The organism is Bacillota bacterium LX-D (assembly GCA_031628995.1).
Classification (GTDB): domain Bacteria; phylum Bacillota; class DUOV01; order DUOV01; family Zhaonellaceae; genus JAVLUO01.
In genome coordinates this window covers 1-57,671 of record JAVLUO010000009.1, presented here as the reverse complement: position 1 = coordinate 57,671, position 57,671 = coordinate 1, and the positions used below count along the sequence as shown (strand labels likewise).

The 57,671-nt window shown below is 37.3% G+C and carries 56 protein-coding genes, 2 tRNA genes, 1 rRNA gene, 1 other RNA gene and 3 pseudogenes; 53 read left to right on the top strand and 10 right to left on the bottom strand.

From position 1 onward, the window contains the following. The first annotated feature begins 59 nt into the window (after positions 1–59). Positions 60–2,102, top strand: a complete 2,043-nt coding sequence (locus tag RDV78_08670) for a site-specific DNA-methyltransferase (GenBank protein MDS1030541.1) — start codon at positions 60–62, stop codon at positions 2,100–2,102. A 1-nt stretch (position 2,103) separates the two neighbouring features. Beyond that, positions 2,104–4,683 carry a DEAD/DEAH box helicase family protein gene (locus RDV78_08665; protein MDS1030540.1) on the top strand — a complete coding sequence of 860 codons (2,580 nt, stop codon included), beginning with the start codon at positions 2,104–2,106 and terminating at the stop codon, positions 4,681–4,683. Positions 4,684–4,815: 132 nt separating this feature from the next. Here RDV78_08665 and RDV78_08660 read toward each other — a convergent pair whose 3' ends face one another. After that, positions 4,816–5,157 (bottom strand): helix-turn-helix transcriptional regulator, encoded by a 342-nt coding sequence (locus RDV78_08660; GenBank protein ID MDS1030539.1) that lies wholly within the window; start codon positions 5,155–5,157, stop codon positions 4,816–4,818. Between the two features lie 148 nt (positions 5,158–5,305). On the opposite strand from RDV78_08660, the gene RDV78_08655 reads away from it, so the two are divergent. The 22 genes and pseudogenes from RDV78_08655 to RDV78_08550 all read left to right on the top strand — a co-directional run bounded on the left by RDV78_08655 (position 5,306) and on the right by RDV78_08550 (position 17,952). After that, a complete protein-coding gene (locus RDV78_08655) occupies positions 5,306–6,013 on the top strand; it encodes a hypothetical protein (protein ID MDS1030538.1) in 708 nt (235 codons plus the stop codon). Positions 6,014–6,162: 149 nt separating this feature from the next. Further along, positions 6,163–6,636, top strand: coding sequence for a hypothetical protein (locus RDV78_08650; protein MDS1030537.1), 474 nt, complete (start codon positions 6,163–6,165; stop codon positions 6,634–6,636). Between the two features lie 66 nt (positions 6,637–6,702). Next, positions 6,703–6,873: a hypothetical protein gene (locus RDV78_08645; GenBank protein MDS1030536.1), complete on the top strand. Its 171-nt coding sequence runs from the start codon at positions 6,703–6,705 to the stop codon at positions 6,871–6,873. Positions 6,874–7,169: 296 nt separating this feature from the next. Continuing rightward, a complete protein-coding gene (locus RDV78_08640) occupies positions 7,170–7,679 on the top strand; it encodes an HGGxSTG domain-containing protein (GenBank protein ID MDS1030535.1) in 510 nt (169 codons plus the stop codon). A gap of 195 nt (positions 7,680–7,874) precedes the next feature. Continuing rightward, on the top strand, positions 7,875–8,684 hold the full coding sequence (locus tag RDV78_08635; GenBank protein MDS1030534.1) for a recombinase family protein: 810 nt from the start codon (positions 7,875–7,877) through the stop codon (positions 8,682–8,684). Between the two features lie 668 nt (positions 8,685–9,352). Then, the gene (locus tag RDV78_08630; GenBank protein MDS1030533.1) at positions 9,353–10,318 is read left to right on the top strand and encodes a replication initiation factor family protein; all 966 of its coding nucleotides are present in this window, start codon (positions 9,353–9,355) and stop codon (positions 10,316–10,318) included. Further along, positions 10,282–10,575, top strand: coding sequence for a hypothetical protein (locus RDV78_08625; GenBank protein ID MDS1030532.1), 294 nt, complete (start codon positions 10,282–10,284; stop codon positions 10,573–10,575). The genes RDV78_08630 and RDV78_08625 overlap by 37 nt, the downstream gene beginning before the upstream one ends. A 10-nt stretch (positions 10,576–10,585) precedes the next feature. Continuing rightward, the gene (locus tag RDV78_08620) at positions 10,586–10,753 is read left to right on the top strand and encodes a hypothetical protein (GenBank protein MDS1030531.1); all 168 of its coding nucleotides are present in this window, start codon (positions 10,586–10,588) and stop codon (positions 10,751–10,753) included. A gap of 111 nt (positions 10,754–10,864) precedes the next feature. Beyond that, complete coding sequence (locus RDV78_08615; protein ID MDS1030530.1) at positions 10,865–11,173, top strand: hypothetical protein; 309 nt, start codon at positions 10,865–10,867, stop codon at positions 11,171–11,173. A gap of 10 nt (positions 11,174–11,183) precedes the next feature. Continuing rightward, entirely contained in the window at positions 11,184–11,309 is a 126-nt protein-coding gene (locus RDV78_08610) for a hypothetical protein (GenBank protein ID MDS1030529.1), read from the top strand. 74 nt (positions 11,310–11,383) lie between these two features. Beyond that, entirely contained in the window at positions 11,384–13,051 is a 1,668-nt protein-coding gene (locus RDV78_08605; GenBank protein MDS1030528.1) for a recombinase family protein, read from the top strand. Between the two features lie 120 nt (positions 13,052–13,171). Continuing rightward, positions 13,172–13,540 carry a DUF1992 domain-containing protein gene (locus RDV78_08600; protein MDS1030527.1) on the top strand — a complete coding sequence of 123 codons (369 nt, stop codon included), beginning with the start codon at positions 13,172–13,174 and terminating at the stop codon, positions 13,538–13,540. 14 nt (positions 13,541–13,554) lie between these two features. Beyond that, entirely contained in the window at positions 13,555–14,004 is a 450-nt protein-coding gene (gene tadA, locus RDV78_08595) for a tRNA adenosine(34) deaminase TadA (protein ID MDS1030526.1), read from the top strand. A 60-nt stretch (positions 14,005–14,064) separates the two neighbouring features. Then, complete coding sequence (locus RDV78_08590) at positions 14,065–14,187, top strand: hypothetical protein (protein MDS1030525.1); 123 nt, start codon at positions 14,065–14,067, stop codon at positions 14,185–14,187. A gap of 423 nt (positions 14,188–14,610) precedes the next feature. Then, positions 14,611–14,704: transfer RNA gene (locus RDV78_08585), tRNA-Ser, on the top strand. Positions 14,705–14,962: 258 nt separating this feature from the next. After that, a pseudogene (locus RDV78_08580) lies at positions 14,963–15,736 on the top strand (DEAD/DEAH box helicase family protein). Between the two features lie 81 nt (positions 15,737–15,817). Beyond that, positions 15,818–16,053: pseudogene (locus RDV78_08575) on the top strand (IS481 family transposase). 168 nt (positions 16,054–16,221) lie between these two features. Next, complete coding sequence (locus tag RDV78_08570) at positions 16,222–16,527, top strand: toprim domain-containing protein (GenBank protein ID MDS1030524.1); 306 nt, start codon at positions 16,222–16,224, stop codon at positions 16,525–16,527. Positions 16,528–16,602: 75 nt separating this feature from the next. Then, positions 16,603–16,893: a type II toxin-antitoxin system prevent-host-death family antitoxin gene (locus RDV78_08565; protein ID MDS1030523.1), complete on the top strand. Its 291-nt coding sequence runs from the start codon at positions 16,603–16,605 to the stop codon at positions 16,891–16,893. After that, a complete protein-coding gene (locus RDV78_08560) occupies positions 16,871–17,188 on the top strand; it encodes a type II toxin-antitoxin system RelE/ParE family toxin (protein ID MDS1030522.1) in 318 nt (105 codons plus the stop codon). The genes RDV78_08565 and RDV78_08560 overlap by 23 nt, the downstream gene beginning before the upstream one ends. Positions 17,189–17,212: 24 nt before the next feature. Beyond that, positions 17,213–17,479 (top strand): AAA family ATPase, encoded by a 267-nt coding sequence (locus RDV78_08555; protein ID MDS1030521.1) that lies wholly within the window; start codon positions 17,213–17,215, stop codon positions 17,477–17,479. A 119-nt stretch (positions 17,480–17,598) separates the two neighbouring features. After that, positions 17,599–17,952, top strand: coding sequence for a DUF2512 family protein (locus RDV78_08550; GenBank protein MDS1030520.1), 354 nt, complete (start codon positions 17,599–17,601; stop codon positions 17,950–17,952). Positions 17,953–18,064: 112 nt separating this feature from the next. Here RDV78_08550 and RDV78_08545 read toward each other — a convergent pair whose 3' ends face one another. Continuing rightward, positions 18,065–18,811 carry a glucose 1-dehydrogenase gene (locus RDV78_08545; protein MDS1030519.1) on the bottom strand — a complete coding sequence of 249 codons (747 nt, stop codon included), beginning with the start codon at positions 18,809–18,811 and terminating at the stop codon, positions 18,065–18,067. A gap of 125 nt (positions 18,812–18,936) precedes the next feature. On the opposite strand from RDV78_08545, the gene RDV78_08540 reads away from it, so the two are divergent. Beyond that, complete coding sequence (locus tag RDV78_08540; GenBank protein ID MDS1030518.1) at positions 18,937–20,307, top strand: hemolysin family protein; 1,371 nt, start codon at positions 18,937–18,939, stop codon at positions 20,305–20,307. Positions 20,308–20,624: 317 nt separating this feature from the next. Then, positions 20,625–22,700 carry a methyl-accepting chemotaxis protein gene (locus tag RDV78_08535; GenBank protein MDS1030517.1) on the top strand — a complete coding sequence of 692 codons (2,076 nt, stop codon included), beginning with the start codon at positions 20,625–20,627 and terminating at the stop codon, positions 22,698–22,700. A gap of 90 nt (positions 22,701–22,790) precedes the next feature. Here RDV78_08535 and RDV78_08530 read toward each other — a convergent pair whose 3' ends face one another. Both RDV78_08530 and RDV78_08525 read right to left on the bottom strand, forming a co-directional pair. Next, positions 22,791–24,788 carry a methyl-accepting chemotaxis protein gene (locus tag RDV78_08530; protein ID MDS1030516.1) on the bottom strand — a complete coding sequence of 666 codons (1,998 nt, stop codon included), beginning with the start codon at positions 24,786–24,788 and terminating at the stop codon, positions 22,791–22,793. A 163-nt stretch (positions 24,789–24,951) separates the two neighbouring features. Beyond that, the gene (locus tag RDV78_08525; GenBank protein MDS1030515.1) at positions 24,952–25,128 is read right to left on the bottom strand and encodes a DUF1540 domain-containing protein; all 177 of its coding nucleotides are present in this window, start codon (positions 25,126–25,128) and stop codon (positions 24,952–24,954) included. A 222-nt stretch (positions 25,129–25,350) separates the two neighbouring features. On the opposite strand from RDV78_08525, the gene RDV78_08520 reads away from it, so the two are divergent. From RDV78_08520 to RDV78_08510, 3 genes are all read left to right on the top strand, one after another. Beyond that, on the top strand, positions 25,351–26,640 hold the full coding sequence (locus tag RDV78_08520) for a TrkH family potassium uptake protein (protein MDS1030514.1): 1,290 nt from the start codon (positions 25,351–25,353) through the stop codon (positions 26,638–26,640). Positions 26,641–26,651: 11 nt separating this feature from the next. After that, the gene (locus RDV78_08515; GenBank protein MDS1030513.1) at positions 26,652–27,386 is read left to right on the top strand and encodes a TrkA family potassium uptake protein; all 735 of its coding nucleotides are present in this window, start codon (positions 26,652–26,654) and stop codon (positions 27,384–27,386) included. Between the two features lie 337 nt (positions 27,387–27,723). Beyond that, positions 27,724–28,752 carry a GTP-binding protein gene (locus RDV78_08510; GenBank protein ID MDS1030512.1) on the top strand — a complete coding sequence of 343 codons (1,029 nt, stop codon included), beginning with the start codon at positions 27,724–27,726 and terminating at the stop codon, positions 28,750–28,752. A gap of 104 nt (positions 28,753–28,856) precedes the next feature. Here RDV78_08510 and RDV78_08505 read toward each other — a convergent pair whose 3' ends face one another. Beyond that, positions 28,857–29,063, bottom strand: a complete 207-nt coding sequence (locus tag RDV78_08505; protein MDS1030511.1) for a hypothetical protein — start codon at positions 29,061–29,063, stop codon at positions 28,857–28,859. A 247-nt stretch (positions 29,064–29,310) separates the two neighbouring features. Between RDV78_08505 and RDV78_08500 the strand changes: the two genes are divergently transcribed. The 4 genes from RDV78_08500 to RDV78_08485 all read left to right on the top strand — a co-directional run bounded on the left by RDV78_08500 (position 29,311) and on the right by RDV78_08485 (position 33,062). Further along, the gene (locus RDV78_08500) at positions 29,311–30,699 is read left to right on the top strand and encodes a tryptophanase (protein ID MDS1030510.1); all 1,389 of its coding nucleotides are present in this window, start codon (positions 29,311–29,313) and stop codon (positions 30,697–30,699) included. A gap of 36 nt (positions 30,700–30,735) precedes the next feature. Then, positions 30,736–32,112 carry an amino acid permease gene (locus RDV78_08495; GenBank protein ID MDS1030509.1) on the top strand — a complete coding sequence of 459 codons (1,377 nt, stop codon included), beginning with the start codon at positions 30,736–30,738 and terminating at the stop codon, positions 32,110–32,112. Between the two features lie 24 nt (positions 32,113–32,136). Beyond that, positions 32,137–32,511, top strand: coding sequence for a RidA family protein (locus RDV78_08490; protein ID MDS1030508.1), 375 nt, complete (start codon positions 32,137–32,139; stop codon positions 32,509–32,511). Between the two features lie 104 nt (positions 32,512–32,615). Beyond that, positions 32,616–33,062, top strand: a complete 447-nt coding sequence (locus tag RDV78_08485; GenBank protein MDS1030507.1) for a chemotaxis protein CheW — start codon at positions 32,616–32,618, stop codon at positions 33,060–33,062. Positions 33,063–33,130: 68 nt separating this feature from the next. Here RDV78_08485 and cls read toward each other — a convergent pair whose 3' ends face one another. Beyond that, positions 33,131–34,588, bottom strand: coding sequence for a cardiolipin synthase (cls, locus tag RDV78_08480; GenBank protein ID MDS1030506.1), 1,458 nt, complete (start codon positions 34,586–34,588; stop codon positions 33,131–33,133). Positions 34,589–34,787: 199 nt separating this feature from the next. On the opposite strand from cls, the gene clpB reads away from it, so the two are divergent. From clpB to recR, 8 genes are all read left to right on the top strand, one after another. Then, positions 34,788–37,394 carry an ATP-dependent chaperone ClpB gene (clpB, locus tag RDV78_08475; protein MDS1030505.1) on the top strand — a complete coding sequence of 869 codons (2,607 nt, stop codon included), beginning with the start codon at positions 34,788–34,790 and terminating at the stop codon, positions 37,392–37,394. A gap of 192 nt (positions 37,395–37,586) precedes the next feature. After that, complete coding sequence (gene crcB, locus RDV78_08470; GenBank protein MDS1030504.1) at positions 37,587–37,973, top strand: fluoride efflux transporter CrcB; 387 nt, start codon at positions 37,587–37,589, stop codon at positions 37,971–37,973. A gap of 180 nt (positions 37,974–38,153) precedes the next feature. Beyond that, entirely contained in the window at positions 38,154–41,690 is a 3,537-nt protein-coding gene (gene nifJ / locus RDV78_08465; GenBank protein MDS1030503.1) for a pyruvate:ferredoxin (flavodoxin) oxidoreductase, read from the top strand. 201 nt (positions 41,691–41,891) lie between these two features. Further along, a tRNA-Ser gene (locus RDV78_08460) sits at positions 41,892–41,986 on the top strand. 14 nt (positions 41,987–42,000) lie between these two features. Next, positions 42,001–42,265, top strand: an RNA gene (gene ffs, locus RDV78_08455) — signal recognition particle sRNA large type. A 138-nt stretch (positions 42,266–42,403) separates the two neighbouring features. Further along, positions 42,404–44,014 (top strand): DNA polymerase III subunit gamma/tau, encoded by a 1,611-nt coding sequence (gene dnaX, locus RDV78_08450; protein MDS1030502.1) that lies wholly within the window; start codon positions 42,404–42,406, stop codon positions 44,012–44,014. A gap of 17 nt (positions 44,015–44,031) precedes the next feature. Continuing rightward, the gene (locus RDV78_08445) at positions 44,032–44,349 is read left to right on the top strand and encodes a YbaB/EbfC family nucleoid-associated protein (protein MDS1030501.1); all 318 of its coding nucleotides are present in this window, start codon (positions 44,032–44,034) and stop codon (positions 44,347–44,349) included. A gap of 12 nt (positions 44,350–44,361) precedes the next feature. Next, complete coding sequence (gene recR, locus RDV78_08440) at positions 44,362–44,964, top strand: recombination mediator RecR (protein MDS1030500.1); 603 nt, start codon at positions 44,362–44,364, stop codon at positions 44,962–44,964. Positions 44,965–45,601: 637 nt separating this feature from the next. Here the strand turns inward: recR and RDV78_08435 are convergent. From RDV78_08435 to RDV78_08425, 3 genes are read right to left on the bottom strand one after another with little or no spacing between them, the layout of a single operon-like run. Continuing rightward, complete coding sequence (locus tag RDV78_08435; GenBank protein ID MDS1030499.1) at positions 45,602–45,820, bottom strand: hypothetical protein; 219 nt, start codon at positions 45,818–45,820, stop codon at positions 45,602–45,604. Positions 45,821–45,874: 54 nt separating this feature from the next. Further along, on the bottom strand, positions 45,875–48,490 hold the full coding sequence (locus tag RDV78_08430; protein MDS1030498.1) for a heavy metal translocating P-type ATPase: 2,616 nt from the start codon (positions 48,488–48,490) through the stop codon (positions 45,875–45,877). 23 nt (positions 48,491–48,513) lie between these two features. Further along, positions 48,514–48,888, bottom strand: a complete 375-nt coding sequence (locus RDV78_08425; GenBank protein ID MDS1030497.1) for a metalloregulator ArsR/SmtB family transcription factor — start codon at positions 48,886–48,888, stop codon at positions 48,514–48,516. Between the two features lie 1,099 nt (positions 48,889–49,987). On the opposite strand from RDV78_08425, the gene RDV78_08420 reads away from it, so the two are divergent. The 3 genes and pseudogenes from RDV78_08420 to RDV78_08410 all read left to right on the top strand — a co-directional run bounded on the left by RDV78_08420 (position 49,988) and on the right by RDV78_08410 (position 51,187). Beyond that, entirely contained in the window at positions 49,988–50,629 is a 642-nt protein-coding gene (locus RDV78_08420; GenBank protein MDS1030496.1) for an MBL fold metallo-hydrolase, read from the top strand. 124 nt (positions 50,630–50,753) lie between these two features. Then, positions 50,754–50,924: pseudogene (locus RDV78_08415) on the top strand (DUF2935 domain-containing protein). Between the two features lie 92 nt (positions 50,925–51,016). Continuing rightward, positions 51,017–51,187 (top strand): DUF1540 domain-containing protein, encoded by a 171-nt coding sequence (locus tag RDV78_08410; protein ID MDS1030495.1) that lies wholly within the window; start codon positions 51,017–51,019, stop codon positions 51,185–51,187. A gap of 331 nt (positions 51,188–51,518) precedes the next feature. Here the strand turns inward: RDV78_08410 and RDV78_08405 are convergent, their stop codons facing one another. Next, on the bottom strand, positions 51,519–52,220 hold the full coding sequence (locus RDV78_08405) for an FTR1 family protein (protein MDS1030494.1): 702 nt from the start codon (positions 52,218–52,220) through the stop codon (positions 51,519–51,521). A 450-nt stretch (positions 52,221–52,670) separates the two neighbouring features. Here RDV78_08405 and RDV78_08400 point away from each other — a divergent pair, with 450 nt between their 5' ends. The 9 genes from RDV78_08400 to RDV78_08360 form a co-directional block, all read left to right on the top strand. Then, positions 52,671–52,952, top strand: coding sequence for a DUF2508 family protein (locus RDV78_08400; protein ID MDS1030493.1), 282 nt, complete (start codon positions 52,671–52,673; stop codon positions 52,950–52,952). Between the two features lie 53 nt (positions 52,953–53,005). Then, positions 53,006–53,278: a pro-sigmaK processing inhibitor BofA family protein gene (locus tag RDV78_08395; protein ID MDS1030492.1), complete on the top strand. Its 273-nt coding sequence runs from the start codon at positions 53,006–53,008 to the stop codon at positions 53,276–53,278. A gap of 52 nt (positions 53,279–53,330) precedes the next feature. Beyond that, positions 53,331–53,462, top strand: a complete 132-nt coding sequence (locus RDV78_08390; GenBank protein ID MDS1030491.1) for a hypothetical protein — start codon at positions 53,331–53,333, stop codon at positions 53,460–53,462. Positions 53,463–53,686: 224 nt separating this feature from the next. After that, a complete protein-coding gene (locus RDV78_08385) occupies positions 53,687–54,364 on the top strand; it encodes a hypothetical protein (protein ID MDS1030490.1) in 678 nt (225 codons plus the stop codon). A gap of 27 nt (positions 54,365–54,391) precedes the next feature. After that, positions 54,392–55,489: a transketolase C-terminal domain-containing protein gene (locus RDV78_08380; GenBank protein MDS1030489.1), complete on the top strand. Its 1,098-nt coding sequence runs from the start codon at positions 54,392–54,394 to the stop codon at positions 55,487–55,489. A 25-nt stretch (positions 55,490–55,514) separates the two neighbouring features. Then, positions 55,515–56,273, top strand: a complete 759-nt coding sequence (locus RDV78_08375; GenBank protein MDS1030488.1) for a thiamine pyrophosphate-dependent enzyme — start codon at positions 55,515–55,517, stop codon at positions 56,271–56,273. Next, positions 56,273–56,839 (top strand): 2-oxoacid:acceptor oxidoreductase family protein, encoded by a 567-nt coding sequence (locus RDV78_08370; GenBank protein MDS1030487.1) that lies wholly within the window; start codon positions 56,273–56,275, stop codon positions 56,837–56,839. Before RDV78_08375 ends, RDV78_08370 begins: the two co-directional genes overlap by 1 nt. 13 nt (positions 56,840–56,852) lie before the next feature. Then, on the top strand, positions 56,853–57,122 hold the full coding sequence (locus RDV78_08365) for a ferredoxin family protein (GenBank protein MDS1030486.1): 270 nt from the start codon (positions 56,853–56,855) through the stop codon (positions 57,120–57,122). Between the two features lie 449 nt (positions 57,123–57,571). Next, a 16S ribosomal RNA gene (locus RDV78_08360) occupies positions 57,572–57,671 on the top strand; the annotation flags it as partial.

Here is a 57,671-nt window from a genome sequence, read left to right as displayed (position 1 = left end):
TAAGTATAGAAGGCATGGATTGATTAAAATAATTGAAAGTTTTAGTGGAGGATAGAAAAATGGCTAAGCTGAACGAATTGGAGATTCAAGATTTAATAAATCGTCTACAAGAAGGTCAACAAATCCCAGAAGACTATAAATACAAACTTTTCCCCGTGACTCAAAAAGAATACGAAATCGTTTATGGTGGTAAAATGAGGAAGGAGGACGTATTAGCCAACGAAGATGGCGTCTTTCCTGTACCTTTACAAGTAGAAAAAGTTTTTAACAAAACAGAAGAGAATAATTCAAACGATTGGAGCAATATGTTGGTTTATGGAGACAACCTCCAATTTTTGAAAACAATATACGAAAATAAAGACCCTCTTATTAAGGATAAAGTAAAAGGTAAAGTTAATCTAATTTATATTGACCCACCCTTTGGAACAGATTCCGATTTTAATACCAGTCAAGGGTTAAAAGCCTATACTGATAAAACTAAAGGGTCAGAGTTCTTGGAGTTCTTAAGAAGAAGACTAATTTTAGCAAAAGAAATCTTAGCTGATGATGGCACTATATATGTTCATATTGATTCTAAAAAAGGACATGAAGTTAAACTAATTTTAGATGAACTGTTTCCTGACTTCGAATTTGCGGAAATAGTATGGGTTTGTGGTCTCCTTGGATCGGGAAAATATTATCCCAAGTCCCATGAAACCATTTTTTGTTATAAATCGCCAACCGCTTATTTTAACCCACCAAAACGTCTTGGGTACTCTCCACGTATTACAAATGCTTTACAAAAAGATGAGAATGGTTGGTATTACACTAGAGGAAAAGAAAGTAGTGGCGGCTCCAAGAGTCTAAAGACTTATATATGCAACAACCCAAATTTAACTAAAGAAGAAGCTATTAAAGAAGCAAATGAAAATAGGCCCCAAACAGCATGGAGTGTCTGGATGGGTAAAGAGGACTTGGGTAAATCCTTTAATGACCATGCAGTAGGCACATATGCTTATAGACAAACCGAGAATGTTGGTTATCCTACGCAAAAACCTGAAGCACTTTTAAAGAGAATCATTGAAGCCTCTACTAAACCCGGTGACCTTGTTCTTGACTTTTTTGGTGGATCAGGAACTACATCAGCAGTAGCCGAAAAACTCGGTAGAAGATGGATAACTTGTGATATAGGCAAATTATCTATTTACACTATCCAAAGGAGATTATTAAATATCGAATCAAGCCTAGATTTAGACAATACTAAGAAAGCCTACAACAAAAAAGCAAATAGCTTTGTAATGTTAAACACGGGCTACTATGACTTAGAGAAGATATTCTCACTCAATAAAGAAGAATATATAAAATTCGTAATGAACTTATTTGAGATAGAGTCAATAGATAAAAAGATAAATGGAATTACGATTGACGGTCAGAAGAAGGACGGATATTATTGTCTAGTCTTCCCTTATTGGAAATTTAAGGATTCCTCTGTTGATATTGATTATTTGGAGGACTTACACTCATATATTGGTGGTAAGGTTGGCAATAGATGTTATATTGTAGCTCCTGCAAACTATGTAGATTTTATTAGCGATTATTATGAAATAGGTAATGTAAAATATTACTTTTTAAAGGTACCATACCACGTTATTAAAGAATTACACAAAGTACAGTTTAAAAAGTTTCGTCAGCCCCAAAGTAAAAAGAATATTAATGATTTAGATGATGCAATTGGGTTTCATTTTATGCGCCAGCCACGAGTTTCATCTGAGTTAATAGTTAATAAGGAAAAGGTAGAAATACACATTACTAAATTTTATTCTGAGTTTACCGAAGAAGAGAGCGGAAAGGACATGGATAATTTTGAATCACTGTCTATGGTTCTAATCGACAAGAATTACAACGGAAAAGAATTCCAAATGGACACTTATTATTTCTCAGAAGAACTATTACCCAAAAAAGTAAAATCAAACAGTGAAGAAATACTAATTAGGGAAGAACTTAAACAACAACAGAAGATTGTCATACCAGCATTTGAAAAATCTAGCTGTGGTGAAAAAATAATGATTATATATGTTGACATATATGGAAATGAATTTATTGAAGAACTGAAGGTGAAGTAAATTGCAGGAGTTAAAAACATATAAAACCAAAGATTTAATCTTAAATGTTAATAAAATATATGACCCAACAAAACTAGATTTATCCAACTGGGATAGATTTTTGGACGTGTTATGTAGTGACAGACAATATCAGAAAGAAGCTATTCAAACCGCTATAATTTATCTAGCATCTGGTAACTACAATTCAATTGAAGATTTAGTCAAAGAAAATTGGAATGATAATAGAAGAGCAGAATTAAAAAATCGGTACAAAGATATTGAGGAATATTACCGAAAAATACAGTTACCTAATAAGCTAAGTGCAACCTTGGATCTGGCTACAGGGACTGGTAAAAGCTATGTAATTTATGGAATTGCTCAAATTATGTTGGGGCTTGGTTTAGTTGATAAAGTTTTGGTACTTTGCCCCTCACTTACTATTGAAAAAGGTTTAAAGGAAAAATTTTATTCATTAAGCGGGGATAGTAAAATCAAACAGTCATTACCTGAAACGGCTGTATATAAAAACCCTGCAATAGTTGATGCTAATAGCACTATTAAAAACGGTGATATTTGTGTAGAAAATATACATGCAGTATATGAAAATAATAGTTCCTCAATCATGGATAGCCTAATGTGGGCAGGGGAGAGGGTACTTGTCCTAAATGATGAAGCCCACCACATATTTAATACGGTTACCGGTAGAGATCAACAGAGTCAAAATATAAAGAAATGGAAAGAGTTTTTATTAGGTAATGAATATAATTTCAAGTATATTCTAGGCTTTACTGGTACGGCTTATATTGAAGATGAATATTTTAATGATGTTGTTTATAGGTATTCATTACGTCAGGCCGTTGACGATAAAATGGTTAAAATGATTGATTATGTAAGTAAAGACGATAGTATAGATCAGAATGAGAAATTTCAAAAGATCTTAGACAATCATATACAAAACAAGGATACGTATAGGAAAGTAAAACCTTTAACAATCTTAATAACAAAAGACATAACTAAAGCTAAACAGCTAACTGAAGAATTAAAAAAGTTTTTAGGAAATAAGCTTGATCTTGAAAAGGAGGAAGTCGATAAAAAAGTTTTGATAGTTACCTCGCATAACGATCACAAACTGAATGTGGCAAAACTGTCGAAGGTTGATGACAAAGAAGATCCGACAGAATGGATAGTTTCAGTTTCAATGTTAACAGAGGGCTGGGACGTTAAGAACGTATTTCAAATTGTACCTTGGGAAGATAGAGCTTTTTGTTCTAAGCTATTAATAGCACAAGTCCTTGGTAGAGGTTTGAGAGTACCATCAGAATATCAATCACCGCAACCTAGAGTAAGGGTCTTTAACCACGATGCTTGGAGTCGAAATATCAGAGGGTTAGTAGATGAGATATTAGAAATTGAAATGAAACTTTCAAGCACGACACTTGAAAATGGAGAAAGATCTAAGTATCACTTTAACCTATATAATATTGACTATGATAAAGAACAACAAGAAAAAGAATCTCAAAAGGAACATCAAGAATTTGACTACACAAAAGGCTATTTAGAACTAATTGCTCAAGTCGAGGAAACGGAAAAAGAAACCGAGTATCTAGACCTTTCAGGGAGAGTAGGCTATAAAAATACTCTAGTACAATATAATACTTATACTATAGATGAAATTGTAAATAAGATTTTCGACGAGTTCAGAACTCGTGAATGGGAAGGAAAGATTTTGAAGCTTCCAGAAGGTACATATACAAAAGATAACTTACCACCAAAGGAAGAAATAAAGAAGATTATAAGAAATTCAATGGATAGGGTCGGAATAAAAGGAGATCGTCTTGTAAGTAAAAATAAATACAAGATAGAATCCATGTTCAGCACCCTTTTGAGAAAAAAAGGGAAAACTGTAGTCAATGTGTGGAAAGTTACGGAACCTTATGAAATATCTACAAGAAATGTTGATCGAGAAACTATTGCGGTAGGAAATCTAAGGCATAATGCAACTGTGTTTTATACAGATAACTTTGAAAGTGAACTTAATCAAGATAATAAAGAAATACTGCAAGCAGTTATAGAAGACGAGACTTTTCCTAGGAGTTCTTCAAAACAAATTAACCCATTTTTGTTTAAGACTCCAATGGACATCGTGTTTACTAAATATGAACCAGAGAGGAAATTCATAGAATCCTTATGTAAACAAATTAATGCAAGTAAACTTGATGCCTGGATTAAATCTAGGGATCAAGGATTTTACAGTATAGAATATTCTATTACCACTACAGGAGGAAAGCACTCTAAACAACAAAGTTTTAATCCTGATTTTTTCATTAAAATATCTGAAAATGAATTTGATTATTTCATTGTTGTAGAAGTTAAAAGTGATAATGATGATTCTGATGAAAACAAAGCAAAATACAAGTATGCGAAACAGCATTTCAATGATTTAAACGAAATTTTGGAGCAGAACAACATAAAGCAAAAGTATATATTTCATTTCCTCAGTCCTAACAGTTTTGTGGAATTCTTTGATTATCTCAGGAATGGAAAATTGTTAAAAGGGGAATTTAGAAGTGATTTAGATGACAAACTAGAAAAAAATGATTAAAATCCTGATTTGATGCGATCACGTGAATAATTTATTCATGTGGTCTTTTTTTATTTTATTACTGAATTTTCGTTTAATGAAAATTTAAAAAAGAACCTACATGAGCAAGGGTTACACTCATATAGGTTCTTTTTAGGAATCTTTAAATGTATTAAAAATCTCGGTAAGTACATTCTTAGCCATCTCAACCTGTCGTTCATTACGGCTGCTTAACAATAACACGATTTCCTCAATGGATGCTTGTTTTTCTTCACTTAATTCATATTCAAATTTTAACAGCTCATGAATGCTTACTTCCAGTGCTTTCGCAATCTTCGCTAAGTTAACCAGTGATATATTCCGTTCGCCACGCTCTAGTCCGCCAATATAAGAGAAGTGAAACCCTGACTTTTCACCAAGTTGCTCTTGAGACAAATTTTTAGTCTTGCGTATATCTCTTATTCTCTTACCTACTAACTCTAGGATATCTGCCATTTTTTGAACACCTCAAAAGAAGTGTAGACAATGGGATAAACATACGTAATAGGTTAATAAGTATTAAAAAATAATACTAAAAAGCATCGAAAAATCGTATAATAGTGCTTGTGTTTGGAAACTTTTTCTGGAGAGAGGATGCAGAATAATGAGTCAGGGGAAAAATGCTGCTAGAGCTGTGGTTAGCAACAGCGCAAACAAAACTAATGACAAAGCGGCAAACAAAGCCGCTTCAATGAACCCAAGTACAAAAAAGGAAGGTAAAAAAAGCAATAGTTTTCTTCAAGGATGTCTAGGGTGTTTAGGAATTATAGTGCTGTTATCAATTACGGCTACGGCTATGGCGTTAATTTTTTCAGCACTTGACGATTCGCCAAAACAGCAAGAAAAAATGGTGACAGGGAACAGTCAGCTGTTAGAGGACAATATACAAGCTCAAGTGAGACAAGCCATTATAAGTGCCTCAGGAGAAACAGCAAATACCGGGGAGCCGAAGATAATTAATTTGCAAGTGAATGATCATTTAGGAACTGCGGATGAAAAAGATAAGATTGTGGTTGCTACACTTCATGCTAATGAGAACTTGACAAACAGCATGACAAAAGGCGGAATACTATTAGAATCAACGAATATATTGAAAAAACTGTTCACTATTGATAAAGTTCAGGAAGTTACGCTGATTTGGCAGTTGCCGCTGGTTGATGCATACGGGAATAAACAAACGGAGCCAGTCTTAAAGATAACGATAGATAAAGAAAAGGCAGCAAAAATTAATTGGTCAAACTTTGACCGGAATAATCTGAAAGGTGTAGTAAATACATACTGGGAGCATCCGGTATTAAAAAACAGTAAGTGATAAGATATTTACATCATAGGTAAAAGGTCATAAAATACAATCAACAAACAATACACACTTAGAAACCTTTGAAAAACTTTGAAGGCTTATTCCACTTGGCGGAGTAAGCCTTTTTTGCATGCTGAAAAAATATTAAGGAGGAGTAGACATTGGCAAAGAGAGTTCAGGCGGTACAGGAAAAGAAAGTTGGATTAATTGAGCAAGCGAAAGCGGAATATGACGCAATCATGGATGAGGTAAGGGAGTATTGGGAAAAGGCCAAAGAGTTGAGAGAGCAGGCTTACCAGTTAAAACAGAGCAGGAATCCGCAGTTTGCGGTGGAGGCAATGAGGCTCTTAGAGCAGGCTGAATACTATGACCAGCTAGGCGACGAAAAGGACGGACACCCAAGACTGGAAGCACTTCGTCGAATTGATGATTTACTACGCCAAGCATCTGCATTGAAAGCAAATATAAGCCATAACCAAAGCGTTTTTGCTAGACAGCAAAAGGAACTGAAGGAAGTAAAAGAAGAAGCGGCATTGATGGTTAAGCGAGCAGAGGAACGAATACAGGAAACGGAACAGCTTTTAGCCTGTGCGATTGAGCAATTAGCGGAATTGGAGGGGAACGGAGTTGAGTAAGGAAGAGATTGAAATTGAAATAGTGGATGACAAGGATTTAATTGAAATTGAGGTGGAGGGTTAGGTATGGCGGAGTTAAGCACAGAAGCATTAGAAGCAAGACGACAATACAGAAGGGAATATGAAAGGGAATATAAGCGGAAGTGGCGGCAAAAGCCGGAAAACAAAGAGAAGCAAAAAGAGTACGAGCGGCGATATTGGGAACGCAAAGCACAAAAAAAGGCACAGGAGGAATAGACAAATGGAACAGACAATGGAGCAATTTTTACTTGAAGAACTAAACATGGCAAATGAAAGCCATACACGAATTCTCCCAACCTGTTAGAATGCTATATTGACTTTGTCATTGGAGTTGGACTGCAAGATGAGTTTAATGCCTACCTAGCGAGGAAAGCACAAAAGCAAAAAGCTGAAATTGATAAAAATTGATACATGAGAAATTGAAATGGATGAGATAAAGGGATGGGGGGCGTGTAGCTCTCCCCCCGGTCGGGGAAACGATACCCCATGAAATGAGGTTAGGAGGTGGAAGAATGGATAAAAAGCAATGCGGAGCAAAGACAAGAAGCGGTGAACCTTGTAAGAAAGCGGCTTTAGCAAATGGACGCTGTAGGTTACATGGCGGGAAAAGTACTGGCCCGAAGGACAAGAAAAAGCATAGTGAGAGACTGACAGGTAATAAAAACGCTTTGAAACATGGCTTGTATGAAACCATTTGGTTAGACACTTTGACGGACGAAGAACGGGAACTATTTGCTCAGGTGGCAACAGACCCGACAGCACAGGTTGAAAATGAGTTCCGGCTATGTGATATACGCATTAGGCGCATGATGCAACGGATTAGAAAAGAGGAACAGAAAGACAAGCCGGATATGCGCCGCATCAATGCAATAGAGGAAGCAATTACAAAAGTGCAGTTGAACAAGGCAAACCTGATACGAGAAAACAGCAGGCTGTTAGAACTTAACGAAACTGAAAGCGATGGTGCATTAGATAAACTGGCAGAGATAATCCGACAAGCAAGACAGAAACATGGCAATTAGCGAGAGGGGCAACAAGGCGGAGGACTTGTTAGTCCCTTTTTGTTTAGCTTCAGACTATGAGAACGGACGGATTTAAGAAACGAAAAAATTATAAAATTCCTTTTGTTACGGTGTTTGATGGCGTGAAACTATAAAAGTAATTGTAATTTCCTTAATCTGGGTCGTATAGTGTTTACAAAAAAGGAGGCACTTTACATGGATTGCGTAAAAATCAAGAAGGTGGTCGGATACGCACGTGTATCCTCGGATAGTCAGTTAGAAAATACGTCGATAGCTGAACAGGTAAAGAAGATTGAGGCGTATTGTATTAGCCAAGGTTGGGAACTGGCAGGAGTATTTAAGGATGAAGGAGAAAGTGGAAGTACAACAGAACGTGACGGGTACAGGGACATGATGCAATACGTTGAACAAATTGATAACGGAGTGACTGAAATCGTCGTGGTAAAGGCAGACCGTATACACAGAAGGTTGAGAAATTTGATTTTATTGATAGAGGACGAACTGGAGCCAAAAGGAATTGCCTTCATTAGCGTGTCGGAAAACTTTGATACGTCTACACCGTCGGGAATGATGTTCCTGCAAATGATCGGCTCTTTTTCAGAGTTTGAACGGAAGACCATTAACGAACGCACAAAAGGTGGACGGATTGCCACTGCTAGGGGAAATAAATATGCTGGCGGCGCACCTGCCTATGGGTATCGAGTACAAAATGGTGTGATTATCGTAGACGAACAACAAGCACAAACGGTAAAGAGCATATTTCAACTCTATCTGGAGGGGAATAATCCATACAAAATCGCTTGCAAGTTGAACCGAGCAGGCATACCAACCAAGACAGGGAAGGCTTGGACAGTGGTACAGGTACAAAACATTTTGAACAATGAGACGTACACAGGTTTCAATACCTATAATGGACAAAAGGAGCGGAACGGCATCAGACAGAAAGACGTTTTCCCTCGTATCATAAGCCGTCAGTTGTGGAACAAGACTAGGCAGGTCAGCTAATCGTCACTAAACAATGGAGGGATGGACAATGGGCGAATTCAAAGAACGGATGATGATGTGTTCAGAAGACTACGATGAACTTCGACATGGCTTTAGCTATGAAGGATAAGGAATGGTTTGAGGAACTGGTCAAGCGACAAAAGCGGCTACGTGAACTGGAGATCGAAATGCGCCGCGAGTTAGGCGTACTCGACTAGCATACGGAAGAAATAAACAGCAGACCAACGAGAACCGGGCGAGATGACGTTTTCATTTAGGTATACCATAAATGACACCGATGAAGGGAGAGACAAACGTGAGCGAACCATCTCGTAGGGTCAGATATTCTTATTGACTCTAGACAACCCATGTGTCATAATCTCCTTACAGTATTCGATTGTGGTTAAGGGATACTGCTAACTTGCCCAAATTTTGAAAGCTTAGAAAACACACACTTAAAGCACTTGGAAAACACTTTTTTTGGTGATTTCAAGTGCTTTTTTGCGTTTTTCACGTTGAAAAGCAGGGAGTCCGATAATTACTTAATTAGTCGAGTAAGTCTTAAAAAATACAATCATAGGCAGTAAAAAGCTAGTGAGAACGGGAGGGCATCAGGCGATGAAAGCCAAGGTATCTATCGACAAATTTGTGGTGGAATATACAGATGTTAGGTTGGAGCTTATTACGGTTTGGTAATTCGCGCGGCGAAAAGAGGCGATCTATTCAAACAGACGATGTACAATGGGGATGGGTATAGTCATGAACTACATCTGCGGAAGGCAAATGGCGCTTATTTGCATGTGTTTTACAGAAACTGGAGTGAGCCGGAAGGGGTTTCGTACACGTTGCGGCTAGAGACAAGACCCGAGCATTACTTTCACTTCAAAGAGGTCTTGGATACTCTGCGCCGGGTCGCCAGCGGTATTTATTTTGTTAGCAGTGATGTGGCTTACGATGTAAAGACTTCAATGAATAATGTGGTGGTCATTCCCCAACACGGACGCCGAAAAATGAGGGAATACAAAGGGACACGTTATTTTGGGGAGAAGCATCAACGGAAAACGAATGGTCATTGCAAGATATATAACAAGCAGTTGGAGTTATTAGAGAATCAGAGCATTGTGATTGACCACGAGTTGACACGAATTGAGATTGTGAATAAGCCGGCAAAAAGGATACCGTTAGCAGAGTTGCTGCACCATCCACCAGAACAGAACAAGCAATACTTTGGAGCGGTGATTACGGATTGGGACAGCCTTCCGAAGGAACGGGCAGAACAGGCACGCAGGTTAAGGGACGGAGCAGACATAGAGGAAGTATCTCCGTATCTACGGAAAATGGTAAAAGAAACCCTTGCTCCCTCGTCTCAAGTGGATTTCAACGAGTTAGCAAGGGAAGCATGGCAGCCGCTATTAGAAGAACTGTGTGGGTTATTGCTTGGGCAGCAGGAACCACAAGTTCAAGAGCGACCGTTACAAATGGCAGTAACAAATACAGTATACGATGAACCCAGAAAGAAAACGACAGAAAAAATGAGAGTTGTGCAGGTTTTGGAAAATATCGTCACCAGCGCAAGAAAAATGGATATTGCCGCATATACGATAAGAGGCTGGAATTATTGGAGAAGCAAGAAATTGCGATTGACTACGAGTTGAGCCGCATTGAGATTGTATACAACCCTGACGAGAAAATCTTACTGTCGGATGTGAACAGGTATCCTCCAAAGCAGAACGAGAAACATTTTGCGACGGTGGTACTAGATTGGAGTAAACTTCCTAAGAAAGGGTCAGAACAGGCTCGCAATATGAGAGACGGAACCGACATGTACACCCATCATATACGAGAAAGGGTAAAAGAAGCCCTTGCGAACCAGTATGACGTTGATTTCAACTGGTTGGCAAGGGAACAATGAGGACAGTTAATTGAGGAACCATGTTCGATATTGCTGGGGGCAGCTTAATCAACTGGTGCAAAATCATAGTTTAGTAAAAGACCTTACAGGAAGAGATACAACAGTGATTCCCACATATAAGATGGGTTGTGTTGATGTTGCGAAAAATCCTATAATTCGTTTTAACATTTCTCCTTAGCGAAGAAGGATGGTCTGCGAAAAAAGTTTCAATTTTTTTTCTGGAGTTACTTAAAAAAATGGCCTAAAAAACTATATGTTAGGTGAATTCAATTTCAAGGAGGCCAAAAATATGACTCAAAAAACAGAAGAATCAAGGACCATTAAATTGTTGGATATATTGGAGAAAGATTCAAAAGATCACATACTCACTTTAGATGCTGCCATAGAGTATCTTACAAGATTGAGTAAAAAAAGCGGTATTAGCTATGTTTTCCTGGAACGTATTCTATATGAACTTAATGAAGAAAAATACTCTGAAGTAAAACGACTTCAGGAAATAAGAGAAAAAATTTCAAATGTATTATTCAAAGATTTAATCAACCGACGCATAGCACATTATCAATCGAAGGTAACTGGTAACGAACAAAAGGACAGCTAGGAGGGGGAATATGTATAACATTGGGAAATCCTCGATTGTAAAATTGACAAGGGAAGAAATCAAAAGATTAGAGGCAGTTAGGACACTTGCAGACCTTATAAGAAAGTATGCTCAACAAATGGTAACTGACAAATAAATTAAAAAGGATAGACGTTTGACATATTAAGCGTCTATCTTTTTTCATTCATAAAAAAGTGGGAGAGGAAAACAATGAAACAAGAGAGGATTGCAGCTATTTATACACGAGTTAGTACAGAAGAACAAAGAAATGAAGGATGCTCGCTAGAAGCTCAAGAAGAGGAGCTTATGAACTACGCCCAAAGAAAAGGATACAAGGTTTTTGATGTTTATAGGGATGGTGGTTACTCGGGTAAGGATTTTACCAGACCGGAAATACAGCGGCTATTTAGAGATATGGCTGAAAATAAGTTTGATGCAATCATTGTTTGGCGGCTCGACCGACTTTCCAGAAGTAATAAGGATATTCTAACCCTCATTGATGATGAACTGACTCCCAGAGATATAAAGTTGCTTGTAAGTACATGTGACATTGATTCATCCACCATTGAGGGGAAAATGTTTATTAGTCTTCAAGGTACATTCGCCGAATATGAACGGAATGTGATAATAAACAGGGTTAAAGCAGGAATGAAAAAGAGAGCAAGCAATGGAGAGTTTAACGGGGGGATAATGCTTGGGTATGATGTTGTTGATAGAAAACTTGTACCGAATGAGGAAGAGGCGAAAATAGTTAGGGAAATCTTTGAACTTAGAGCAGAAGGACATGGATACAAGACAATTGCAAACATAATGAATAGCTGCGGTCACAAGACAAAAAAAGGAAACAATTTCAGCACTATAGCAATTAAAACAATATTGAATAACAAGGAATATGCGGGATTAAATACATGGGGGAAGAAAGAGGACTGGAACATAAAGCGCAGGAAAGGCAAGGTAGAGGTAATGCCTGAGCGAAAAGGTAGTCATCAGCCTATAATTTCCATGGAGCTATGGGAGAAAGTTCAGGCTGTGAATAAGGCTAATGCTGAAGTTTTTACCCCTATCAAATCATATAGTGGTAACTTTTTCCTATCCGGTGTCTTGAAATGTCCTGTATGCGGTGCTGGAATGGTTATGAGTAAGAACAAGAAGCGGGGGAATAAAGGTTTTTATCGTTACTATATGTGCCAGGCATATCATCAAAAAGGAAAAGTAGCGTGTTCTTCAAATCTTGTTGTTGCAGATTGGGTAGAGCAGGAAGTATTAAATGTGCTGAAAGAACTTATAGCAGATATGAACTTAGTTGAAGATATTTTAGACAAAATTGATGAAGGCTACAAACGGGATAAAACTCCCTTAGAACTAAACCTTAATGAACTAAACCTAAGAAAGGCTGAACATGAGAAAAAAATAAACATTCTTGATGAAAAATATCTTGCCGGGGAACTGGAAGCAGCCAATTTCAATCGTCTCACAAGTAAACTTCAATCAGAGATTGACGAAATTACCGAAATGATAGAAAAAGTTGAAAGAGAACTTACAAGACTGCAATCCAGGGTGGATATTAACGCCAACATGGTTGTTGAAATATTGGCTAACTTCAATGAACTGTTTGACCTAGCAGATGAGCAGGAGAAGAAGGAGTTAATTAGGGCAATTATCAAGGAAATTCATGTGTCCAAAGACAGGAAGGAGCTTAAGCAAATTTCCCTTTGGGTCGGTGATGATATATGTTTACCAGCAACAAAGGAGCGCAGAACCTTATCACAAGTAACGGCGAAAAATGACCTCAACCTTTGCGTAATTCGGGTTGGGGCTTTTTCATTGGCTAAAGCAAAAGACCGGCTCTTGACTGAACAAATTAGACTCAACTATTAGTGGAAATATATAGATACAAAATATAGTTATAGTTTCCCCTACTTAAAACATTCATTAGTAAATTTCTTGTTTAGGTTTTAAGTCTTTGGCAGATACTATATAATTAAACTGGTGATGATTATGGACTTTTTAACTAGAATGGCAGAAGATAAGATTAGGGAAGCTATCCAAAATGGAGAACTTGAAAACCTTCCTGGCCAGGGTAAGCCATTGAAAATTGAGGATCTGACTTTTGTCCCAGAAGAATTGCGGGCAAGTTATATTATTTTAAAAAACTCCGGTTTTTTGCCTGAGGAATTAGAAGTTAAAAAAGAAATATTGAACCTTAATATGTTGTTAGAGACTTGTTGTTCCGAAGAAGAAAGAAAGCAAATTAAAAAACAGCTAAGCGAAAAAATGTTGCGCTTTAATATTTTAGTAGAAAAAAGAGGCGGAAAGTCTTCTACTTTGAAAGAATACTACCATTATATTTGCGGAAAACTTGGCTAAAGCAGGTGAAAAAAATTAACCACCATTTTTATATGGAGCTGGCTCTTGAGGAAGCGGCTAAAGCACTTGCTCTAGGGGAAGTTCCTGTAGGAGCTGTAATTGTAGCTGCTGGTGGGCAGGTCCTAGCTAGGGCTCATAATTTAAAAGAACAACAGCAAGATCCAACGGCTCATGCTGAGGTTTTAGCTATAAGACAGGCAGCTCAAAAGACTGGCTCTTGGCGTTTAACAAATTGTACTTTGTATGTGACTCTAGAACCTTGTCCTATGTGTGCTGGAGCCATTGTACAGTCGAGAATTAAAACTTTAGTCTATGGCTTAGCCGATCCTAAAGCCGGTGCTGTAGAATCCGTAGTCAATTTAGTGCAACATAAATATTTAAATCATCGAGTCGATGTTTTTGCAGGTATTTGTGAGGATAAATGCAAAAAAACCATGGAACTTTTTTTTCTAAAACTACGCTAATAATTTTATGCGGAAATGCTAAGTAATTTTCGTTAGCTAAAAAGATTGGCTGGGTAAAAAATGAATTATTTTACTGGAATAGTTTTTACGGTACTATCATTTATTGCTTTGGGTTTTATGCCTATTTTAGTAAAGGCTGACTATGCAACAGGCTTAAATCTCTTTGCTGTTTTGTTTTTTTAGATTTTTTCTTGCAGCCCTCTTCTTACTGGTCTTTGTAGTTCAACGCAAAGCTGATTTAAGGTTAACAAAACAGTTATTAGTAATACTATTTTTTCTGGTACGGCTTTAGTAAGCCTTTGTTTGCACTGCTTGGGCCTTAATTCTGTTTGCTAAGGGCGTTAAAATTATTGGCCCTGGTAGTGCTTCAATTTTAAGTACTTTAGAGCCTTTAATTAGTATTATCTTCGGCATTATAATTTTTCAGGAACCTCTTTCCGTAAATATAGTCCTAGGAGGATTATTGATTATTAGTTCGGTTATACTTTTGACTATAGTAGATTTAAAATTTGGAAAGGTCAAACTGCAATCAAAAATGGAAAGAAGTAAACATTTACAATTTGGTAATAAAAATATATAATATTTATCTAGGCAAACATAATAATTGGAGAGATGGCTGAGTCCGGTCGAAGGCGCCCGACTCGAAATCGGGTGTACTGCTCAAACAGTACCGTGGGTTCGAATCCCACTCTCTCCGCCAGACAGACCGTGCAAACCCGCATGAACACTGAGTTTATGCGGGTTTTTTAATGCCCTTCTCATGGTGGAAAAATAACCACCTGCCCAAATTGTTATCAATGTTATCCGAGTTGTTATAAAAAATCATTCTTTTTCTTCCATCTGGCAAGCAGCGATTTTCAAGAATTGTTGTAAAAATGTTATCAAACTGTGCGGACGGCTATAAAAGGCTACGGGAAGAAATAATGGAAAACGTGTGATTGTAAAGGAGGCAAAGACCATGAACGAAAATAACACCAACTTTGACGTACTCATTAAGAATGGCATCCTCGCTATAGTTGAAGCAAAAGATAATAACCATACAATTTCAAATGGAATGCAGCAAGCATTGGGGTATGCTGAGCAACTGCGTATTCCGTTTGTTTTTACATCGAATGGTGACAGGTTTACTTTTCACAATCGTTACGCGAAGATAATAATCGTGAAACAATTTTATCTCTTTCGGAGTTCCCATCTCCTGAGACTTTGTGGGAGATGTATAAGCAATATAAAAATATTGATGAAAAGCAGGAAAAGGTCATTACAGAACCTTATTATGTGGAGAGACCTGACAAACAGCCTCGATATTATCAACTGAACGCAATTAATCTTACTGTTGAATCTATCATTAAAGGCAATGATCGAGTGCTGCTGGTTATGGCAACAGGAACAGGGAAAACATATACGGCGTTTCAGATCATATGGAGACTTTGGAAGTCTGGTATAAAAAAGCAAATTCTTTTTCTTGCCGACCGAAATGCTCTTATTGACCAAACTTATGCAAATGATTTTGCCCCCCGATAGTGAATGGCGCGAGGTCTTGGAATATTTTAAATCCGCAACGCAGATCGGCTTAACAGCAACACCTAAAGAAACAAAAGACGTTTCCAATATTGATTATTTTGGTGAACCGGTTTATACATATTCGTTAAAGCAAGGCATTGAAGGTGGATTTTTAGCTCCTTATCGAGTAATTCGTGTATTGCTTGATAAAGATGCCGAAGGATTTCGCCCATATCAGTCTTTCCTCCTCTAAAATGTTTTTGAGAGTTTCTAGCCGGCTAGCTACAAAAACCATTATGAGGAGTAAGAAAAAATGGATGAAAAAGCAAGAGAGGCAATTGCCCTATTTCCTTACGGACTAATTGACCCATTTTGAATGGACAAGTTGCAAGCCAGAAAGATTATCTCGCCCAAATCGCCAGTCACCCCCACGATGTGCCTCACTACGGCTTAAAAGAATTTGCCCCCAAGACAATAGAATTTTGGGTTAGGGCATATCGCAGATGTGGTTTTGAAGTATTAAAGCCTAATGTGCGATCAGATAAAGGTTCAGTGAGAAACTGCTTTACTGTAGGCTAATACAAAATGAAATTTTTGTAACTTATTTTTGCAATTTACCCTAATTTATGATGAAAATGAGGAGCTATTTTAATTTGCTAATTCACAATGGCGAACCTGACGAAGAATTTGAGGTCCCGGAAAAGAAAGCGGTGGGCTATGAAAGATAAGCGGCGGGATTCCTGCCTGTCCCTTGCGGGTATTTACAAACCGAAAGAGAACATCGGGGAAAGCACTCCGCCCGTTGCTTTAATGCAATACCTGAAAGACTTCCCGCAGATTAACGACATCGCCCTGCATTTGGACAACGATACGGCCGGGCGGCTGGCGGCAAAAGCCATTCAAACTATCCTCCCGTCCACCTACACTGTTTCCGACGAGCCGCCGAAGCGCGGAAAGGACGTTAACGACTATCTGAAACTTGTATTGGGCATACGGCACCCGCAGGAACGCGAACTGTTATAATAAGAAGCATTGATTGATATCATAGCACGAAAGAAGTATAATATGATCAGAATATTACTACGAGGAGCTGATACCATGCAAATAAAACCATCTGCAAGTATCCGACAGAATTACAACGAGATTGCGGCATTGTGCAAGTCCACCGGAGAGCCTGTGTATCTTACCAAAAACGGCGAGGGCGATCTGGTGGTCATGGATATAGAGGCGTTTACCCGACGAGAGAAAATGTTGAAGCTGCGGGAAGAACTATTAGCCGTCGAGGAAGATCGATTGGCCGGTCGTGCCGGAGTTACGCCGGATGAACTGGACAGCTATCTGGAAAACATTATTGACGAGGTGGAGCATGGAAAAGAAACCTCAATATAAGGTGATTGTTTCCGACCGTGCCCGTCAGATGCTGGCGGGCCATGTGCGTTTTCTGGCGAAGAAAAGTCCTACCGCCGTCCGTAAGGTGAAAAACGACCTGATGGATGCTATTCGCTCTCTTTTTACAATGCCGGAACGTTTTCCATTCCTCACTGCCGAATTTATACCGCTCAATAAGTATCATAAGATGTTCGTAGAAAAATGGTATCTGGTTTTATATCAGATCAAGGATCAGACGGTGTATGTTGACTATATCGTGGATTGCAGGCAAGATTACGGGTGGCTGGTGCGGTAAAACATGACATAAAGGAGAGAAAATATGAGTGAAATTAATGAAATTAAAAGGCAATTTCAAGATGGACAATGGAAGAAATTTCTTAAGTCAATTAAAATAACTAATTTGAGAGGATGGACAGGCCAATCTATAAGTTTTAATTTTCCTGTTTGTGCGATTGTGGGTGAAAATGGTATTGGAAAAAGCACTTTTTTGCGAGCAGCGGCGTGTGCATATGAAAATAGATGTGGTCTTCATCCATTAGCACAAAGAAGGTTTTATGTATTTTTTCAAAAAAAAGATATACTTTAAATTCAAGCCTCTGCGGTTGACGAGCTTCTCTTTAAGAACGAGCTTTCTTTTGTATTTGCTTAAATCTGCTTACGTATAAAGTCTTAAGTAAGGGATAATATAATAGCGGAGGTGATAAAATGAGCAAAACTTCTATGGCACTAATAGCTAAATTTTTAATGACTTTTGTGGCAGCTTGGATTAGTTTTGGATTAATTGACAGTACTGCTTTTTCAGGTATTTTGTCGGTTGCCATTGCCGGAACAGTACTTAACTATTTAATTGGAGATTTATTTATCCTACCAAAGTTCGGAAACCTAGTTGCCTCAGTAGGAGACGGTTTAATGGCTGCCTTAACTGCATATGTATTTGATTTAATAATGAATACTTTTAATACTAGTTTAACAGGTCTATTCATTTTTGCTTTAATTGTTGCTATTGCGGAATATTTCTTCCATATTTACCTGCTTAAATCCGAGAAAGTTGCTCCATAAAAATTAAATTAATTTTTTAAGAAAGTATGATAGGGGGCGTCGAAACTAAAGTTTCGTTACGCCCCCTTAACCTTACTCGATTTTTTCGTAGAATAAATGTAGCTTACAAGTGTTATTGTGCCGTGTATCCCCCATCTACCATTAGGCTGGAACCTGTAACAAAAGAAGATTCGTCGGAAGCAAGGAAAAGTACACAGTAGGCAACTTCAATCGGGTTCCCCAAACGTCCAATGGGATGTAAAGCTTTTAATTGGTCTAACATTTCTTTAAAAGCTCCTTCTTCAACCATAGGGGTACGAATATAGCCAGGACAAACTGCATTGACCCGAATGTTATCTTTAGCATAATCCAAAGCTAAATTTTTTGTCAGAATAATAACACCGCCTTTAGCAGCGTTATAAGCAGTTGCGCCAGGGGTGCCTACATGGCCCAGGATAGAAGCGTTATTAATAATGCTTCCTCCTCCGCTTTTTTGTATGTAAGGAATAGCATGTTTTGCTCCTAAGAACACACCTTTTAAATTAATATTAATCGTACGATCCCAAGCTTCTTCAGTAAGTTCTGTGGCAGGTGCAATTTCACCTATTCCTGCATTGTTGAAAAGAATATCTAAACGACCAAAGTGATTAAAAGTTTCTTCCATCAGACTTTGGACTTCTGTTTCTTTAGACACATCTGCCTTAACGAATATTGCTTCACCTCCGTTATTTTTAATTTGAGCTAAAGTTTGCTGGCCAGTTTCCACATTATAGTCGGAAACCACAACTTTTGCACCTTCTTTAGCAAAAAGAATTGCTGTTGCACTGCCAATGCCCGTTCCCGCTCCAGTAATTACAGCTACTTTGTTTTGTAAACGCATTAAATCATCTCCTTTCTTATTAGACCTAGTATTAACTATATTTCGCCCATAAATTACTGTTATAAATAAAATTATTAATAAATGCACAAATTTTTGCAAATATGGTTAACATATAAAAAAGTATTATGTATGATAGTTATAACGCTTCAAAAAGGAGGAGTATAACTATAGATAATATCGTTTGGAGTATATTAAAAATCATTCTAGCACTTTTCTTAGTTTTTTTAAATGGCTTTTTTGTAGCCGCGGAATTTTCTTTAGTTAAAGTTCGCAAAACTCGTTTAGCTGAGCTTACAGAAAATGGTTCAAGTAAAGTTGGTACAGCTTTAGCTGTTGCATCTAAGCTAGATGCCTACTTATCGGCGTGCCAGTTAGGAATTACCCTAGCATCCCTAGGCTTAGGTTGGTTAGGGGAGCCTGCTATTGCTACTTTACTTGACCCATTATTTAAAAATATTACAGGCTGGACACCTATTTACACACATTCTGTATCTCTTGTTATTGCTTTTATTGTTATAACCTTTTTACATATTGTTTTAGGGGAACTTGTACCTAAATCCCTAGCTATTGCTAAAGCAGAAGGTACAGCACTTTTTACTGCGGGACCCCTAAAGTTATTTTATCAGGTCTTTTATCCGATTATCTGGTCTTTAAATAATTTAGCTAATGCTTTTCTGCACATTTGGCACATTAACCCTGCTAACGAAGGGGATCTATCCCATACGGAAGAAGAATTGCGGATGTTGGTAGAGGCAAGTCAGAAACATGGCCATTTGGATAAAATGGAGGGAAAACTTTTAGATAATGTTTTTGAGTTTTCCGACAGGGTAGTTAGCGAAGTTATGATTCCCCGCCAAGATATGGTTTGTTTATATATTCAAGATTCCTTAACGGAAATCTTAAAAGTAGTTAATGAATACGGACATACTAGATATCCACTGTGCGATGATGAAAAAGACAATATTATTGGCCTCATTCACATGCGTGATTTGTTGCGCGTCCAAAATAATACTGACTTTAATTTAGCAAAAATAACTAAGGATATTTTACTTGTACCGGAAGGAATGCCTATTTCTCATTTGGTGCAAAAAATGCGCAGTCAGCATACACACTTAGCTGTGGTTGTAGACGAATTTGGTGGTACGGCAGGTCTTGTAACTATTGAGGATTTAATTGAAGAATTAGTTGGAGAAATTTACGATGAATTCGATATTGAAGAAACAATGGTGAAAAAAATAAGTGAAACGGATTACGAATTCAACGGTAGAGTTTTACTGGAGGAAGTTTCTGAACTGTTAGGCATTCATTTAGAGGAAGAAACTGTTTATACAATTGGAGGCTACATTTTCAACCGGATAGGACGAAAGCCTGTCCTGGGTGATGAGGTCAGCATCGACGGATATGTGTTTACAGTTGCAGAAGTAAAAGGACTACGTATTATCAAAGTTAAAGCAACAAAAAAACCATCTGAAAGCTTCCGAGCTAACGACAACTAGCTCGATAATAGTTTATAAATGGCTGCTTAGGCAAAAAGCGCAATGAGCAATGGATTGGATATTTATTACCAAATCCCTTGCTCATTTTTAACTATGGTCTAGTGATATCATAGTTTTACTTAAATCGGTAATCTATGCAATTACCTATTGTATAGGAAAGATTTGTATAATTTTAAGTGTTTGAGTAAAATAGTATTTATGGTGAGCACTTTAACAAAAATAGGTTTCTAGGGTAACAAATCCCATGTTAATAAAATAAAAAAAACGAGGGGTGAAGATTTAATTTATTTAGGGAAAAAATTGTGGGGGGTTTATTCATGTTTAAAAAAATGCCTATTAAGGCAAAAATTCTTTCATCTATCGGTCTCATTGTTCTACTTTCCTTTATAATTGTAATTTCTCTTGTTTCCACTATGGCCATTAAAATGGCTGAAAACTCAGCCTACGATCTGGCGAAAGAAACGGCTACCCATTATGGTGCCAAAGTCGATGCGGAAATCGAAGTTGCAGCCGATACTGTCCGAACTGTTGCAGATACTTTTGAAAGTTTAAGAGGAACTCAAACCGTAGACCGAAGTGTTTTAATCAATATTCTCAAAAATATTGCAGAGGATAATCCTTCTTTTCTAGCCGCTTGGACTATTTGGGAACCAAATGCTTTAGATGGAAAAGATGCAGAATATGTCAATAAGCCAGGCCACGATCAAACTGGGCGCTTTATTCCTTATTGGAGCAATAGCAATGGAAAAATGACTTTAGAGCCATTAAAAGATTATGATAAACTTGGTGCTGGAGATTATTATATAATTCCTAAAAGTACACATAAGGAAACTCTAATTGAACCTTATTCTTCCAAAGCTGCAGGAAAAGAAGTCTTAATAACCAGCTTAGTCCATCCAATTATGGAGAATGGTAAATTTATCGGTGCAGTAGGGGTAGATTTGCCTTTAGAAAATCTACAGAAAATGATAGTTAAGATTAAACCTTTTGAGACAGGTTTTGCCAGCCTTATTTCCAATGAGGGAAAATATGTAGCTCACGCTGATCAAAAGAAAGTAGGGCAGGTAGTCAAAGATCCAAATGCGTTAGGAGCTGTGATAAAAGGTGCAGCTTATACCAGCAGCAGCGAAAAATTTTATCAAGTCTATATTCCTGTTTATATTGGCCGGTCAGATACTCCCTGGTCATTCCAAGTTACTATTCCCATGGAAAAAGTAAAACAGGAAGCTAATATGATTAAAACATATTCCATTATAATTTTCCTTATTTCTTTACTTATTATTGGAGCTGTTTTAATCATTTTGGCCAACAAAATAACCAAACCTATCACCAAGGCAACAGCTATGTTGAAGGATATTTCCGAAGGGGAAGGGGATTTAACGAAAAGGCTGCAAGTAGACTCTTCTGATGAACTGGGGGACATGGGGCGATACTTTAATAAATTTATTGATAATGTTCATGAAATCATTAAAAAGGTGCAGGCAAGTACAGTTCACGTGGCTACAGCAGCCAAAGAACTAAGTTTATCCAGCGAAAATGCTCAAAAAACTGTGGATCAAGTAGCCATAGCTATTCAGGATATTGCTAAAGGTGCTAATGAACAGGCCAGAGAATCTCAAAATGCAGCTGAATTTTTGGAACAAATTACTCAGAATATTAGTGCCAATGGTCAAAAAATTGATTTCATTACAAAAGCCTCAGAAAGCTCTCTCGGTTTAGTAGAAAACGGTCTCCAGGCTATGGAGGATCAAAATGAAAAGATGCAGGAAAATATAAAATCTGAAGAAAATATCATAAAATCTGTGACAGATTTGAACCAAAGAATCCAGGAAGTAGGTCGGATTTTAGATACTATTTCTAGTATCGCAGAACAAACTAACCTTTTAGCACTTAATGCGGCCATCGAGGCAGCTAGGGCAGGAGAACATGGCCGGGGTTTTGCTGTGGTAGCAGAAGAAGTAAGAAAGCTAGCTGAACAAAGTGCTCAGGCAACTAACGAAATTGGCCAGATTATCCAAAAGATTCAGTCTGGGGCAAGTGAAGTAGTAAGGGAAATTGAGCAGTCTAAACAAATAGTTGATGCCCAAATGTCCTCAGCAGAAAATGTCAATAGTGCCTTTAAGAATATTGCTGAAGCTGTTCAGGGGATGAATGAAAGTATTGAGGCCTTTAATGCTGCCTCTCAGGAAATGGAACAAAATGCTCAGAAAGTAACAAGTGTCATAGAAGCTGTAACTGCTGTGGCCCAGCAGAATGCTGCCTCCACTGAGGAAGTATCAGCAAGCAGTCAAGAACAAAGTGCTACAGTAGAGGAAATGACAGCTTCGGCTGAATCTCTGGCACAGTTAAGCCAAGAATTGCAGCAAATCGTAGGACGTTTCAAAGTAGAATAGCAATAAAGATAAGCAAGACATGAATAAATAGTAAGACGACAGAATCAAAGGGGCTAAGCATCTGGCTTAACCCCTTTAAATATTTTTCAGTTAGTTCTCAGTTTTGAAATTGCAGACTAGAGCATTTAATTTTTCGGCCATGGCGGCAATTTGTTGAGTGGTAGTGCTTAGATTATGTAAATTAGCTGTTTGTTCTTGAATGGTAGCGTTCATTTCCTCTGTATCGGCAGAAGTATTAGTTGTCAGATTATTTACCTCATCAATGGCTGCCGTAACCTGGGCGGTAGAAGCTGCCTGCTGTTCCGCAGCGGCAGCAATATCTTGTGCTTTTTCCGAAACAATTTGGATTGCTGCCACAATCTCTTGAATACTGTGCTTAATAGTTGAGGAATTCTCCACTCCAATTTTAACCTTTTCAGTTACGCTGTTAACCTTACAGGAGGTGTTGTGGATTTTCCTTTGAATTTCTCCAATAAGCTTAATAATTTGGTTAGAAGATTTATTGCTTTCTTCCGCAAGTTTTCGAACCTCTTCAGCCACTACGGAAAAGCCTCGACCATGTTCTCTTGCTCGGGCCGCTTCAATAGCTGCATTTAGAGCAAGCAAATCCGTTTGGCTGGCAATGCTGGTAATCATGTTGACAATTTCATTGATTTTTTTGGACAGTACTTCAAGCTGTGCCATTTCTTGCGTAACTTCTGCAGAGGATACAGCAATATCATTAATGGAACTAAGGACATGTTCTACAGCGCTGCTTCCATCGGCGGCCATTTTAGCTGCATTAAGACTTTGTTCTGACACCTGCCGGCTAAAATTAGCTACTAAATCTGATGATTTAGCCATCTCTTGGGATGAAGCAGTTGTTTCTTCAATGGATGCTGCATTTTGCTGCATGTTGCCGGCTATATCTGAAACGACTTGCAATATTTGGGTCATTGTTTCATTAGATGCAGAAATATTTTCAGCTAAACTAGCTGTACTATGACTAACTTCTAAGGCGGAATTTTTAACATTGGAGATTATCTGTTTTAATTTGGAAATAAAACTATTAAAACCTTGGACTACATCAGATATCTCATCTTTAGTTTGGATTTGAATAGTTTGGGTTAAATCACCGCTGCCGGAAGACAGCTCTTGAAAAAAGCTAGCTAAGCGTTTCAAAGGAGAAGTAACAGATTTTTTTAGGACAAAAATCAAACAAATAATGGTAATTAAAATAGTAGTAATGGTAATAGCTATTTGAATTAAACTAATATTCCCTGTAATAGCCTTAATAATATCAACGTTTTCGCCTACAAAAAACATACCTGCAATTTTTTGATTAACATCAAAGATTGGTATATAAACAGCTGAATAGGGTTTGCCAAATAAATTAATCGTAAGATTATATCTTTTGCCTTCCTTAAGAACTTTTTTATTTACTTCCGGATCTGTAAGCTTGGTACCATTTAACCTTTTTCCATTTTTCATTAGAGTAGTTTCAACTCGTTCGTTGCCTTTAAAAATAGTAACTTCGCAATTTAATGTTTTCTTTAAATCATCAACAAAACTCTCGCTGCTAAAAACATAACCTGTAGAAATAGCACCAACTATTATGCCATTTTCATCACGTAAAGGGCTGCCTGCGCGAACTGAGAGTTTAACTACCTTTCCTTCCTCTATACCTACTGACTGCTCTCCTGCCAGAGCTTTTTGAATATTAACTTGATTGACAATACTATCTCCAAATTCACCGGGGGAGTGAGCACGTATAAAAACTTTGCCTTTTGTATCTGTAAGTACAAAATAATCCAAATCAAATGCTTTCATGGCTTCCTGACATAATTTTAAAGCTTGTGTCCGGTTATTTTCCTTAAGTGCATTAACTAATTCGCTGGAATTTTCAAACCACTTTAGACTATTGAGGGCGTAAGCTTTTTTTTCTTCGACTAAATATTCTAGGGAATCGGCATTGGCCTCAGAAATAGAATTATATTGCTCCTCAATTCTACCTTGAATAAGATTTTTGCTTAGCCAAAAACCCCCGCAGGCCAGTAAAATGTTTACTACAATCACTGGCAACATAATTTTATGGCTGATTTTTTTCATGGCAACCACTCTCCTAAGCGGAAACTATACTATTGCTATCTAGATTCTATTATACAATGTAATGCAAAAGAAATGCAAAAATTTCCTTAGTATTTTTAATTAGAATAAAATTAAAAAACCCGCATTTTAAAGGCGGGTTTACAAGCTTTGTGGAACTATTATGTTAGATGTAAGCGTGATGGTCGATTTCAAAACTTCCACAGTCGGTTATCTCAGTATTAGTAGCCTTATCAGCGTGTTTTGTAATTTGAATATTCGGCAGTGAACAATAGTGATCAATTTTAGCATGGTGTTTACATTCTTGTACTGTACATTCTATACTTTTATTTTTAAGAACCAACTAAATCAACCTCCCTTTTATGATCTAACTTATATTATTAGATGATTTAAAGAATTTATACTTCCAAGAAACTAATTATAATTTCTAGTCCAATTAGAAAAACTAATAAAAACTAATAACCTATTTCTTGCTTTAACAAATATTTTTGCAGGTATATAATAAATTTGCAGTTATCAATTCAGTAGAAAATGATCTGAAATTTAAGACTAAAAGAGGTAGGAAATGAAGAATCATTTATCACCGTGGCAAATAATTTTTATTGGATTTATCCTAATCATTTTATTAGGAACCGTACTGCTCCTTTTACCATTTGCTGTTCAACCGGGAAAACAAATTAATTTAGTGGATGCTTTTTTTACGGCAGCTAGTGCCATGTGTGTGACAGGTTTAGTTGTGGTGGATACAGGTTCAACTTTTAGTATCTTTGGCAGAACTGTCCTTGCAGTGTTGATACAAATTGGCGGACTGGGCTTTATGTCCTTGACTGTATTTTTCTATTTATTAATGCGTAAAAAGATCAGCTTAAAAGATCGGCTTCTATTAAAAGAAAGTTTAAACTTAAATTCTTTAGAAGGCTTAGTTAAACTGGCTAAATTTATTTTAATTTTTACCTTTACAGCAGAAGGAATTGGAGCTTTAATTAGCTTTTTTGTTTTTCAAAAGGATTTTGGCACTTTGTCAGGCTTAGGCATCAGCGTTTTTCATGCTGTTTCTGCTTTTAATAACGCCGGGTTTGATATTTTGGCTAATAATTTTAACAATTTAATTCCTTATCGAAATAATGTTGTACTTAATTTATGTACTTCAGCTTTAATTATTATCGGTGGTTTAGGGTTCATTGTCCATGCGGAAATTCTCAAAAAAAGAAGGTGGAAATATTTTTCCGTCCACACCAAAATAGTGTTGTTAATGACTGTTTTGCTCATAGCAGTTGGTACCATTTTACTGTTCTTAAGTGAAAATGTTACTTTACTAGGTGCATTTTTTCAAAGTGTTTCAGCAAGAACTGCTGGCTTTAATACTTATAATTTAGATAACTTTACTGATGCCGGAAAGTTTGTGTTAGTCTTATTAATGTTTATTGGGGCTTCTCCTGGTTCCACAGGAGGCGGCATCAAAACCTCAACCCTGTTTATTTTAATAAGCAGCATTGGCAGTTACATTAATAACAGCGATTGTGTCCTTTGGAAACATAGGATTACAGATGAATCCATTAGAAAATCTTTTGTTATTTTTGCTTTAGCCTTGGGAATTGTGATTCTTAATACTTATCTTATTACCTTAATTGAACATAACATTAGGTTAATCAAGGTCTTATTTGAAGTTACATCTGCTTTAGGAACAGTTGGGCTTTCCACTGGAATTACACCTACGCTTCATTGGTCAAGTAAATTACTTTTAGTTATGACCATGTTGGCAGGCCGTGTTGGCATTTTAACTATAGCTTTTGCTATCTATGCTAAGAGTCGCACCAGACTTAAATATCCTGAAGAAGACATTTTAATAGGATAGGAGAAATAGGAATGGCTTATTTTATGACTAATAAAAATATAAAAAAACCAGAAAAAGATAATATGGAAAAAAGAAATGCGCCCAAAAGAACTATTGATTTTGGTGTCATTGGACTAGGACGTTTTGGTTTAAGTTTAGTAGACAATTTAGCTAAAGCGGGGAAGGAACTTTTAGTTATTGATAATGATGAAAATAAAATTAAGCATTTGCCTGAGAATATAACTCATGCCGTTATAGCGGATACACACGATATTCAGGCTTTGCGTGAAGCAGGAATACAGAATTGTGATGTGGTAGTAGTTTGTATCGGTGAGGACAAAGAATCAAGTATATTAACTACTTTAAATGTTTTAGACTTAGGTGTTCCTACCGTAATTGCCAAGGCCATTAGCCCAGAACATGGCAAGGTTTTAACAAAAATTGGGGCAGAAGTTGTTTATCCTGAAAAAGATATGGGTATCCGTTTAGCTAACAGCTTATTAACCTCTAAAATTGTCAATTACTTTGAAATATCCGAAGACTATTCTATTGTAGAAATTAGGCTAAGCAGTAAATTTGCCGGCAAAACAATAGAAGGCCTAAATATTCGGAAAAAATTTAAGTTAAATGTTCTAACTGTAGTTAAAGGGAAACAGGTTATTGTCGAAATAGCTCCAGATTTAGTTTTAGAGGAAAATGATATTATTGTTGTCGTCGGCCATAATGATAATATTGCTCTGTTCCAAAGACAAAATGCCAAAGAATAACTTTACAAAAGATACTGCAACTCAGCATAGGGAAAATCTTTTTCATATTTAGAGTAAGCAGGGCTATTGGGCGGGCAGGACCAACTTTTCTGACCTTAATTACTTTTTCCATGTTAGGTATCTTGCTGGTAAAAAATTGTTTCAAACATGCCAACACCCCTAGAATAATTCCTAGATTTTTAATTACAATTATATCAAATAAATTACTGAGTAAAAGTACTTTTTTTAGGCAAAGAAACTATAGGGATGCTATAGTTTCTTTATTTACGGGATATTGTTGACAATAATGATTTAATATTACTATAATTAAATAAAGACGAATTGAGGAGAGGGACCTATGGGAAAAACTAAAATAGATATTTATTCCGGTTTTCTTGGAGCAGGAAAAACAACCCTCATCAAAAAACTCCTGGAAGAAAAGTTGTTTCAGGAAAAAGTAGCCCTAATTGAAAACGAATTTGGAGAAATTGGAATCGATGGCACAATCTTAAAAGGTTCAAATATACAAGTTACAGAACTTACTTCAGGCTGTATCTGCTGTACATTAATTGGTAATTTGGAACAAGCTATTTTTGAGTTGGTTTCGGAATATAAACCCGAGAGGATTATTATGGAGCCATCGGGAGTAGCAAAGCTCTTCGATATGATTAAAGTATGCGAACAGCCAGCAATGCAGGATTTACTTGAAATAAATATCTTAGCTGCTGTTGTAGATGTTTTAAAGTATAATACCTATATAGAAAGCTTCGGTGAATTTTATGAAGATCAGATTAAAAATGCGAAAACCATTATTTTAAGCCGTACAGGTTTGGCTCAACAGGAGTTAATAGAAGAAGTAACTGCTAAAATTCAATTGTTAAATTCTCAGGCTAGTATTATTACTACCCCCTGGGAAAATTTAAGTGCGGAAAAAATCCTGGCTGTGGCTGAAGAAGTAGAAACTTCATTAGAAAAAGAGCTCTACCATGAACATAGTCATGAACATCATCACGACGAAAATTCTTCCTGTGGATGTCATGGCCATCATGACCATAACCACCATCACCACCACCATGAGCATGACCACAACCATAAGGCAGATGAAGTATTCTCCGTCTGGGGCATGGAAACCCCCAAAGTTTTTAGCAAAGTAGAACTAGAGGATATTTTACATAACTTAGATAAGCGTATCTACGGAATGGTGCTCAGGGGAAAGGGAATCCTTCCTATTAAAGACAAGAGCGGTAATGACAATAGTTGGGTTCAGTTTGATTATGTGCCAGGGGAAATATCATTTAAAGACATTACTCCCGATTATACAGGCAGGGTATGTATTATAGGGCAAAACCTAAAAAAAGAAGATTTAACCAAAGTTTTTCAAGGCTAAATTTGAATCGAGTAAGGTAAAGCCGAAGTTAATTACTTCGGCTTTACCTTACTCGATTTCTTCTAAATTGGCATCATTATATTCTTTTTTTAATTGCATCAATTTTAAATGGTTAGCTGCATATTCCTTTTATTGTTAATTTCAAAAATCTTATCCTCTATTTTATCCGCAGGCACACCGTCATTCTTACATTTAATCTGATTCATAATTAACTCTTTACTTTTTTTAATATTAGCTTCCTTCATTTTAGCCATCAGCTTGGAAAATGTGTTTTGATGTTCCTCAATTAATTCCTCATAGGCTTTTTTCATTGCCCTTTTTCAGCTTCATTTAATATTTCTGCAGGCTTTATTTCCATTAAGTCATTCCCCCTTATAGAGAATTTTTCCCTACTTAAAATAGATTTTCTCTCAGAGAAAAAATTATTACTATCCCAATAAATTATTAGCTTAGAACCAACAAAACGCATAGAAAAATTTTAACTGAAAACAATATGTTTAGGAGAAAAAGTAAAAATTTATAACTTTAGAGCAAATCTGGGTTTAAGGAGGAAATTGCGTGGTAGATTTTAGCAAGGCAGAACCATTTAGAATTAAAATGGTAGAGCCCATAAGTTTGATTTCTAGGGAGGAAAGAGAAAAGGCTCTCAAAAAGGCAGGATACAACTTGTTCGCCCTAAAAGGCGAAGAATGTTTTATTGACTTATTAACAGACAGTGGAACAGGAGCCATGAGTGACAACCAGTGGGCAGGCTTAATGCTTGGTGATGAGTCCTATTCCGGTAGTAAAAACTACTATCACTTAATGGAAGCTGTAGAAGATATTTTTGGCTATAAATATGCTCTTCCTACTCACCAAGGACGTGGTGCTGAAAAAGTCCTCTTTCCCCTTTTAATTAAGGAGCCAGGACAAATAATTATCAGCAATATGCACTTTGATACAACTAAAGCCCACGTAGAATTAGCTGGCGGTCGTGCTGTTAATAATATTATTGAAGAGGCTTTTAATACTTCTCAATACCATCCCTTTAAAGGAAACTTTGATTTGGAAAAACTAGAGTCCTTTATCAAAGAACGTGGAGCAGAAAAAATTGCAGCAATTTTAATTACAATTACATGCAACAGCGCTGGGGGACAACCTGTTTCTATGGAAAATATTAAAGCAGTAAGTGCCCTAGGTAAGAAGTATAAAATTAGAATTTTTATTGACGCTGCCCGTTTTGCGGAAAACGCTTACTTTATTAAAACAAGAGAACCTGGATATAGTGATAAATCAATTAAAGATATTGTAAAAGAAATGTTTAGCTATGCCGAAGGATTTACTATGAGCGCTAAAAAAGATGCTATTGTTAACATCGGGGGCTTAATTGGAATTAAGGAAGACGAAGAGCTATATACAGAAGCCGCTTCTAGACTAGTTCCTTTAGAAGGTTTCGTTACTTACGGCGGTTTAGCCGGCCGTGATATGGAAGCTTTGGCAAGGGGACTCTACGAAGGTATAGATTATAACTATCTAACTTACCGAATTAGTCAGGTAGAATACCTAGGTAAACGTCTTCTAGATGCTGGTATCCCCATTCAATATCCAACCGGAGGACATGCTGTATTTGTAGATGCCAAAAAAATCGTACCTCATATTCCTTTTCACCAATTCCCAGCTCAGGCAATTTGCAATGCCTTATACCTGCAAGCTGGAGTACGCAGTGTGGAAATTGGCTCTTTTCTCCTAGGTAGAGATCCTGACACAGGGGAGAATTTAGAATCACCTTTAGAATTGGTAAGGTTGACTATACCTCGCCGTACCTATACCAACAACCATATGGATGTTGTAGCGGAAGGCTTAATTGAGGTCAAAGAGCTGGCAGATAAATTAACCGGTTATGATTTTGAATACGAACCTAAAATATTGCGCCATTTCACTGCTCGTTTAAAACCTCTAGTGCCTTAGAAGAATAAAGGACAATTATAGAGAGGAGTAAGGTATATGGCCACAGGAAACCAAGAATTACAAAGAGGGTTAAAGGAAAGACATATTCAAATGATAGCTTTAGGTGGAGCCATTGGTACAGGCTTGTTTTATGGCTCAGCCACTACTATTCAATTGGTGGGACCGGCAATTACTATTTCTTACATAATTGGTGGTATAATTATTTTCCTAATTATGCGGGCCTTAGGGGAAATGTCGGTTGATTATCCCGTTGCCGGTTCCTTTAGTTTTTACGCTTACCAAAACGTAGGTAATTTTGCGGGATTTTTTTCAGGCTGGAACTACTGGTTTAACTATATAGTGGTTTGTATGGCTGAAATAACGGCCATTGGTGCCTATATAAATTTTTGGTACCCAGGTGTACCGGGTTGGATTTCAGCTTTAGTTGCTTTAGTGCTTTTAACTGCAGTTAACTTAGCAAATGTTAAGGCCTATGGGGAATTTGAATTTTGGTTTGCGATAATTAAGGTTGTTACAATTATAGCCATGATTATTGCAGGCCTGCTTTTAATTTTCTTAGGTATTGGCAATAACGGACAGCCCCTTGGTTTTGCTAACCTTTGGGCTCATGGAGGCTTTTTGCCGAATGGAATTTTAGGATTGCTTTTTTCCCTAGTGGTAGTTATGTTCTCCTTTGGGGGAGTCGAGTTAATCGGAATTACCGCCGGTGAAGCAGAAAATCCCCAAAAATCAATTCCTAGCGCCATTAATAAGGTTGTCTATCGAATTTTGTTATTCTATGTTGGAGCTTTAACTGTAATGATGATTATCTATCCCTGGAATCAAATTGGTACTCAAGGAAGTCCCTTTGTGGAGATTTTCTCTAAAATCGGTATTCCAGCTGCTGCTTCTATTATTAATGCCGTTGTAATTACGGCTGCTTTATCAGCTTTTAATAGTGGTTTGTACAGTAACGGCAGAATGCTTTATAATTTAGCACAGCAAGGTAATGCACCGGAGGCATTAGGCCGTGTAAGTAAAAACGGGGCACCTTCTATTGGAATTTTATTTTCGGCAGGACTAATCCTAATTTCCGTTATTTTAAACTACTTATTTCCAGGTAAGGTTTTCCTTTACCTTATTTCAGTAGCAACTATTGCCGGAATTTTGAACTGGACTATGATTTTACTTACGCAAATTAAATTCCGCCAAAATCGAAGTCCGGAGGAAATAGAGAAGCTGCATTTTAAAATGCCTCTTTTCCCCATATCTAATTATATTTCATTGGCTTTTTTAGCCATGGTTGTAGTAATTATGGCATTTATGCCAGATATGGTTTATGCTTTATATGTAGCACCTATTTGGTTCTTAATCTTGTACATAGGGTACAGAATTCAACTAAATTATAAGGCCAAAACACCAGTTGGCGACTAACCCAAGAGCAGAGGTGAAAGGAAAATGAAAAAAGAAGTAAATACAGCTAATGCCCCAGCAGCTATTGGCCCCTATTCTCAGGCTATTAGCTTTGGTAATTTAGTAATGACCAGTGGTCAAATTCCTTTGACTGCAGATGGCAAATTAGTAAGTGAAGATGTCAAAGAACAAACTAAGCAAAGTATGGAAAACTTAAAAGCTATTTTAGAGGAAGCAGGTTCAAGTCTTGCTCAAGTTGTTAAAACAACAGTATTTATTAGCGATATGAATGATTTTCCTCTTATTAATCAGGTCTATGAACAATATTTTGCAAAACCTTTTCCGGCTCGCAGCTGTGTACAAGTGGCAAGGCTGCCTAAAGATGTGAAGGTTGAAGTTGAAGCTATTGCGTTACTTTAAAAAGAAAAATTTTAACATCTAAAAAATTTATTAAAATTTGCAGGACTTTCCAGGATTCTGGCGAAGAGGAGAAATCTAGTGGAGAGGATAAAGGGGGAATAGCAATGGAACACCAGGTGATAGTATTTAAGCTATCCAGAGAGGAGTATGCAGCGTCTATTACTGAAGTCAAGGAAATTGTCCGCTACCAAAAAATTAATCGTATACCTAATACCCCAGTTTATGTTGAGGGCGTAATCAATTTAAGAGACAAAATATTTCCAGTTATAGACTTAAAAAAACGTTTTAACTTAGGCAGTTCGGAAATAGAAGACCAGACTAGAATTATTATCATTGAGTTAGGTAACATTAACGTAGGTTTGATTGTTGACTCCGTAGAAGAAGTTTTACGCATTGGGGAAGAAAATATCGATGATGTGCCAAAAACTTTAGTTAGCATTGATACTAAATTTATCAGCGGTATTGCCAAGGTTGGAGATAGAATTATTACTATGCTCAATTTGCAAGAAGTATTTAATGCCGCTGAAAAAACTGAATTAGAAGCTGTTTAACTATTTAACAAACAAAGCCTCTGAAAAAATTCAGAGGCTTTGTTGTTGAAAAGGCTAACAGTTGTTTACTACAATAAAGGTGAAAGAAGCCTAGAAACTGATTCCTTAGTTTTGACAAGCATAGACCTTTTTCTATACCTTTCCAAAGTTATCTCCGTAGAGTCAAGCATATCCTGCATAAAAATCTCCTCAAGTTGTTGGGCAATTTCAGAACTATAAAGAAAACTGTTGACCTCAAAATTAATTTTAAAGCTGCGGATATCTAAGTTTGCTGTACCTACACTGCTGACAAAACCGTCGGCAGTTATCATTTTACTATGGATAAAACCTTTCTTATAAGTAAAAAATCTGATTCCTGCTTCCAAAAGTTCTCCGCAGTAAGAAAGAGATGCCCAGTAGACAAACAGATGATCCGGTTTATTAGGGATAATAATTCGTACATCTACTCCAGATAAACTTGCTATGACTAAAGCATTAAAGATACTTTCATCTGGGATAAAATATGGAGTTTCGATATAAATATGTTTTCTAGCGCTAGCAATAATTTTTAAATAACCAGTTTTAATGGAACGCCATTTAGAGTCAGGGCCGCTGGAGACAATTTGAATAGCCTTTCCCCCTTGAGGACAACTTTTTTTAGGGGCGAAAAACTTTTCAAAGGAAACATCTTCTTTAGAGGCAAACCGCCAGTCCAGCAGAAAACGTAAAGTTAAACTGTTCACAGCGCTGCCTTTAATTTTAAGATGCAAGTCCCTCCAAAAACCAAACTTTTTCGAAAGCCCTAAATATTCGTTGCCAATATTAAAGCCTCCTAAGAAGGCCTCTTCTCCATCGATAACGCAGATTTTACGATGATTGCGGTAATTCAGCCTAAAGTTAATATAAGGAATAAAAGGGGGGAAAAACACAGCAGTTTGACCCCCCGCCTCAAGCAAGGGCTGAAAAAATTTTTGAGGCAGTCTAATACAGCCCATGCCGTCGTAAAGAAGCCTTACTTCCACGCCTTCTTTAGCCTTAGCTGTTAGAATTTGTACTACCTTTTTTCCTAAAGAATCGTTGCGAATAATATAGTATTCCATTAGAATAAAGTTTTTAGCGTTGTTTAAACTTTCCAGTAAAGCTGCAAATTTGGCATGACCTTCATTATAGATTTCAACATAATTATCCTGGGTAAAAATAGAACTGCTGCTTAATAAATGAAGCCTTATCATGTCCGTATATTGGTGACACCTGGGATCATTAAATTGACAGCTGTCAGTTTCTAAAAGGGCTTGCTGCCGATAATTATCCCGAATAATTTTAGCTTCATCTTCACTTTTTAAATTAAATAACTTTCTTTTCCGCAAATCTTGCCCTAAGAAAAGATATAGGATAAAACCGGCAATGGGAATAAAAAGCAGTACCATTAGCCAAGTTAAAGTATTGCGTGGGTTTCGACGTTCAAAAAATACAAGTAAAATAGCTAAGAAAATATTAATAATAAATAATTCATTTAGTATAGCTGTTAAAGAAATATTGAAGCTCATTATTGGACCTCTTTTATGAAAAATCTGTCCCCATTTTCTATTATGCTATCCTTTATTAATACTAATATGACAAATATTTGCATGTATTACAAGGTAAATTATGGATAAAAATTATAATAATTAGTTGAGCTAAACAAGTAAAAGTCCTATAATAAAACTAAAATCTGACCTTGATTGACCATAAAGGAGGAAAAAAAATATGGATCTAAACCGGTTCACTCAAAAATCTTTAGAAGCGCTGCAGTTAGCTGAAAGCAAAGCACTAAACTTAGGTAATCCGGAAGTAGATCTGGAACACTTAACACTAGCCTTATTAGAGCAAACCGATGGCCTTTTCTCGAGAATTTTAGTTAAAATGAATATTCCCGTCCAAGCTTTTCATAAGGAAGTAGAAAAAATTGCTGATGGTAAACCTAAAGTTTCCGGCCCGGGTAGAGAAGCGGGGAAAATATATGTCAGCGGCAGTCTGAATACGGTTTTAGTTAAAGCAGAACAGGAAGCTCAGCAGATGAAGGATGAATATATTTCTGTTGAGCATCTTGTCTTAGCTATGTTAGGGGAAGGACGCCAATCAAAATTAGGGGATGTATTTGCTCGTTTCGGTTTAACCAGGGAGGCCGTACTGAAAGCTTTAACGGAAATTAGAGGCAGTCAGAGAGTAGTTAGCCAAAATCCCGAATCAACCTATGAAGCTTTAAGTAAATACGGACATGATTTAGTTAAAGCAGCTAAGAGCAATAAACTGGATCCTGTCATTGGCAGGGATAGTGAAATCAGGCATGCTATTCGCATTTTATCCCGGAAAACTAAAAACAACCCTGTTCTAATCGGAGAACCCGGAGTAGGGAAAACTGCCATTGTAGAAGGTTTAGCCCACCGAATTGTTCGTGGCGACGTGCCTGAAGGCCTCAGAGACAAAATAATTTTTTCCTTGGATATGGGTGCTTTATTGGCGGGAGCTAAATTTCGTGGGGAATTTGAAGAGCGGTTAAAGGCTGTACTGCAAGAAGTTAAAAGTAGTCAAGGCCAAATACTGCTTTTTATCGATGAACTGCATACAATCGTAGGTGCCGGAAAGTCGGAAGGGGCAATAGATGCAGGGAATATGCTGAAGCCTATGTTAGCACGAGGAGAGCTTCATTGTATTGGAGCCACCACTTTAGACGAATATAGAAAGTATATTGAGAAAGATTCGGCTTTAGAGCGAAGATTCCAGCCGGTATTAGTGGAAGAACCTACAGTGGAAGATACCATTTCTATTCTCCGTGGACTAAAAGAGCGCTTTGAAATATTCCACGGAGTTAAAATACATGACAATGCTCTGGTAAATGCAGCTGTATTATCTAACCGCTATATTTCCGACCGCTTTTTGCCTGATAAAGCCATCGATTTAGTAGATGAAGCCTGCGCTCTAATTAGAACGGAAATTGATTCCATGCCTGCGGAACTAGATGAAGTGGCTCGCCGGGTAATGCAGCTAGAAATTGAAGAAGCTGCCCTGAAAAAGGAAAAAGATTGGAGCAGCCAGGAACATTTGGCAAATCTCCAAAAAGAACTGACAGAATTGCGAGAAAAACTTTCCAGCATGAAGGCACAATGGGAAAATGAAAAACAAGCATTGCAGAATGTGCAGAAAATACGAGAGGAAATAGAACAGCTGCATCAATCTATTGACAAAGCGGAACGGGAATATGATTTAAATAAAGCGGCAGAGTTAAAGTATGGTAAGCTGCCGGCTGCTGAGCGCAAATTAAAAGAGGTAGAGCAAAAGTTAGCCCAAAGCAAAGGCCAAACAGGACTTTTGCGGGAGGAAGTAACGGAAGAAGAAATTGCCCGCATTATTTCCCGCTGGACAGGCATTCCCCTAGCCAAATTAGTTGAGGGAGAGAAAGATAAATTGCTGCGTCTAGATGCTATTTTACATCAGCAGGTTATTGGGCAGGATGAGGCAGTCCAATTGGTAACCGATTCTATTATTCGGGCCAGAGCCGGTATTAAAGATCCTCATCGTCCCATTGGTTCTTTTATCTTCCTTGGGCCTACAGGAGTGGGTAAAACAGAGCTAGCCAAAACCCTGGCCAGCACCCTTTTTGATTCACCGGAAAATATGATTCGGATTGATATGAGCGAGTATATGGAAAAACACTCTGTTTCTAGAATGATTGGAGCCCCTCCCGGTTATATTGGACATGAAGAAGGAGGGCAGCTGACAGAAGCCGTGCGCCGGAAGCCTTACTCAGTAGTATTATTAGATGAAATTGAAAAAGCCCACCGGGATGTGTTAAATATTTTATTGCAGATCTTAGATGATGGGAGGATTACGGATTCTCAAGGAAGAACAGTTGATTTTAAAAATACGATTATCATTATGACTTCTAATCTAGGCGCTAGCCAACTCTTAGAAGGTATTCAGGAAAATGGAAAAATTACAGCACAAATTACTGAAAAGGTATTATCAGAACTGCGTATGTCTTTTCGCCCTGAGTTCCTAAATAGAATAGACGATATAATTATTTTTAAGCCTTTAACAGCCGCAGAAATATCTAAAATAATCGATTTACTAATTGCTGATTTGCAAAAAAGACTTCAGGATCGAAAAATCAGTTTGCAATTAACAGATGGCGCCAAAGAATTTATTGCCCAGGGAGGTTATGATCCTACCTATGGAGCTAGGCCTTTAAAAAGATTTTTGCAAAAGCAGTTGGAAACTATGCTGGGCCGGGCGTTAATTAAAGGCGATATTGGAGATGGTGACAGCTTAATTATCGATTATCAAGACAGTAATTTAAAAATACTTAAAAAATGATGGAGTGGAGCTATGACAGTAATACTTAAAACAAGACCCAAATATTGAGCCGGCACAGTCTTTTTCTTTAATACCGTAGTTGAAGTAGAAATTATTACGCCAGAAGGACAAATCAAGAAGGTAAAATGGGATGAAAAAGATATTCCCATGATTTGCGAGAACTAATTAACATAGCGCCTGGGAGTGATTTTTGTGAAAAGTTTAGTTTATTTATATGTTGCTTTAGGAGGAAGTATAGGTGCCGTAAGCAGATACTATCTTTCTAACCTGATTGATTCCCGAGGTAATTCCATTTTTCCCTGGGGAACCTTTACTGTTAATATGCTAGGCTGTTTGATTATTGGTTTGGTTCAAGCTCTGGGAGTTGAAAAAGCATTAATTAGCCCTAACTTAAGGATCTTTATTTCCGTTGGTTTAATTGGGGCCCTGACTACTTTTTCAACTTTTAGTTTAGAAACACTTAATATACTGCGACATGGAGAATTCAAAACAGCTCTATTAAATATAGGGGGAAGTTTACTTATTGGTTTGCTAGCTGTCTGGTTAGGACTTGTAATTGGCAATACATTGTCTAAATAACGTTTTTTGTATGCTGTATAACTGTTCCAACAGCATGGGCATAGTATTGTCAAATTAATTAAAGTTCCATATAATAATTTTTAATAGCTTTTTGCCTAATATACTTTTTTTAACCTAAAAAAATAGCAAAAAAGATTAAGAGGCAAATTGTATAGATATTTTGGAGAAGGAGTGTAAGTAATGCCAAAAAAAATGAAAACCATGGATGGGAATACGGCTGCAGCCCATGTGGCTTATGCTTTTACGGATGTAGCAGCAATTTATCCTATAACTCCATCATCCCCCATGGCAGAGAATGTGGACGAGTGGGCAGCTCATGAGCAAAAGAACCTTTTTGGTCAAAAAGTTCAAGTAGTGGAAATGCAATCTGAAGCGGGAGCTGCAGGGGCAGTACATGGCTCCTTGGCAGCAGGTGCTTTAACAACAACTTTCACTGCTTCTCAAGGGCTGTTGTTGATGATTCCTAATATGTATAAAATCGCCGGCGAGCTGCTTCCTGGAGTATTTCATGTTACTGCCAGGGCTTTAGCCAGCCACGCTTTATCTATTTTTGGCGACCATTCTGACGTAATGGCTACTAGACAAACAGGCTTTGCACTGTTAGCTTCCGGATCAGTACAGGAAGTTATGGATTTAGCTGGTGTAGCTCATTTAACAGCTATTAAATCTAGGGTCCCATTTCTCCATTTCTTTGATGGTTTTAGGACCTCCCATGAAGTGCAAAAAATTGAAGTTATCGATTATGAGGACTTGGCTAAACTCTTAGACTGGGACGCAGTTAACTCCTTTAGAAATAGAGCTTTAAACCCTGAGCATCCTGTTACTAGAGGGACAGCCCAAAATCCAGACATTTTCTTCCAAGCCAGAGAAGCATGTAATACATATTACGAAAATGTACCTGATCAGGTAGCAGAGTATATGCAGAAAATTAGCAAGATTACTGGCAGGGAATATAAACCTTTTAACTATGTAGGAGCTCCTGATGCTGAGCATGTTATTGTGGCTATGGGCTCTGTTACGGAAACTATTGAAGAAACCGTAAATTACCTCGTAGGAAAAGGTGAAAAAGTAGGCTTAATCAAAGTACATTTATATAGACCTTTTTCTCCTAAGTACTTCTTCGACGTACTACCTAGTACAGTTACCAAAGTTGCTGTTTTAGATAGAACAAAAGAACCAGGTGCTTTAGGCGAACCACTATTTGAAGATATTCGGACAATTTTCTATGGTACTGCTAACCCTCCTTTAGTCGTAGGCGGCAGATACGGACTTGGCTCCAAGGATACGACTCCATCTCAAATTAAAGCAGTATTTGATAATTTAAAAGCTGCTGAACCAAAGAATGGCTTTACCATTGGTATTATTGATGATGTAACTCATACTTCCTTACCTATTAATGAAACAATTAAAACCATCCCTGAGGGTACTATCTCCTGCAAATTCTGGGGCTTAGGCTCAGATGGAACAGTTGGGGCCAATAAAAGCGCCATTAAAATTATTGGAGATAATACAGATTTATATGCTCAAGGCTATTTCGCCTACGATTCTAAAAAATCAGGGGGCGTAACTATTTCCCACTTAAGATTTGGCAAATCTCCAATTACTTCTACATATTTAATTAATACACCAGATTTTGTAGCTTGCCATAACCAAGCTTATGTTCATCAATATGATTTGGTAAAAGGATTAAAAGATGAAGGCACCTTTGTTTTAAACTGTAAATGGAAGAAAGAGGAATTAGACGAAAAACTACCTAATTCCTTGAAAAAATATCTTGCTCAACACCAAATTAATTTTTACATTATTGATGCTACAGATATTGCCCAAGAAATTGGTTTAGGCAATAGAATTAATATGATTATGCAGGCGGCTTTCTTTAAGCTGACTAATGTTATTCCTCTAGACGATGCAGTCAAATATTTAAAAGAAGCTATTGTTAAATCTTACGGCAAAAAAGGCGATAAAGTAATTCAAATGAACTACGCTGCTGTAGATAAAGGCATTGAAGCTTTAGTGAAAGTAGATATTCCAGAGGCTTGGGGGCAACTGACTGCTGAAGCTGAGGCTGCTGCCGCATCTGATGTTCCTGACTTTGTTAAAAATATTTTAATCCCTATAAATAAGCAAGAAGGGGACGATTTACCCGTTAGTACTTTTGTCGGAGCTGAAGATGGAACTTTCCCAACAGGAACTTCAGCTTATGAAAAGAGGGGTATTGCTGTTAATGTTCCTGAATGGCAAATAGATAATTGCATTCAGTGCAATCAATGTTCTTTCGTCTGTCCTCACGCTGCAATTAGACCAGTTTTAGCTAATGAAGAAGAGATAAAGAATGCACCTGCAACCTTTGCAACTTTAGACGCTAAAGGTAAAGGACTGGAAAACCTAAAATATAGAATTCAGGTTAGCGTTTTGGATTGTACCGGTTGTGGCAACTGTGCTGATATCTGTCCTGCTAAAGAAAAAGCTTTAGTTATGGAACCGCTGGAAACACAAACGGAACAGCAAGTTCCAAACTGGAATTTTGCTGCCACTGTTCAAGAGAAAAACGGCGTGATGGCTGCCAATACAATTAAAGGAAGCCAATTTGTCCAGCCTTTGATGGAATTTTCCGGAGCTTGCGCTGGCTGTGGCGAAACCCCTTATGTCAAAGTACTTACTCAGCTTTTTGGCGATAGGATGATGGTTGCCAATGCCACCGGTTGTTCTTCCATCTGGGGAGCTTCCGCACCTTCTATCCCATACTGTAAAAATGCTGAAGGCAAAGGACCCTCATGGGCTAATTCCCTTTTTGAGGACAATGCTGAATACGGCTTCGGTATGGCCCTGGCAGTTAAACAGATGCGGAATAAGTTGATAGATTTAATGACTGAGCTCCTTACTTTAGATGTACCTGCTGAGTATAGAGAAGCTTGTGAGGCTTGGCTGGCAGGAAAAGATGATGCAGAAGCAAGCAAACAGGCTACAGCTAAATTGCTGCCTTTGTTAGCTGCTGATAATTTAACTGATGCTAAAGCACAAGAGATTGTTGCCCAAATTGCTGAGAAAAAAGATTTCTTAATTAAAAAATCCCTATGGATTTTTGGCGGCGATGGTTGGGCTTATGATATAGGTTACGGCGGCTTAGATCATGTCCTTGCTTCCGGTGAAAACGTTAACATCCTTGTCTTTGATACAGAAGTTTATTCCAACACCGGAGGACAGTCCTCGAAGGCTACGCCAACTGGGGCAGTTGCTAAATTCGCAGCTTCTGGTAAAAAACAAAAGAAAAAGGATTTAGGCATGATTGCTGCAACCTATGGCTATGTTTACGTAGCTCAAGTCAGCATGGGTGCTGATAAAAATCAACTGATGAAAGCATTCATAGAAGCTGAAAGCTATGAAGGACCATCCCTAATTATTGCTTATGCGCCCTGCATCAACCATGGTATTAAGGAAGGTATGGGACGTACTCAGGCCCAAGGTAAGAAAGCTGTAGAACACGGCTATTGGCATCTATATAGATACAACCCGGCTTTAGCAGCTGAAGGGAAAAATCCATTTACCCTTGACTCTAAAGAGCCTACAGGCAGCTTTAGAGACTTCCTAAATGGAGAGGTAAGATATACTTCTCTAGCCAAAGCATTCCCAGAAGCGGCTGAAGAGTTGTTTGCTAAAGCTGAAAAAGAAGCTAAAGAAAGATACGAAAATTATAAACGCTTAGCTAATGTAGAGTAATAATTTTTTCCAAAGGCAGGGATAAAACTCCTTGCCTTTGTTTTTTAATTAAATATTGTTAATTTTATCCTAAGGTTGACAAGGGCTAAAAGATAAGATATAATTCTATATTGTCGGAAACAAACTTTAAGACTAGTTAGGAAAATATACTACTAGCTTTAAGGTAAAATATCTGCTATTATCTTATAAGTAGAACAACGCGGAGAGATGGCTGAGTTGGTCGAAGGCGCTCGCCTGGAAAGCGAGTAGACGGGCTTTAACTCGTCTCGAGGGTTCGAATCCCTCTCTCTCCGCCATTTTTATAAGTTTGCCGTGCTAGATGGGGAGGTAGCGGTGCCCTAAACCCGCAATCCGCTATAGCGGGATTGAACTCCCACTGCAGGGTTGTGATTTGTGGGGTCTGGCTAATGTAAGTGGCAATGAGGATTGGGTCCTGCGCAACGGGAACTCATGAACCCCGTCAGGTCCGGAAGGAAGCAGCGGTAAGTGACCATTTTCGTGTGCCGTAGGATTGCCTGATTGGAGTTAACTGCATTGGTAACGCTCGGAAACGCAATTCAAAGGTGGGTGCACGGCTTTAATTAAATAAAATAAGTAAAATACGTTTTAAGGAGGCTCCGCAAAGGTGCCTTTTTGTTTTACGTAATTTCGAAAGGAAATACTACATTTGTGGAGAATAATTTTAAAAGTCTTTTTTTGAGGTGCATTAAAAAATGAGTTATATAGCGCTGTACCGCCAATGGCGACCGATGGATTTTAAACAGGTTGTAGGACAAGAACACGTGGTGCAAACATTGCAGCATGCTTTAGAGTTACAACGGATTAGTCATGCCTATTTGTTTTGCGGGCCAAGGGGTACGGGCAAAACCAGTATGGCTAAAATTTTAGCAAAAGCAATTAATTGTTTGGATAATCAAAATGGGGAGCCTTGCAACCAGTGTGCCAGTTGTCAGAGAATTAACCAGGGACAGGCATTAGATATTTTAGAAATAGATGCTGCCTCCAACCGAGGGATAGACGAAATTCGTGATTTGCGGGAAAATATCAAACTAAGCCCAGTAGAAAGCCGTTATAAAGTATATATCATTGATGAAGTACATATGTTAACCATGGAAGCATTTAACGCTTTACTTAAAACCTTGGAAGAACCTCCGGCTCATGTAGTATTTATATTAGCTACAACAGAGCCTCATAAAATACCATTAACTATTCTTTCGAGATGCCAGCGTTTTGATTTTCACAGAATACCCTTGGAACAAATTGCTAAACGGTTAAAAGAAATTACTGAATTTCACCAGGTAGAGGCTGATGAATCGGCACTATTTTTAATTGCCAAAACTGCTTCCGGAGGAATGCGGGATGCCGTAAGCTTGCTGGATCAGTGCATGTCTATGGGAACAGCCAAAATCATTACAGAGCAGGTTGCCCAAATTGCTGGTTTAGTCAGCGATGAATATTTGCTTGAATTAGTTGATGCTATGGCTGCCGGTCATACTGCCAAATGTTTGACTATGCTTTATGAGGCATTAAAAACCGGCAAAGAAGTACGTCAACTAATAGCTGATTTACTTTTACATTTAAGAAACCTGTTATTATTGCAATTGGGACAAGGTGTCGAGGATTTAATTATTGTTGCCAATGAAACTTTACCCAGGCTTAAAAAGCAAAGCAGTAGTTTTGGCAAAGACAAATTACTGGCTATGATTAAGGTACTGGCAGCTGCTGAAAATGAAATTAAATGGAGCACCCAAGGTCAAATACTGCTGGAAATCAGTTTATTAAAAGCTATAGAGGTACTGCCGGAAGAAAATAAGGATGAAGTTTTAGTTCCTAAAAAAAAGGCAGCGTCAACAAGTACTTCAGCAAAAACAGTTGCTCCAAAGGCCAAGGCAATTTCACCTACATTCCCATTGCCAGAAGTACCTGGGGCAGAAGAAACAAAAGAAAGCATAGCTCAAGACTCAACCTCCAATCTTAGTTTGGAAAAAGTTACAGCTAAATGGCAGGAAATATTAGATGCTTTGCGTAAAGTTAAAATTGTAGCTTACGCTTTCTTTATTGAAGGGAAACCCATAGAAATTAGAGCTGGTAAGCTAGTTTTACAGTATAGAGAAGAACATAAATTCCATAAGGAAAGAAGTGAACAACCAGAGAATAAAAAGGTAATGGAACAGGTTATAGAACAAGTTTTAGGATGCAAAATAGCTCTTGAATTTCAGCTAAAAACTAATCAATCTGCCGAGCAGAAGAATGACCCTAAGGAAGACGAATTGTATCTTAAGGCCTGTGAAATTTTTGGCGGAGACATTGTAGAATTAGAATAAGTTAGGAGGAATTTAGAATGGGTTTTGGTAATATGAACAAAATGATGAAACAAGCGCAAAAAATGCAAGCCGACATGGCTAAACTGCAAGAGGAACTTGGCAACAAACTTGTGGAAGCAACTAGCGGAGGCGGCATGGTTCAAGTAACTGCTAACGGTAAACAAGAAATAACTAAATTGACCATTAAACCGGAAGCAGTAGACCCTGAAGATGTTGAAATGTTAGAAGATCTTGTGATAGCAGCTGTTAATGAAGCCCTGAGAAAATCACAAGAAATGGTGGCAGGAGAAATGCAGAAAATTACTGGTGGTTTAAAAATGCCAGGCCTTTTTTAGGAGTTGACTTAAATGCTTTATTATGCTCAACCTGTGTCCAATTTAATTGCTCAGCTTAGCAAGCTGCCTGGGATTGGGCCTAAAACAGCCCAAAGGCTGGCATTTCATATTTTACATATGGAGGCAGGAGAAGTAAAAGAGCTGGCAGATGCACTTCTAGAGTCCAAAAACAAAATAAAACAATGTTCTATTTGTTGCAATTTAACTGATATTGACCCTTGTCGAATTTGTAATGACGATCATAGAGATAAATCAGTTCTTTGTGTAGTAGAAGAACCTAAAGACGTATTGGCGTTAGAAAAAACTAGAGAGTATAAAGGCCAATATCATGTTTTGCACGGGGCAATTTCTCCTATGGAAGGAATAGGTCCTGAAAACCTAAGCGTCAAAGAACTTTTGCAGCGTCTGGAAAACTCGGCCATAACTGAGGTAGTCTTGGCGACTAACCCTAATATTGAAGGTGAAGCTACAGCTATGTACCTGGGAAGGCTTCTTAAACCTTTAGGGGTTAAGGTTACACGTATCGCTCATGGTTTACCCGTAGGCGGTGAACTGGAATATGCAGATGAAATGACCTTAGCTAGAGCTTTCGAAGGCAGGCGTGAATTAGATTAAGGGAGTGTCAATTGTATTCCCCAAAAAAACCCGTGTCACAGAAAATAAACTTATGTCACAAAAAATAAAGTTGTATCACAGAATCATGGTCAGAGGGTATGAGAGACTGCCTTCTGGGCATGATTTTTTTGTTCTAGGGATAAGGAAAGAAGGAGTAAGGAATAAAGGTGTAATGCTTATAAATCAAGGTTTTGAGGGTTTAAGAGAAAGAAAAAGAGGAGAGAAAAAAAGAGACCATCTCTCTCTAATCCTTTCCCCCTTAACCCTGCCCCGACGACACAACTTTATTTTGTTTTTTGCCTCAATTTTTTAGTCAAAATGATTCAAGAAGCAAGGAAAAAGGGCTGGATGGGAAAATAGAGGATAAATAACAGATAATAACAAACATTGATTTTAAGCGGCTTACAAGGAGCTTTGTGAAACAACTTTATTTTATTTTTGATACGAGTTTTTTTGGGAGGCATATCAATTATTTTGTGTATTTGATTTTTCCGTTTAAATATTTTGAATCTAATTTGTATTAGTTTTCCAGCTTTTGGGTAATATATTCATTACCTGCTAGGAGGATAAGGCAACTGCTGGAGAGCAACCTGAGCGTCTAGCAAGTAACGAGGATAGCCATGGATTGGTTTCGTGGCTATTTTTTCTGCCTATCCTCGGATAATAAAGCGATAAACTCTTTACATTCTCTGCTTATATTCAATATATTCCTTCCCGAATACCTCGGTATCTTTTCCCGCCTTCCTAAAACATTTGCCTTTATCTTATAATTTTTATATAGCATGGCAAGTTTTAAAAAGTATGACACAAGAAACAATATAAGCAGTATAAGAGATATATAATTTGTAAGCTGCATATACCAAACCCCCTTATATAAAAGTATGCAGCCCAAAGGGACTGCACACCAGATTTATAAGTTATCGACCTTCATGACCCTCATTGCATTTAGTACCGCAATTACTGATACTCCTACATCTGCAAATACCGCTTCCCACATCGTTGCAATACCTCCTGCACCAAGAAGAAGAACAATAGCTTTAACTACTAAAGCAAATATTATGTTTTGCCATACGATTTTTCTTGTCCTTTTAGCAATCTTAATTGCACTTACTATCTTTGAAGGTTCATCTGTCATAATAACCACGTCAGCAGCTTCAATTGCAGCATCAGAACCAAGACCACCCATTGCAATACCAATATCTGCTCTTGCAAGTACAGGAGCATCATTTATACCGTCACCTACAAATACGAGTTTACCTTTTGGAGATTTTTGCTTATCTAACATCTCTAATTTTTCAACCTTCTGGTTTGGCAGAAGTTCTGCATATATTTCATCTAATCCTAATTCTTTTGCTACCTTTTCTCCAACCTGTTTGTTATCACCTGTAAGCATAACGGTCTTTTTAATCCCTATTCCCTTGAGACCTAAAATCGCATCCTTTGAATCCTCTTTTACTTCATCTGAAATAACTATATAACCTGCATATTTCTTATCTATAGCAACATGGACTACTGTTCCCACTTCATCAACTTTATCATAATCTATGTTCTCTTTAACCATAAGTTTAATGTTACCTGCGAGAATCTCTTTGCCATCAACTTTGACCCTAATACCGTGGCCTGATATTTCTTCATAATCACTAATTTCATCCTTATTAACTTCCTTGTTATATTCATTTAAGATAGAAGTTGCAATAGGATGATTTGAATAGCTTTCTGCAAATGCTGCGTATTTTAGTAATTCATCAGAACTAATCTCCTCTTTAGGACTTAACTTTGTAACTTTAAATACACCCTTGGTAAGAGTTCCTGTTTTATCAAATACAACTGTATCAACACTATTTAAAGCTTCTAAATAGTTACTTCCCTTAACTAAAATACCATTCTTTGATGCACCACCAATTCCACCAAAGAAGCCAAGTGGTATTGAAATAACTAATGCACAAGGACAAGATACAACTAAAAATACAAGTGATCTATATATCCAGTTTGAAAATGTAGCCCCAGGAATTATAAGTGGGGGGATTACTGCAAGTGCAAGGGCTATAAAAACTACAATGGGTGTATAATACCTTGCAAATTTAGTTATAAAGTTTTCAGTTGGTGCTTTTTTGCTTGTAGCATTCTGTACTAAATCCAATATTTTAGCTACTGTTGATTCTCCAAATTCCTTTGTAACTTCAATTGTTAAAACACCATTTGTATTGATGAAGCCTGCCAGCACATCATCTTCAACTTCAACTTCCCTTGGTACTGATTCCCCAGTTAATGCAGATGTGTTTACCATAGATTTCCCTTCAAGTATCTTTCCATCAAGAGGAATCTTTTCACCTGGCTTTACAATAATTCTATCTCCAATCTCTACATCATCAGGGTCAACCCTTTTTTCTTCATTCCCAACAAGCAAAGTTGCAAAGTCAGGTCTTATATCCATCAAAGCTGAAATTGACTTTCTTGAACGGTTTACAGCCATACCTTGGAAGAATTCACCTACTTGGTAGAAAAGCATAACTGCAACGCCCTCTGGGAACTCTTTTACTGCAAATGCACCTATTGTTGCTATAGTCATTAAGAAGTTTTCATCAAAAACCTGCCCTCTTGTAATATTTTTGATAGCCCTTAATACAACTTCCCCACCAACTAAAATATAACTTACAAAGTATATTGCAAATTCTACCCAGAATGAAAAATTAAATATAGTTGCAATCCCAAATAGTGCTGCACCTATACCCAGTCTTAAAAGTTCACTTTTATTGGATTCTTCAACTTCTTCTTTACCCTTTAAGGACTTGCTCTTTTCTTTAGCATCTTCAATAATACTTACATCAGGCTCTATTTTTTTAACTATCTTTGTAGCTTCATCAATTACTTTTTCCCAATATCCATCGTCAATTTCAATTTCAAGTTTCTTTGTTGCAAAATTAACTGTAGCTGTCTTTACACCTTTTATTGCACTTACCCCTTTTTCCATCTTTGCAGCACAGTTTGCACAATCCAAATCAGATAATGTGAATGTCTTTTTTGAGATTTTGTTAGTACCAGATGCAAGATGCTTTTTTTCTTCTGCTTCAATTACCTTAACATCAGGTTCTATCCTTTTTACAATCTTTTTGGTTTCATTTATTATATCTTCTAAATCATTTTTGCTGTAGGTTTCGATTGAAAGTTTCTTTGAAACAAAATCAACTGAAGCTGTCTTTACGCCACTTAAGTTTTGAACTTCTCTTTCTATTTTAGCTGCACAATTTGCACAATCTAATCCCATAAGCACCAGGACTTTTTTTGATGACTTTGATATGGTTTTCTCTTTGATGTTTACTTTAGGCTCTAACCTGTTCACAATTTTTTTAGTCTCATTTAAAATTTCATCAAATCTATCCTTGTTGCCTATTTCAATTGTAAGTGTTTTATTTATAAAGTTCATAGAAGCCTGATTTACACCATCAATTTCATTTACCTTTGATTCTATTTTTGCGGCACAATTTGCACAATCAAGCCCATCTAATATTAGTTCCTTTGCAGCCACTGCACTCACTAAAACACCTTCTTTCAATATTTTAATTCATTTATATGGGTTAAACCTTGGTCGAAAATTTGTTTTATGTGTTCATCATCTAACGAATAAAATACAATCTTGCCATCCTTTCTGTATTTAACCAGCCTTGCCTGCTTTAATACCCGTAACTGATGGGATATTGCAGATTGAGTCATGTTCAGAAGAACTGCTAAATCACAAACACACATTTCTGCTTCATCTAAAGCCCAAAGTAATTTAATCCTGGTAGTATCGCCAAAGACTTTAAATAACTCTGCGAGATCATAAAGGTTTTCTTCTAAAGGCATTTTCTCCTTAACCATATTTACTGTATCTTCATGTATTACATCACAGTCACACCTATCAAAATCATCTCTATATTCAGCCATTAAATCACCTCATTTCATATGTAAAGATTGAACGTATGAGTAAGTGTTCATATATTGTGCTTTTATTATATGTTGCAAAGTTGTATATGTCAATACATATATGAAAAGTTGTTCAAGTGTTAAGATAAAAAATAAAAAGAATGATTTTGACTTGCCAATAAACTATGAATTAAAGTGGAATTTAGTGACCTTGGTCAATATCCCGCCGACCAGAATTCCTATGGTGAGGGACGGAATAATCCTTTTTGTCAATGCTGCAAGCAGTATTACAAGTATAGGAATAATAATCGATATTGCACCTAAAGACATACATATCTCAACCTTTCAACAGTATTAGTTTTACTTTTAAAGAGTATTATAATTCAATTGATTTAATTTTTTAGTATATTTGTAACTTCGGCTGCTAATTTTTTGAAAGTACCATTTCATCTGATAGATCATCCATTAAAGAATTCATTAGAACTGCAGATAGGGCTTTATATAGAGCTAAAAAACATTGTAGTAATATTATGGTTGCATAAGCGAATAATAAGAATTATTGCTTCACCCATTCCTCTTAAAACTGCAACTATGTTTTTGTGTAATACGCTCCCCAATTCCGCTAATTCTTTACCGTAAACAGGCGAAAAGGGAATAGAAAAATAGAATAGAAAAGGGCTTTAAAGCCAATAGAATAAAGGGATAGAGGGGATAGAAGAAAGAAATATTCCACCTCTTCCCTTTTTTGAGGAGTGTGGCGTTGAAGAACTTTTTTTGTCGGGGACAATAACGATGTTTTAAAAGTTATAATTTTCTTCTAAAACGGAAAATATATCTATGTTCAGTAATGCAAGGGAGAGATAATTTATGGATATTGAAGCAATCAAGGGTGCAATATAACTAATGTATATCATATTGATGCATCAAGAAAGGTTCCGCTTCATAAACACGATAAGAGCTATGAAATATTCTACTGCATTAGTGGAAGTGGCTTTGGCGTTTTGGAAAACCGAGAGGTAGAGTTGGGAGTTGGATAAGTTTTTACCGTTCCTGCAGGTACTATGCACGCTTTAAGTACGGATGCCAAAGTGTGATTAATATACAGAGGAGGATAGAGGCTTTGGAAGCAATAAAAATTAGTGATATGATTTATCTTTTTAACAGTTATCTTGAATTTATTGATTTAACTTTCAATCAGTACCTACTCATCGGTGAAAAGCCAATTTTAATACATACTGGGAGTAATGATCAGACGGCTGCAATTCTTCCCCAAATTAAAGGAATATTAGGCAGTAAGCCATTGGAGTATGTTTTCGTATCGCATTTTGAATCCGATGAATGTGGTGGATTGAGCTTTTTGATGAATTACTATCCGCAGGTAAAACCAATTTGCTCACAGGTAACTGCAAGGCAGTTGATGGGATTTGGAATAACGAAAGACATCATTGTGAAGAATCCTGGAGAGATTTTAGAAGCAGGTGAGTATAAATTCAAATTTGTCTCTTACCCATCGGAAATGCACTTGTGGGAGGGACTGATGGCATTTGAAACAAAACAGGGCTTGCTATTTAGCAGTGACATTTTTATTCAAAGGGGAAAGTTGGAACAACCTATTATATCCTCAAATTTAAAGGATGAAGTTCAGAAAATTCCACTGGAACAAGTTCCCTCTCCTGACGTTCATAAAGTGTTGGTAGAGACAATTTTAAACCTTCCAGTCAAATATATTATGCCTGGACATGGACCGTGTAAGAAAGTATAAAATGAATATTAATAGGGACCAAAGGAAGGCCGGAAGAGGGGTCTTCTTTTTTTGTATTTTTTTGAGGTTGCATAAGTCACTTTTTATGTAGCATGGACGTATTATGGTAATATAATGAGTTCTTGTTACTAATGATAGCCTAAAAGCTACAAAGGGATTAAGAGATTTTAAATCTAAGGGAACAAAGAGCTTAATTGAATGCAAAATAAAAGCAATTGCATATCCTCTCCTCGGTGACCATGTTCTCCGTGAAGCCAAACATTATTTAAGAATACTACGGCAATCTCAAGGATAGTTAAATAAACGAATATACGGACATAGGTATAAAAGTCGAGTTCATGTAGATACTAAAAAAGAAAACAATTATGAATTTGGAGGAATGATATTATGTCCGTAAAGAAAATGGATCATGCGAATGCTGGCATTAAGTGTGTTGTAAATTCCTGCCACTACTATATGCCTGGTGATCATTGCAGTGCCGAAAAGATTGAAGTTCAGCCAAGAAACGCTGCAAATACGCAGGAAACCGACTGTGCAACCTTTATTCCAGAAAAGTAGTGTGGAAGAAAAGGAGGCTTGCTAATTATTTCGCATCACAGCCTAATTTAAGCAAAGTTTAAAAATAAGGGAATGAATATGTCTTTATATCTAATATTCATTCCCTTAAACCATACCAGATACTCTTCCCTTCACGCAGCCATACTCAAATTAGGTATCCACCGCCGATTTCAAATAAACCTGCAATTATAAAGTAAAATAATGACTTAATAATATCCATCCGCTTTCTCCTTCAATTATGTAAAAAATATAGGTTAATCAGCATTACATTGCTAACTAACCTATAAGTATTATACTCTATTTATATTCTACCAGCAGGCTATACTGCGGTTTATGCTCTTTTGAGTAACTTTTGAATATCACTTTTCATAAAGAAATACAGTGAAGGGATTACAAACAGTGCCATGAGTATAGCCTCGAAGGGTTCTTCCTCCATTGGTATAAACTTTAGGATACCTTCAGCAAACATATCTGCACCCAGATAAATAAGGATTAAGCCAAGTCCTTTAAATATTAACTTGAGATTGAACTTTATACTTGTTTTGAAAATAATATAAGTTAAAATGATAGCCAAGACAATGCCGATACCACTTCCTAATGCCACATTCGGAGCCTTTTCGCTGATTTTTGTAAAGGTGAATATGCAAAGTTCCACTCCCTCCCTGAAGACAGAAAGGAAACTCAAAACTAAAAGGCCGACAGCATTGGAACTGCTTTTTACTTTATTCTTAATATCGGCTGAAATATTGTTTGACTGATTTCCCATCCATACTATGAAGTATATGATTAGACCTGAAGCGACCAACATCATAATACCCTCAAATAATTCCTCGGACTTCTCACCGAGTTCCTGTGCTTCTCTAAAACCGATGAAGCCACCGAAAAGACTTACGGCAACACCGATAAGGACACCGTAATAGACGAATTTAACAGAAGCCTTTTTACCTGATTGATGTAAATACGCAAGAATGATTGCTACAACTAATGCTGCCTCTAAACCTTCTCTAAATGATAGTAACAGACTTGAAAACAATTTTATTAACCCCTTTCAAATAATATTGATAATCATTCTCAATAATGAACTATTTTTTTACTCTCTGACCCCAGAGAGTAAATAATATGATAAGTAAATAATATGTAATTGAGAATTATTATCATTTATAGAATGATTATAATACATATACATTACTAAATCAAGAGGAATAGTAGAATATTGCAATTTAGATTTTGTTTTTGATACGAGTTTTTTGATGATCATAGTATCTGTACTAGTGAAATAAACTTATCGTAAATAAAAAAAGTATGACGATAAAAAAGTAGTATTGTAGAATCATGGTCAAAGTGCTTGAAAGATTGCCTTTTGGCCATGATTTTTTTATTCCTTTTTTCGTCCAAAAACCCCCTAATCATCCACTAATATTTAGAATTTTTTCCAATTAATTGTGTATAATTAATGTAGAAAATTATTTTAGGGGGATTGTATATGGAATTAACTCGTGTTGTACATTTAGTAAAATCCCTAAAAGAAGGCATAAGTAGACTAGAGGAAGTATCTAAAGAAGAACCAAGTAATCCATTACTGAAGGCACTGGAAAAAGCACAAAAAGAATGTGCAATGGCGCGAAATTTTTTTGATCAAGTTCTTGATCAAGACTTAGTGGACTTTGCTATCTATGAGATGGAAGCAGCAGAGAGAAGATATATGCATTTACTAAAATTAGCAAAAAAAGAAGGATTATTACATACTGAAATTAAACTTAATTAAAGTCATAAAATAATAGCCTGTATCAAATTTATTAAATAGGAGGGGGTGAAAAGTTGGATAATGTATTGCAGCTGACATTTGCTGTATTATTTCTTATATTTTTAGTTTATCTAATCAGTAAAATATTAGTTAAGCCAATTAAACTGGCATTTAAAATAGGCATAAACTCCCTTTTCGGCATTTTACTTTTATGGGGATATAATTTTTTAGGAAATTATATTGGAATCGTTATTCCCATTAATGTATTGACTGTACTAGTTTCCGGCTTTTTAGGCATACCGGGTTTAATTTTACTTATTATAGTGAATTTTTTGTTAGGAGGCTAAGAGCCTCTTTTTTTTAACGTAAAATAATTTTAACAAGCTTCATGTAGGTGAATTGAAAGAGGCCGGGGTTAACCTCCCCGGTGGAACTTTTATTAATAACGGGGAAGCTCTACATAACGATGATATCATCATGTTTAACGAAAAAATTGCCGTAGCTATTTCTGTAGGAACACCAAATGTCTAGGGTTACCCTATTGGAAGTTTTCTTGATGCAGCTCCGATGCTAACGGCAAAATGTCCATCTCTAATCCTATCTGGATTGATGTAAACTAATCTCTAGAATAAGAATGCCGCTTTAGATGCTAACATCTAAAGCGGCATTTGCTTTTTCTTTACACTTTTTGAAAATAACTGCCTTTGCCTCATAAAAGTGCTATTTTTGCAAATAATAATTCCGAGGTGAGAGCAATAGATGCTGCAAAGCAAAATCCTATCATTGAAGCATATATAGGTGAATACGCCAGCGGCAAAAGCGAAAATGCTGTGAATAGAGCAGTAGAATTAGTGCACAAAAAACGGCAGGTTACTCTGGTAGATTTAGATTTAGTGGAACCTTTTTATACTTTAAGGCCTATTAAAAAGCAGCTTGAGGAGCTAGGTATCACAGTTATAGCCTGGGACACAAAAGAGACCCTCGGCCTTGGTGAAGCAGGTTCAGTTATCAAGCCGGAGATGATTTGGGTCTTAAAACGGTCGGGAGATATTGTTTTGGATTTAGGCTATGGGGTAGATGGTGCCAGAGTTTTAAATTTGCTCGTTGGTTTTAAACAAAATCCCTTCTTAAAAATTATTGCCGTACTTAATACTACGCGACCAATGACAGAGACTGTTGATGATATTATTCAATTCGTTAAAGGTTTAGAACCAGTAGACGGATTAATAAATAACACCCATTTAGGAGATGAAACTACTGTTCAGCTTATTCAGGAAGGAGCTAAAAAGGTAAATGCAGCTGCAAAAAAACTAAATTTACCTGTAATTGCTACATCAGCAGACGAAAGGCTGCGGGAGCAGTTGGGAGCTTATGACCAGATGGGTAATCCAGTTCGTTACCTAAAACGTTATATGGCACAAACTTTTTGGTAAATTTTATGATTCCAGGAGGTGTATTTAATGGTTACAAAACCTATTGAAGGGGAAAAAAGAGCCTTTATGACCGGCAACGAGGTTGTTGCCTGGGCGGCTTTAGCGGCAGGGGCAGATATTATGTACGGTTATCCCATTACGCCCCAAAATGAAATCATGCATTATTGGATAAGACTTGCACCTAAATATGATAAAAATTTTTTACAAACGGAAGATGAAATCTCAGCCGGATTTACTTGTGTCGGTGGTGTCATGGCTGGGAAAAAAGCTTTTACAGCTACGGCGGGACCGGGGAATATTTTGATGCAGGAATCCATGACTATGGCTGAAATGATGCGTATTCCAACAGTGCTAGTAGTTTGCCAGCGGGGAGGGCCATCGACGGCTACAGTTATTTATTCTCAACAAGAAGTTACTTTAACTTGTTTCGGTGGTAACGGGGAAGGATTTCGTATTGTCTATTCTACTTCGGGACAGCAGGACCTTTTTGATTATACTATTAAAGCTTTTAATACTGCTTGGAAATACCGTTTTCCAACCTTTGTTTTGGGAGATGGATATCAAGCAAAGATGCGTGAATCTGTAACTATCTATGATCCTGAGGTTAGGGGAATTAAAATGATTGAACCTGAACCATTTGTGGGGAAAGCGGGCATGCCAGCCTTAGATCGGGATCCGGCTCACTACCGCAATACATATAACCTGGAAGAAGAACTCTACGAAGTAGTCACGGCTATGGCTAAAGAATTTGAACAAATAGCACCGGAACTTGTAGAATATCAAGAGTTTGAGACTGAAGATTGTGAAGTATTGATTTTAGCCCACGGTGTAGTTTCTAGAGCAGTCCGGGGAGCAGTTGAAGCTTTAAGAGCCCAAGGAATTAAAGCAGGTCATTTCCGTCCCATTACTTTAAGACCGTTTCCTGCGGAGCAGCTGAAACAAACTGTACAAAAGGCTAAAAAAGTATTAGTTGTAGAGTCTGCTGTTGGTCAATTAGAAAAAATAATTAAACAATCTACTTATGGGGTAACTACGCCAATGACCAATTACTTTAGACCTGGGGAAGGAATTACAGTTGAAGAAGTTGTTGAAGAAGTTGTTGAAGAAGTTAAAAAACTTGTCTAGAGCCGTAAATTAAGGAGGTTTGGCAATGGAGACAATTATAGAACCAAAAATGCCTAAGGTATGGCGCAAGGAAACAAAGCCCCATAAGTTTTGTCCAGGTTGTGGTCATCCTCTAGTTTTAAAAGTATTAGGCGAAGCTATTGAAGAATTAGAAATTCAGGAAAGAACTGTTTTTGGCTGCGATATTGGCTGTTCCCTTTTAGCGTGGGATTTTTTTAATGTAGATTCAGTACAAACTCACCATGGCCGGACTACACCTGTAATTACAGGCATAAAAAGAGCTAATTCCAACCTTATTGGCATTGCCTACATGGGTGATGGAGGAGGCTATGCTATTGGTTCCCAACATTTAGTTAATGCGGCAGCAAGAAATGAAAAAATTACTGTTATTCTTGTCAATAATACTATTTACGCCATGACTGGCGGTCAAATGGCACCGACGACTCTGCCTAACCAAAAAACGGAAACTTCTCCCTATGGTCGGGAGATAGAAGCAACAGGGTATCCAACTTTAGGACCGGAAATGGTCAGTGCTATTACCCAAGAAGGAGCCTATATAGCTAGGGGGACTGTAGCCAATCTACGGCAATTAAAAAAATTTATTAAAAATGCTTTGGAGAATCAGGTTAATGGTAATGGTTTTTCTTTTGTGGAAGCTTTATCCCTTTGCCCAACCAATTGGCGGACTAATGCGGAAGAAACTTGGAAGTTTGTAGAAGATGAAATGACCAAGTATTTTAAGGTTGGAGAACTAAAAACTCCTGGGAAAAAGGAGGAAGCGTAATGAGCAAGTACGTTAAAATTGCTTTGGCTGGGGAAGGTGGACAAGGTGTCCAGTCTGTGGCCGCTATCATTACAGAGGCTGCTTATGATGATGGGTATGAAGCATTATACATTCCCAACTTTGGTGTAGAACAAAGAGGCGGTGTATCTGTGGCTTATGTACAGATTTCTGACACAGCCATAGGTTCGCCTAAATTTAAAACAGCAGACATTGTTATTGCTCTTAGCGACCGGGCCGTGCGGAGAACAACCAGGTATGTAGGGCCACAGACAGTATTTGTCTATGATGATAATATTAGAAATATCGAAAATGACCTTCCCCAAAATGCTGCTAAAGTTTTGCCTATTCCAGCCTTAAAAATAGCTAAACAAGAGCTGCATCCCCGTGTATTTAATATCGTTATTATGGGTGCAGTTATAGCTGCTACTAGAGTAGTTGATCTTGATAAAGCAAAGGCTGCTATTGAAAAGAAATTAGGTTATAAATTTGAGCAATATCCGGAACTACGGGAAATGAATTTCAAGGCCTTAGAGAGGGGCTTTGAATTAGTACAAGATAAATTATAGGAGGGTAGGAGTCATGCCCCAAGAAGAATATAAAGCAGTTACTACCAAGAACGGCAAGGGTATTTTTCATAATTTCCCTGACCTGTGTAAAGGCTGCGGTCTTTGCATTCAGAAATGCCCTGTCCATACTATTGGCTGGGCTGATCGTTTAAGTTATTTAGGAACACCTACAGTTGAGCCCGGTCACGGCAAAGACTGTATAGCCTGCAAAACATGTCAACTTGTTTGCCCAGATTGTGCTATTCTAATAGAGAAAATCGATGATAAAGAAAAAGAGAAATAACAATTATTAAGTCTTTACCTTTAATAAGGAACTCTACATCGGAGTTCTTTATATTTTTGTGCAGAAGACATTATCAGCAATTATTCTATGTTTTTGTATAACTATTGACAAATATATATATACTATAGTATAATATTTAAACGTCAAACAGCTGCGGCCTTGAGCCGACAGTAATAAAAAGTGTTTGACAAAAGCTAATAAACATGATAAGATAATTCTTGTCGCCTGAGGGCGGCAACGAAAGAAAAGCAACAACAAAGAGAGAACAGGTCTTTGAGAACTGAACAGTGGAAAAACATGCCCGATTCATTAAAGACAAAAAGCAAGAAATGAATCGAATGGAAACAACTCGTCAAGCGAGAACATTCGAGCCAATCAAACGAAAGAATCGGGGACATACCTTGAACAAGAATAGAACTTGGATAGAGGTGTGTCCCCGCACCATAAACTTCATGGAGAGTTTGATCCTGGCTCAGGACGAACGCTGGCGGCGTGCCTAACACATGCAAGTCGAACGGACCGAAGTGAATAGTTTACTATTTACTTCGG

Coding starts and splice junctions, on each gene's coding strand:
- RDV78_08670 (MDS1030541.1), top strand. CDS start 60: ATGGCTAAGCTGAACGAATTGGAGATTCAAGATTTAATAAATCGTCTA.
- RDV78_08660 (MDS1030539.1), bottom strand. CDS start 5,157: ATGGCAGATATCCTAGAGTTAGTAGGTAAGAGAATAAGAGATATACGC.
- RDV78_08655 (MDS1030538.1), top strand. CDS start 5,306: ATGAGTCAGGGGAAAAATGCTGCTAGAGCTGTGGTTAGCAACAGCGCA.
- RDV78_08645 (MDS1030536.1), top strand. CDS start 6,703: ATGGCGGAGTTAAGCACAGAAGCATTAGAAGCAAGACGACAATACAGA.
- RDV78_08640 (MDS1030535.1), top strand. CDS start 7,170: ATGGATAAAAAGCAATGCGGAGCAAAGACAAGAAGCGGTGAACCTTGT.
- RDV78_08635 (MDS1030534.1), top strand. CDS start 7,875: ATGGATTGCGTAAAAATCAAGAAGGTGGTCGGATACGCACGTGTATCC.
- RDV78_08615 (MDS1030530.1), top strand. CDS start 10,865: ATGACTCAAAAAACAGAAGAATCAAGGACCATTAAATTGTTGGATATA.
- RDV78_08610 (MDS1030529.1), top strand. CDS start 11,184: ATGTATAACATTGGGAAATCCTCGATTGTAAAATTGACAAGGGAAGAA.
- RDV78_08605 (MDS1030528.1), top strand. CDS start 11,384: ATGAAACAAGAGAGGATTGCAGCTATTTATACACGAGTTAGTACAGAA.
- RDV78_08600 (MDS1030527.1), top strand. CDS start 13,172: ATGGACTTTTTAACTAGAATGGCAGAAGATAAGATTAGGGAAGCTATC.
- RDV78_08590 (MDS1030525.1), top strand. CDS start 14,065: ATGAATTATTTTACTGGAATAGTTTTTACGGTACTATCATTTATTGCT.
- RDV78_08570 (MDS1030524.1), top strand. CDS start 16,222: ATGAAAGATAAGCGGCGGGATTCCTGCCTGTCCCTTGCGGGTATTTAC.
- RDV78_08565 (MDS1030523.1), top strand. CDS start 16,603: ATGCAAATAAAACCATCTGCAAGTATCCGACAGAATTACAACGAGATT.
- RDV78_08560 (MDS1030522.1), top strand. CDS start 16,871: ATGGAAAAGAAACCTCAATATAAGGTGATTGTTTCCGACCGTGCCCGT.
- RDV78_08555 (MDS1030521.1), top strand. CDS start 17,213: ATGAGTGAAATTAATGAAATTAAAAGGCAATTTCAAGATGGACAATGG.
- RDV78_08550 (MDS1030520.1), top strand. CDS start 17,599: ATGAGCAAAACTTCTATGGCACTAATAGCTAAATTTTTAATGACTTTT.
- RDV78_08545 (MDS1030519.1), bottom strand. CDS start 18,811: ATGCGTTTACAAAACAAAGTAGCTGTAATTACTGGAGCGGGAACGGGC.
- RDV78_08540 (MDS1030518.1), top strand. CDS start 18,937: ATGTATGATAGTTATAACGCTTCAAAAAGGAGGAGTATAACTATAGAT.
- RDV78_08535 (MDS1030517.1), top strand. CDS start 20,625: ATGTTTAAAAAAATGCCTATTAAGGCAAAAATTCTTTCATCTATCGGT.
- RDV78_08530 (MDS1030516.1), bottom strand. CDS start 24,788: ATGAAAAAAATCAGCCATAAAATTATGTTGCCAGTGATTGTAGTAAAC.
- RDV78_08520 (MDS1030514.1), top strand. CDS start 25,351: ATGAAGAATCATTTATCACCGTGGCAAATAATTTTTATTGGATTTATC.
- RDV78_08515 (MDS1030513.1), top strand. CDS start 26,652: ATGGCTTATTTTATGACTAATAAAAATATAAAAAAACCAGAAAAAGAT.
- RDV78_08510 (MDS1030512.1), top strand. CDS start 27,724: ATGGGAAAAACTAAAATAGATATTTATTCCGGTTTTCTTGGAGCAGGA.
- RDV78_08505 (MDS1030511.1), bottom strand. CDS start 29,063: ATGAAAAAAGCCTATGAGGAATTAATTGAGGAACATCAAAACACATTT.
- RDV78_08495 (MDS1030509.1), top strand. CDS start 30,736: ATGGCCACAGGAAACCAAGAATTACAAAGAGGGTTAAAGGAAAGACAT.
- RDV78_08490 (MDS1030508.1), top strand. CDS start 32,137: ATGAAAAAAGAAGTAAATACAGCTAATGCCCCAGCAGCTATTGGCCCC.
- RDV78_08485 (MDS1030507.1), top strand. CDS start 32,616: ATGGAACACCAGGTGATAGTATTTAAGCTATCCAGAGAGGAGTATGCA.
- cls (MDS1030506.1), bottom strand. CDS start 34,588: ATGAGCTTCAATATTTCTTTAACAGCTATACTAAATGAATTATTTATT.
- clpB (MDS1030505.1), top strand. CDS start 34,788: ATGGATCTAAACCGGTTCACTCAAAAATCTTTAGAAGCGCTGCAGTTA.
- nifJ (MDS1030503.1), top strand. CDS start 38,154: ATGCCAAAAAAAATGAAAACCATGGATGGGAATACGGCTGCAGCCCAT.
- dnaX (MDS1030502.1), top strand. CDS start 42,404: ATGAGTTATATAGCGCTGTACCGCCAATGGCGACCGATGGATTTTAAA.
- RDV78_08445 (MDS1030501.1), top strand. CDS start 44,032: ATGGGTTTTGGTAATATGAACAAAATGATGAAACAAGCGCAAAAAATG.
- recR (MDS1030500.1), top strand. CDS start 44,362: ATGCTTTATTATGCTCAACCTGTGTCCAATTTAATTGCTCAGCTTAGC.
- RDV78_08435 (MDS1030499.1), bottom strand. CDS start 45,820: ATGCAGCTTACAAATTATATATCTCTTATACTGCTTATATTGTTTCTT.
- RDV78_08425 (MDS1030497.1), bottom strand. CDS start 48,888: ATGGCTGAATATAGAGATGATTTTGATAGGTGTGACTGTGATGTAATA.
- RDV78_08410 (MDS1030495.1), top strand. CDS start 51,017: ATGTCCGTAAAGAAAATGGATCATGCGAATGCTGGCATTAAGTGTGTT.
- RDV78_08400 (MDS1030493.1), top strand. CDS start 52,671: ATGGAATTAACTCGTGTTGTACATTTAGTAAAATCCCTAAAAGAAGGC.
- RDV78_08380 (MDS1030489.1), top strand. CDS start 54,392: ATGGTTACAAAACCTATTGAAGGGGAAAAAAGAGCCTTTATGACCGGC.
- RDV78_08375 (MDS1030488.1), top strand. CDS start 55,515: ATGGAGACAATTATAGAACCAAAAATGCCTAAGGTATGGCGCAAGGAA.
- RDV78_08370 (MDS1030487.1), top strand. CDS start 56,273: ATGAGCAAGTACGTTAAAATTGCTTTGGCTGGGGAAGGTGGACAAGGT.
- RDV78_08365 (MDS1030486.1), top strand. CDS start 56,853: ATGCCCCAAGAAGAATATAAAGCAGTTACTACCAAGAACGGCAAGGGT.